Below are 54745 nucleotides of genomic sequence, written 5' to 3'. Positions count from 1 at the left end.
TGGCGACAACGGCGATGCCGGCGGTGATGCGGGCGCGGTCCAGTAAGGTGAAGAAAGGCGTTGCCTGGAAGGCGGCGGCCTGACATTTGAAGGAACGCCGGGCGTCCGATTTCGACGCATTCGCGGTGTGGTCATTTTAAGCCGCGCTTGCCCCTCCGGAAAACCGTTTCGGGGTAAGGCGCCAGGGGGTGTACAGGGCGACATGAATTTGCAGAGCATGACCGGTTTTGCGCGCGTCGTCGCCGAGCATGACGGCACCGCGATTGCCTGGGAAGTCAAATCCGTCAATGGCAAGAGCGTCGAGGTTCGCCTGCGGCTGCCTCAGGGATTCGAGCGGCTGGAGCCTGTGGTCAGGCAAACGCTGCAGAAGCGTTTCGCCCGCGGCAATTTCCAGGCGACGCTGACCATCGGCCGCGCCGCCAGCGCGCAGACGCAACCTGTCGTCAACGAGGCGTTTTTGAAAGATCTCGCCGGTCTGGCCAAGCGGCTGCAGGAACAGTTCGGCGTTGCGCCCGCGACGGCTGACGGATTGCTGTCGCTGCGTGGCGTGCTCGACGTTGCCGAAACCATCGAAACCGAAGAAGTGCGGGCCGCGCTCGATACCTCCATCATGGCCGCGCTGGACGTGGCGCTGAACGGCCTGGAACAGGCCAGGCAAGGCGAGGGCGCCGCGCTGGCCGTGCTTTTGTCCGGCCATATCGACACCATCGAGACACTGACCCTGCGCGCGGAAGCCGACCCGTCACGCGATACGGCGGCGATCCGCGAACGCATTGCCGAGCAGGTCCGGCTGCTGATGGACGCATCCGCCAATCTGGATGCAAGCCGGCTGCACATGGAGGCGGCGTTCCTTGCCACCAAGGCCGATATTCGCGAAGAGATCGACCGGCTGAAAACGCATGTCGCGTCTGGCCGGGCCTTGCTCGAGGGCGGCGGCGCCGTCGGCCGCAAGCTCGATTTTCTGGCACAGGAATTTAACCGCGAATCGAATACGCTGTGTTCGAAGTCGAATGCCGCCGCCGTCACCGCGATCGGGCTGGAACTGAAGGCGGTCGTCGACCAGTTTCGTGAACAGGTCCAGAATCTGGAGTAGCCGATGGTCGCCAACGAACCGATGGTTCCCAGGGATATGGGGTCCCGCATCCGCCGCCGGGGGCTGATGCTCGTCCTGTCGTCGCCATCGGGTGCCGGCAAGTCGACGATCGCGCGCAATCTTCTGGAGAGCGACTCCAGCCTCGAACTGTCGGTCTCGGTCACCACGAGGCCACGCCGCGGTTCGGAAATCGAGGGCGTCCATTACCATTTCCGTACCATGCGCGAATTCGAGCGGCTGCGCGATTCCGACGCGCTCCTCGAATGGGCGGAGGTGCATGGCAATTGCTATGCGACACCGCGCGAGCCGGCCGAACTGGCGCTGGCGCAGGGCCGCGACATGCTGTTCGACATCGACTGGCAGGGCGCCCAGCAGCTCAAGGAGAAGATGCGTGCCGACATCGTCTCGATCTTCATCCTGCCTCCGTCGATGAAGGAATTGAAGGCGCGGCTGAAGCGGCGCGCCGAGGACCAGGAAGCGGTGATCGAGACGCGGCTGAAGAACGCCCGCAACGAGATCGAGCACTGGAAGGAATATGATTTCGTCATCGTCAATGACGATCTCGACCGTGCCTTCGCCGAGGTTCGCGGCATCGTCGTGGCCGAGCGGCTGCGGCGCGACCGCCGGCCCGGTCTCTTCGATTTCGTGTCGGGATTGTTGGACGAAAAGACCGTCTGACCGGCGTCAGGGCGCCATGCCCTCGACCAGGATCAGATGTCGGCTGAGCGCGGCATCGCGTACCTCCAGCGCCGCCGCATATTCGGCGGATGCGTACCAGCGCCTTGCCCGCTCGATGTCGGGAAATTCGACGACGATCAGCGGACCAGGATGCCAATCACCCTCCAGCGTCTGCACTTGGCCGCCGCGCACCAGATAACGCCCGCCATGCCGGGCGATCGAGGCCGCGGCGCGGGAGCGGTATGTCTGCAACGCCTTTTCGTCGCGGACCGTGACATCGGAAATGACATAGGCGGGCATTCCTGGTTCTCCGGCATGTTCGCCAGACTACCTATGCCTCGGTCATCACAATTCCAGACCTGCCGGCGCTAGACCGCATTGGTCAGCCGCACGAACTCCTCGACGCTGAGCGTTTCGGCACGTCGCGTCGGGTCGATCCCCGCTCTTTCGAGCAAGGCCTCGCCGCCGAGGCTTTTCACGCTCTGCCGCAGCATCTTTCGGCGTTGGCCGAAGGCGGCTTCCGTGACCCGGCCGAGTTTCTTCACCTCGGCGGGCAGGGGCGTCGCGCGTGGTTCCAGATGCACCACCGAGGAGGTGACCTTGGGCGGTGGCGTGAAGGCTTGAGGCGGGACGTCGAAGGCGATCCTGGCCTGCGTGCGCCAGCCGGCGAGCACACCCAGCCTGCCATAGGCATCGCTGTCGGGCGCGGCGACGATGCGCTGCGCCACCTCACGCTGGAACATCAGCGTCATCGAGGCATAGAAGGGCGGCCAGTCCGCGACCGTCAGCCATCGGACCAGCAGTTCGGTGCCGATGTTGTAGGGCAGATTGGCCACGATCCGGACCGGAGCGTGGTCGGTCCTCGAGGCGAGGGCGGCGAAGTCGATCTTCAGCGCGTCGCCTGAAATCACCTCCAGCCGATCTGGGTAGTGAGCGGACACCTCGGCAAGCGCCGCCAGGCAGCGTTCGTCGCGCTCGATGGCGACGACCCGGCGGGCGCCGTTCGATAGCAGCGCCCTTGTCAGCCCTCCAGGCCCGGGCCCAACCTCGATCACCGTGGCATTCGTCAGGTCGCCGGCACTGCGTGCGATCTTGCCGGTCAAATTGAGATCGAGCAGGAAGTTCTGGCCGAGCGCCTTTTTCGCCTGCAGCCCATGGCGCTCGATGACGTCACGCAGCGGCGGCAGCCCATCGATGCTCATGCGCGAAGACCGGAAGCGAAAGCGCTCATGCGGTGCCAGCAGCCTCTGCGTCGACGTCAGCCAGTCTTCTGGCGAGCTTCAGCGCCGCGATCAGGCTGTCGGGTCGCGCCACACCCTTGCCGGCGATGTCGAAGGCGGTGCCGTGGTCGGGCGAGGTGCGGATGAAGGGCAGGCCCAGCGTGACGTTGACCGCCTCGTCGAAGGCCAGCGCCTTGGCCGGGATCAATGCCTGGTCGTGATACATGCACAGTGCAGCGTCGTAGCCTGCCCGCGCTCGGGCATGGAACAGCGTGTCGGCGGGCAAGGGCCCGAAAGCATCGATGCCTTCAGCGCGCAGGATGTCGACCGCCGGGCGCACGATATGCTCGTCTTCCAGGCCCATGGAGCCGCCTTCGCCGGCATGCGGATTGAGGCCCGCAATGGCGAGCCGCGGCCTGGCGATGCCGAAGCGGCTGGCAAGGTCGGCCGCCGTGATGCGCGCGGTCGCGACGATCAATTCGGTGCTTAGGACCTTCGGCACCTCGGCCAGAGCGATGTGGATGGTGACGGGAACCGTGCGCAAGTCGGGGCCTGCCAGCATCATCACCGGCATCGCCTCGACGCCGCTGTGCCGAGCCGCCAGATGCGCCAGATATTCGGTGTGGCCGGGAAAACGGAAGCCGGCATCGTAGAGCGGTTTCTTGGCTATCGGGCAGGTCACCACGGCAGCGGCCTCGCCGGCAAGGCAGGCGGCGACCGCGCGGTCGATCGCTTCGATGGTGCCGGCTGCATTGGCCGGGTCGGGTCGCCCGGGGCTGTCGATGAAGCGCGCCGTCAGGGGAACGATCGGCAAGGCGCGGCCAAAGACCTCGATCGCCTGCACCGGCGTCACTTCCTCGACAGGCAGCGAGACGCCAAGGTGGCGTGCGCGCGATGCGACCACGGCCGCGTCGGCCAGCAGGTAGAAGGCGGGCAAGCCGACGGCGTTCCGCGCAAGGAAGGCGGCGATGGCGATTTCAGGGCCGACACCGGACGGATCGCCGACGCTCAACGCCAGCGCGGTCATCGTGCTGCTCACGTCAGCGCTTGACGATGCGGGCTTTCGCCTTCAGCTCGTCGACATATTTCTTGCTGAGATCGTCGGCGGCCTTGTCGCTGGAGCCTTCGCTCTGGAACACCATCTGGGCCGTCTTGTCGTCGGATACTTCGCGCGACGAGCAGATGCCGATGAATTCGACGCCGCGTTCGGTCTCGCGTGTGACGGTGGCGCCACCGACCTTGGTCGCCTTGATCTGCTCCGCCCAGTCCGGCGGCAGTTGCGGCGCCAGAATCCGGCCGAGGTCGCGAACGGTGACGTCGATCAGGCCTTTGGCGAACTCGCGCGTCGTGTTGCAGCCGTTGAAGCGGGCACGCATGGCGTCGGCCTCGCGCTTGCGTTTGGCCAGCGTCGCGCTGCGTTCGGCCGCTGGCACGACGAAGATGACCTGCTGCAGCATGTATTCCATGGCGCTCGGCTTGGCTCCGCCCTTGTCAAGCATGCGCCGCACCGCGTCCTGTTCGGTCACGCTGCCACCTTCGCCGGAGCGGTAACGTGCGCTCAGGGCCTGGTTCCATGCCATCTGGGCGCGAATGAACTCCTTGAAATGATCCTTGCCGACGCCGGATTTTTCCATGACGCCGTTGAGCTGGCCGAGCTGCATCTTGTTGTTGGTGGCAAAGCGCTGGTAGGCGGCCTCGACCTGGGCATCGCTGATACGGATGCCAAGCCGTCTGGCCTCGGCCATGCGCAGCGTCTGGTCGATCATTTCCTGGGCAGCGTCGCCCTTCTTGCGCTGCAGCTTCAGGAAGGCGGCACGATGGGCGATATCACCAGTGGTGATTGCTATGTCGTTGACGACGTATTTGATCTCGCTGGCGAAGGCCGGCGGCGTCATCACTGTCATCGACACGGATGTCGCCGCCACAAGCAACGCGAACCCTGCTGAAAAGAGGTATTTCCTCATCGTTGGCATCCCAATTCTATCCCGGCTCCGCCCAATTCCGTCCCCTTCCGGATACGCGAATCCGTGCCAGCCCTATGCGGCGAAACGATGTCGCCCCTTATTGGATGGTGTCGACTGCGTTGGTCGACGAGCCGAAGTCGCCGAGGGTACGGAACGACAGGTTGAATCCGATGCTCTGCGTCACTTCCCTGGTGTTCAGGTCACGCGACTGCGCGTACGTCATCAGGTAAGTGAAGCAGGAATCGTTGTAGGCGAAGCCCACCCCGTCCTTGACCAGCAGGCCTTCCTGCAAATCGTAGGTTCCTGTTCCGAACACGCGCCAGTTCTCGGCAAGATGCGTCGATGCGCCGAGCGTGACTTCGTGACGGTCGGTCGTGAAACCATAGAGCGGCTGGGCCTGGATGAAGGCATACTTGGCGCTCAACGACACCGGCAGGCCGGAATAGGCGGCTTTGAACTCGGCGCGGCGGATCTCGAAGCTCTGTTCGTCGAAACGGCCGCTGACCGAGGCCGCGAATCCATTGGGGCTGGTTATGCCAAACAGGCCGACATAGTCGGACTTGGTCGTCTCAAGCCCCGAATTTGCGCCGACATTGACCAGATCGGGTGCCGCGAAGGAGTTTTCGCCGCCGATCTGATAGGACTGGCCGAAGATCGCATTGGTGCCCCAGCCATTGATGTACGAGCCGGAATAGCGCAGCCCGACATTGGCACGCGAGCCGCCCTCGATGCGGTCATAACCGGAGAACTTGTCGCGTTCGAACAGCGTGGTCGCATCGAAAACCATGCTCTGCGCGTCTTCGTTCGGAACGGAGAGTCCGCCGACATACTGTTCGTTCGGGCGCAGGAACACCTGTGCCATCGGCTCGACAACGTGGCTCGACCCGCTGGCCAGCGAGAACAACAGGGGCCAGCTCATCTCGAGCCCGGCGGTCGCCATGTAGCGGGCAAAGGACGAGCGCATGTCGTCCTGCTCGCCCAGATTGGTGGCCATCTGGTTGATCGCGGCGAGCGAGGCCGATGATGGTCTGACATAGTCGACGTCGCCTTGCAGTGCTAGCAACGGTGTCAGCACCAACCCGTCATCGGTGACAAAGCTCCGTTTCCACTCGGCCTCGGCGGTAAGACGGCTGGACTCGCCTTCGATGCCGCGCACGCGCTGCGTACCTGACGGGGGGTAGTAAGGGGTGAAATATGTCTCGTCGAGATCTTCGCGGCGGATGACGCGCGTATTGACATTGAGCGACAACTGGCCGCCGGCGACCGATGCGTCGGGGATATAGGCATAGTCGAGCGAGGGCAGCACCCAGGGCTGCTGGCCGCTTCTCGCCGCGACATTGTCGTTGAGCGTATTTTCCTGGACTTCGAAATGCATGGCACGCACGTCGAAATAGTTACGGTCATTGAGACCAGTCAGGTAGACCGACGACTGGTGGACGTATTCGTTGTACTTGTTGATGTTGTAGGTGTGCGAGAAATCCTTGTCGGTCTGCAACAGCACGTCCCAGCCGAAATTCCAGCGTTCGTTGATCGCGAACTGCCCCTGCGTGCCCATCATGCCGCGGAACTTGTTGGAATCGCCAGCCGCGCCCGAATCGATGTTGCGGCCGGCGCTGTCGATGAAGGCGTCGGGATTCTGCTGCTGGATCCCGGCGACCTTAAAAGTGTATTCGCCGTTGTTGAAGCGCTGGCGCCATTCGGCTTCGCCGAGGAAGCCCTGCTTGGTGTAGCCGCTTCCGGTCACCGTCAGGTCATATGTCGGCGAAAGGGCGAAATAATAGGGGACCTTGACGCTGTACCCCAGATGGCTGTTGTAGCCGATGCCGGGGATCAGGAAGCCGCTCTTGCGCTTCACCGTCGGGTCTGCGATCTCGAATGCCGGCAGGTAGGCCAGCGGAAAACCGAAGAACTCGAAATTCGCGTTCTCGAAGCGAACCGTCTTCTTCTCACCGTTCCAGATGATCTTCCTGGCTTTGACGCGCCAGGTCGGCGCCTTGTCGGGCTTGTCCTCGCACGGTTCGCAGGCGGTGTAGACACCATTATGGAAAGTGGTCAGCACGCCGCCCATGCGTTCGGCGCTTTCGGCGGCGAAATAGGCCTTGTCGACGGTTTCAACGCGCAGCGCGTTGACGAAGCCGTCTGCGAAATCGTCGGTGATGTCGATGTGCTGCGAATTGATCTTGGTGCCGTCGCTGTTGACGATCTCGACATTGCCGCTGGCAACCATCCGCTTGGTGTTGCGGTTGTACACGACCTTCTGCGCGACGAGGCGGTTGCCGCCATAGTCGATCTGCACGCCGCCAATGGCGGTCACTGTCTGGTTGTCGTTGTTGTATTCCAGGGTGTCTGCGGCCAGCAGCATCTGCGAGCCGGACGGAACCGTGGTCGCCATGTTGCCGACATCCTGCGCGAACGCCGGCAGCGGGACGCCGCAGGCGACCAGGCACGCCAAGGCGCTCGCCGCATAAAGGCGCGCCAAACGGGCCTGCCTGTCGCTGGGCAAAAACGCCTCCCTCACTAGCCGTCTTCCTTGTATAGCAGGAAAGTCACCCCGAAGAACATAGCTACCACGACCGGTACCCATGCGGCTATGGCAGTCGGCACGAACCCCGCCACGCCGAACGCCTTCACCAGCACCGAAACGACATAAAGCAGAAACCCGGCAACGACGCCACCCAGAATCATCGTTGCCGACTGCCCCATTCGCGCAAATCGCATTGAAACTGTTGCCGCAATCAGCGTCATGGCGACGAGGAGGAACGGCAACGCCACCAGCGAATCAAACTGCATGGCAAAGGCATTTGCCTTGAGGCCGAAGGAACGGGCAACCTCGATTTTTCCGGGCAGGTCATAGAAGGGAATCGTCTCCGGGCGCGCCAGCCGCTCCTGCACGAATTCCGGCTTCAGATTGGTCGGCACACGATCGTTCGCGACGGGCTGGATGGTGCCGTTCCTGAAGGTCTTCACATCCTGCAATTCCCAATAGCCGTCGCGCAGGTAAGCACGCGCCGCATCCTTGCGCTCGACGATATTGCCTTGCTGGTCGAGGATGAAAAAGACCGCGTCGGACAACTCCAGACCCTGGCCGAGGATGGCGCGCGCGCCGATGATCGTGTCGCCGGAACCGGTTTTCTGGCGGATCCAGGGAGCGGCATCGGCCGAAACCGTGTTGGATTTGCCGGAGCGCAGCTCGGTCTCGATCTGTTCGGACAAGGAGAAGGCGTGCGCGGCGAGCGGGTTGATGATCCCGACCGATACGGCGCCGAACAGCAGTGCGCCGATGCAGCATGGCAAAAGGAACTGCCAGGCGGAAACGCCCGCGGAGCGCGCGATGACGAGTTCGTAACGTCGGTTGAGCGACACCAGCGTCGCCATCGCCGAGAACAAGCCGACAAACGGCACCGTCTGCAGCATGATCATCGGCATGCGAAGGCCTGAAATGGCCATCGCCGTGCCATAGGTGAACCCCGGCAGGCCGGTGGTGCGGCCGGACAGTTCGGTGAAATCGATAAGGAATACCAGCGCCAGAAGGCCGAGGAAGAACCAGATCGTGATCGCCACGTAGCGGAAGAAGAAGTAACGGCCCAGCGTCCAGCCCATCAGCCGGCTCCTTGGCCTGAGGTGTCGCGCCTGGATAGACGCAACTTGAGGGCATTCCAGCCGTCACCGATGCGGCTGGCCAGGTTTGTCATCCAGTCCGCCCAGGCAACCGGCAGTTCCATGGTCCGGTTCGACACGATGAACCAGATCGCCACCGCGGAAGCCACGATCGGCACGCCATAGACCACATAGGAATATTGCGGGACCTCGTCGGCCTTGCTCGCGGCGAAGAAACCCAGCCAGCGCACGAACAGCGATATCGCGATGGCCGTGATCAGCGGATTGACGCGCGCCTCGCGATGCGAACGCGCGTCTCCCGCGACCGCGAGCGCGATCAGGGCGAAAACCATGGAGTATGTCCATTCCGAAAACCGCTGGTCGACCTCGGCCCGGTACTCCTGCGGATTTTGCTGATAGTTCTTGTCGTTAGGGCTTGGATTGAGCAGGTACTGGGTCGTCTGGTCCTTTGGCAGGAGCGTCACCTGGTTGGCCGCCGACATGAAGGCCGACATGTCGAAGGCATAGGACGTGAACCGGATGACACTGAGGTCGCCAGTCAGCGTTTTGCGATGGATGACCCCGTCATTCATCATCAGCACCTTTTCGCCGCCGCGTTCGATAATGCTGCCGGTCTTCGCATAATAGACGAGATTGACGCCTTCCTCGCGCGAATCGGCGACGAAGATGCCACCCAGCCGGTTGTCGGGAAGCCGCTCGCCAATCTGCAGGAACAGTCCCTCCTCGATTTTCCGGAACGTGCCTTCCTGGATGATCAGCGACAAAAGGTCGGCGCGCGACTCCGCCACCAGGGCGCGGTTCTTCTGTCGTGCATAGGGGTCGATGCCGTTGTCCACGGCGAATGAAAAGACGCTGGCGGCCAGCGCCAGCAGCATGATCGGCCGCACGATGGTCCAACGCGAGGCGCCCGATGCGTTGACCACCGCGAGTTCCGAATCCGAATTCATCACACTGAGTGTCTGGGCGACAGCCACCACGAGCGCGAAAGGCACGACGATCGGAACGATGGAGGGGAGAATAAGAGACGCGACCTCGAAGAAGGTCAAGGCTGACTGACCGCTGTCGGTGACCAGGTTGATCTTGGCCAGTACCTGCGTCGTCCACACGATGGCCAGCGTCCAGACCAGTGCTGCCAGGAAGACCACGCACGCGCGGCGCATGATGTAGCGTTCAACGACCTTCATGAAGGCTTTACTCGATTTTCTCGAACGGCATCATGCCACCACCCCAAAGGTAGCTGTCCGGCGACGCCCGCACAACTGGCTCCGTTGGGCTGCGTTGGGCAGGCGAGCCGGTTCCCGTCCCACGTCGCGTGCCGCAGTAGGCCGGAGTGTCGGCGGCAATGGATAAGAAAGGACGAACATCGATGGTTAACAACAGGTTGCGGCATTAAGCGGGCCGTGCCGCGACGAATCGCCATCGATTCCATGTCTCATATGGGTAGCCATTTTGGCAAAGTCTTGCCAAATGCCGGAAAACGACCAAATGTCGCGGATCGCTTCAAACCGCTTCGCGCATCATCGCGCAATCCCCGAAAGCAGGACATGATGAACCCGAGACCATCGATCGCCTTTGCAAAATTCGTCGCGCCCCAGTCGGCGGCGAACAGGAAGGGCACGGTCTTCGTGCTGTCGGCGGATGATGGCTTGAGCGATGCGGCCAGGGCTTACGATCCGGGCAAGACGCTCGATCGGGCTTTCCCGATCGCCGAGTTTACCGGCAAGTTCGCCGGCACTGTCGAAATCCTGGCGCCGGAAGCAACATCGCTCGACAGGTTGGTCGCGATCGGCGCCGGCAGGGTGTCGGGGCTCGATGAATATGCCTGGCTGAAGCTCGGCGGCACCATTGCGGCATCGCTGCGCAAGGCAACCGACGTGGCCGTGGTCCTTGACCTGGCCGGCGCCTCGCCCGATGGCAAGGACGCCGCGAACCTCGCGGCGGGCATTCTTTTGCGCGGCTATTCCTTCGACAAGTACAAGACCAGGAAGGATAAGGACGACGGCCAGGGGGGCGGCCAAGGGGGCGGCAAGGCCGATCCGAAAAAGCCGGTCAAGGTGACCATCCATACCGCCGACCCGGCGGGCGCCAAGAAGGCCTTCACCGAGGCCGAGGCGGTGATCGACGGTGTGCTTCTGGCGCGCGATCTCGTCAACGAACCGGCAAACGTGCTGGGACCTGTCGAGTTCGCCGCCCGCGCCAAGGACCTCGAGGCGCTCGGCGTCAAGGTCGAGATCCTGACCGAGAAGGAGATGAAGAAGCTCGGCATGGGCTCGCTGCTCGGTGTCGCGCAAGGCTCGCCCCGCGGCGCCCGCATGGCGGTCATGCAATGGAACGGCGGCAAGCCCAAGGACAGCCCGGTCGCCTTCGTCGGCAAGGGCGTCACGTTCGACACCGGCGGCAATTCGATCAAGCCGGCCTCCGGCATGGAGGACATGAAAGGCGACATGGGCGGCGCTGCCGCCGTGACCGGGTTGATGCATGCGCTCGCCGCACGCAAGGCCAAGGCCAATGTCGTCGGCATCATCGGTCTTGTCGAAAACGCCGTCGACGGTCATGCCCAGCGCCCGGGCGACATCGTCACCTCGATGTCGGGACAGACCATCGAGGTGCTCAACACCGACGCGGAGGGGCGCCTCGTTCTGGCCGACGCGCTGTGGTACTGCAACGACCGCTTCCAGCCGAAATTCATGGTCAACCTGGCGACGCTGACCGGCGCCATCATGGTTGCGCTCGGCCTGCATTATGCCGGCCTGTTCTCCAACAACGACGAACTGGCGCAAAGGCTGACTGCGGCCGGACAGTCAACGCAGGAACGGCTGTGGCGCATGCCGCTCGGCGCCGAATACGATAAGCTGATCGATTCCAAGAATGCCGACATGAAGAACATCGGTGGCCGCTACGGCGGCGCGATCATCGCCGCGCAGTTCCTGCAGCGCTTCGTCAAGGACACGCCCTGGGCGCATCTCGACATTGCCGGTACCGCGATGGGCTCGCCATTGAACGAGATCAACCAGTCGTGGGGTTCGGGTTTCGGCGTGCGGCTGCTGGACCGGCTGGTGCGTGATCACTACGAGAGCTGACGTCGATCCATGGCCGATGTGCTGTTCTACCATCTGACCGAATCGACGCTGGAGGATACATTGCCCGGCCTGCTCGAGCGCAGCATCGATCGTGGCTGGCGCGCCGTGGTGCAGACCGGCACCGAGGAGCGGCGCGACGCGCTCGACCAGCATCTATGGACTTTCCGCGATGATTCCTTCCTGGCACACGCGACCGATCGCGAGGCTTACCCAGCTGAACAACCAATCCTGTTGACCACCGGCAACGGCAATCCCAACGAAGCCAGGATCAGGTTCCTGGTAGACGGCGCGGCGGCGCCCGACCTTGACGGCTACGAGCGTGCGGTGTTCCTGTTCGATGGCCATGACGCGGCCCAGGTCGAGATGGCCCGGGCGCATTGGAAGACGATGAAGGACGCGGGCCACGCCGTCACCTACTGGCAGCAGACCGCGGACCGCCGCTGGGAGCGCAAGGCGTGAGAGCAGGAAAAATTGGAAACGGTTTTTCCCGGGAAAAGCGCGTAGCGCTTTCCGTAGGGAGTTGGGTAAAGACAAAGAGCTGGAGCCGTTCATCGTGTCCGTGAAGCGATGAACGGCTCCAGGTCGGTTGCTTTCGCAGATGGTGCTGTCGGCTATTCTGCTTTGATGCGTTTCTGCTTCCGGCTGACGTAGTCGCCGTATTTCAATTTCATGAACTCGTCTGCCCGGTTGCGATGCGAGCTCCTGAAGACGTACCAGTCGCCATGCGGTAACTTGCGCTGGTAGAGCACTCTGCCGGTCTGGCGATGCTCGAAGCAGGTGAGGGCGTTGGAGTCGCCGCCCGCGCCGTGCCATTTCGCGCGGAAGCAAAGCTTGCCGCCTCCAGGAATGAACCAGATGCCGTCGCCGTAGCCCAGCTTGCCCTTGCCCGAAGTCCAGGAGCTGAATTGACGGCGCTGCACAGCAAAGTAACCGGCACCGTTTCGACCCCAGAGCCACGAACGGTTCTGGTACATCTGGTAGATGCCTTCGTCCGGTACCACCTCGGCTTTCATAGCCTGGTCGGTGATTTGCGCCGCCGTCTTGGCCGTCGCCGGAAGCTGGAAAGCAAAGAGAGCGATGGAACAGGCAAGTGCCGTTCCGATACAATTCCCTAGAACTCGTTTCACGACCCCACCCCTACTATTTTACGCCACGCCCAATTTTCTACGCTACGCCCAATTTACGTTTGAATTTGCATCTGGCGCAGTAAGTCTAGGGCAGGATATGCTGGGTAACCCTCCAATCAGGCAGCCCATAGCCACCCAACCATGGCCACGTTTCCTTCTGGTTGAAGTAGACGACCGAGGTCAGCGCCGGAAACTCCGAATAGGACTTGCGGGAATCGGCATCCCATTTCGAAACATATTCCTGCGTCCCGACATAGCCGAGCTCCGCCACCTCGATCGGCTTGTTGAAACCCGCGACGCGGTCATAGCCGGGCTTCAGCGCCTCGGCGAATGTACGGTCACGACCGGCCTCGTCATTGTCCTTTTTCTGCAAGCCGAACACCGACAGGCCAATGACGTCGACGTAGTCGTCGCCAGGGTAATATTTCTCCAGGCCCTCTTCACCTTTGGGTGACCACATGTATTTGGCAGCTGGAGCAGCCTTGCGGCAGAGATCGACCTCGCGTTTATAGGCGGCGATCCAGTCCTTGGGAGCCCAGTTGGCCCACGTGAAGCGGCCGTTCTTGTCCTCCATTTCCTGCGCCCAGCGAATGGTGACGGGGCTCTTCATCGCCCCCACCAAATTGCAGATTGCCTGCATGTTGGCGTCATATTTGCCGCTCAATATGCCGTCGCGCAGTTCGTTAGGCGTGATGCGCCAGTCCTTCGACCAGGTCCACGGCTCGATAGTGATCAAGAGCGACCGGTTTCGCTGAAGGGCATAGGCATCGGCCAAGGGAAGAGTTGCCAGATCGACGTCTTCCCAGGGCAGAAACAGCTCCTCGATGCTGGCGGTCTTGTCGGTGCTGAAATCGCCGTAGGGATCATAGGATCCGAACGCCGAAGCGGCGCTGCTCGTCTGGAAGGGGTCCGTCGCAGCGGTCGAGTCCGCGTCTCCCATCGTCGGGCATGTCATGATTCCGCCCAATGCCAGCGCGAATGCAAGTGCACTTGCCGCAGAGTTTTTCATGTTTGTTCTCCCATGGCCTCAAACCTCCGCGGAAGTCAAAGCCTCGCCGGTGCGCATCGATGCGTGATCGATACGATTACCCAAAACAAATCGGCTCAGTTGGGGAAATTCGTGGGATTTCGGAGCGATTGGTGGCGTGCGACCCTTCGCACGAAATCCACGTTACAGTTGTCTCTCAACGCACCGAAACAAGGGGCAGAGATAGACTTCGCCGCGATACTCACAAATTCGCGTCAACATTCCCGATATATCATCCCTGGCTAATTTAAGAGCCGGTCGGGACCAAGAGTCAAGTGCAATTAACGGTTGCTTAACCATGGCATTCGCAACATGGTTAACGCTGCCTTAGTCATCCCAGTCAGTGGGGCTTGGCCTACATCGGTTGAATTCTCCAACGCAAAAAGTTCCGGCTTGCCCTTTCGAAACTGGCCATTGGCCAGCGGCCGCGGAATTTGGCGCCCGATTCAAGGCGTAGGTTAACTAATACTCAAGAAGTATAGTTAAGAGATGTTTAATTTAGTTGACTCTAATGGAGCTCGAGTGGATTCTGAAGCCGGGTTTTAAGGTTGTTGGCCGGCGTTCGGCCAACGCTGAGAGTGGTGGCGGTACGTGTATGAGTGTTTCCGCGGACGTAACAACCATCAGCGGTAAGGCGAGGCCGACACGCCAGCCTCGGGCGGCTCTGGTCAAGGCGGCGGAGAAGGCTCCCTTTCTAGTGCCCATCCTGTCGGCCACCCAGCAATGGATCCTGCGGCTCGGCCTGGCTTTCTGGTTCTTCACCCTAGGCTTTTTCTGGGTCTGGTGGCTGGAGCCAGAGCATATCGAACACATCGGGCCGTTCACCGTTGCGACGCTCGTGCTGGCCTGGCTGACCCTGATGCCGATGTACTTCCTGCTCAACGTGCACGCGTCGAAGAAACCGTCCAAGCTTTACAGCATCCCAAAGCGTTCGCGGGTCGCCATGGTGGTGACCAAGGCTCCGTCCGAACCCTTTGACGTGATTGCGCGCACGCTGGAAGCAATGCTTGGGCAGGACTATCCGCATGATACCTGGCTGGCCGACGAGGACCCTTCGGAGGAGACGGTTCGCTGGTGCGATGCCCACGGCGTACTGGTTTCGACGCGCCGCGGCAGGGAAGATTATCACCGCAAGACATGGCCGCGCCGCACCCGCTGCAAGGAAGGCAATCTGGCGTTCTTCTACGACCATTATGGTTATGAGCGTTACGATTTCGTCGCCCAGATGGACGCCGACCATGTGCCGACGCCGACCTATCTCAGGGAAATCCTCTATCCCTTCGCCGATCCTGCGGTCGGCTATGTGTCGGCGCCGAGCATCTGCGACAACAATGCCTCCGAAAGCTGGTCAGCGCGAGGGCGGCTGTTTCCGGAAGGGATGTTCCACGGACCCTTGCAGTCCGGCCATACCGGCGGGGGGGCGCCGCTCTGCATCGGCTCGCACTATGCGGTGCGAACCAAGGCGCTGAAGCAGGCGGGCGGTCTCGGTCCGGAACTGGCCGAGGATCATTCCACCTCCATGCTGATCAACGCGGCCGGATGGCGCGGCGTGCACGCGATAGACGCTATTGCGCATGGCGATGGACCACAGACCTTTGCCGATCTCATCACCCAGGAATTTCAGTGGTCGCGGAGCCTGATGACGATCCTGCTCGAGTATTCGCCCGTATATCTGGCCAAGCTGTCGCCGCGATTGAGGTTCCAGTTTCTCTTTTGCCAGCTCTGGTATCCGCTATTCGCCGTCTTTGCGTTGCTGATGTACGTCATGCCGATATATGCGCTGACTACGGGGCGCAACTTCGCCAATGTCATGTATTTCGACTTCCTGTTCTACTATGTACCGAACGCGATTGCCCTGGTCGGCCTGGTGATGATGCTGAAAGCTTTCGGCGTGTCGCGGCCGATCACGGCCAAGACGATCAGCTGGGAAGGCACGCTGTTCCTCTTCTTCGCGCGCTGGCCCTGGGTATTGGCCGGCACGCTGTCGTCGCTGCGCGACTATCTGGCCAAATCGTTCGTCGATTTCCGTGTCACGCCCAAGGGCAGCGGCCCCAAGCACCTTCTTCCGGCTCGTGCCTTCGCGCCCTATATGGTGCTGGCGATCGGCGCGGCGCTGCCAGTCTTGCTTGTTGAACACCCCTTGGATGCGACCGGATTCTACTGGTTCGCTGCATTGAATGCCTTCCTCTACGGGCTTCTGGTGGCGGTCATCATCGTGAGGCACGTCATCGAGAACAAGATCCCGCTGCGCGCCAATTCCGCGAAAGTAGCCTTGCAGGCTTCGCTTGCCATGCTGGCGCTCGTCGTGCCGGCCATGGGTTTCTACGACCGTGGCATGGAGGGCGTCTACGGGCTGCAGCAAGGCGCCGGCGGCTTCCGCATCGTCCGCATCTCCTATGTGGTTTCCGGCGCTGGCCAAGGCAATATCGGAGCCCGCAATTTCTACTTCGATCCGGGTTGGGAAACGCGGCGCTGACGCCCAGAGGTATCCGCGCGCAAGAGCTCTCCTGAACTCCAATCATCTCGATTGACGGCTTCGATTGCTGCCCGGAAACCTGCCAGAGCTTCAGGCACGAGCAAATAAGCTCAAATTTTAATAATATTCGTCCGAGCGCTGAAATACTGTGCTCACCACGCCGTTTGTGCGAATTTTAATAAGTAACATCTAATATGTTCGCACGATGTGAGCGGCAATCGGCCGTTTGCACGGCGCGGGAAGCCACCAAAGAAAAATATCTCCGCGTCCAATCGACTTGCATTTCTCGGCAGGGGATAGGTGATGAATAAATTCATGAGGGGTTTAGCTGCTAAAGGCAGAAAAAATGCTTGGTTTATAGCTGCCGTTGCATTGATCTCGATAGTGTCCGGTTGTCAGAGCATGGATGCGATCAAGACCGGCTCACTTGCCGGCAAGACTGCGATGCATGCGCCTGGCAAGAAGATCCACTATGTCTGGAAGAAGCGGATTCATGTGTTCAACCGCAAGTCCCTGACACAGACGACCAGCGTGACGCGCACGACTGAGACGGCTTATGCCGTCTTCGTGCGGCCGCAGCGGGCCAGGACTGTTACGCTGGCGCCTATCGAGGTTTCTTACAAGCTGAGCAATGGCGGGCCGTTCCTCGGTCATTCGCCCTGGATTTGCGGTCCAAGCGGATTTGGCCAGCGTTCGAGTTGCCGCGCACGCTGACAAGAGTTCAGGGAGACCGGAATCCCGGGCGTGAGGCAGGCCGAGCCAGCCCCTCACGCCCGGAGTTCCGCTCGGAACCAACACCGCTCGACGGACGACTTCAAGCTTTCTTCGACCCGGCCTTGTGGTTGAAGACCAATCTCGCTTCAGAGCGTGCTGGCGGATCTTGTCGATCTCCGCGATCTCACGCGCCTCGCTATGGTGCAAAGGTTGACATCACTCCTGGCACGCCTGTTAATGCTGCTGGGTGCCGACCGCGCCGCCCAAAAATCCGGTGCTGCGTCGGTGATGACAGTGCTCCGTGGTGGGCGTCTTCGGTCACGATCGGATGGCGCGGTGCGGGGGATGCGAGACCGACATGCGATCGCCGATTGTGCTGACAGCTCCGACCGAATTCCCCTGGCAGCGCAGAGGCTCCAGGCTAACTAGAGAGCGGGAACCCGACCGCTCCGCCAGGGGCGTCCGACTCTTGTCTCTGCTGGTCATTTGTGGCCAATTGGCGGTTTCCGGAGCGGCTCACGCGGCCGACGAAAAGAAGCCGAAGCCCGTGGACGCAGCCGTCACCACGCCGACGCCTTTCGAGCTGCAACGTCTCTACACCGACCGCACCTGGTTATGGAAAGACGGAGCGGCCTATTTCGGAAAGACCGGCCGCCCCCTGAGGGCCTGGACGTCGGGACAGGATTCAGCCTCTGTCGCCGAAGGCAGGTGGCTGGCGACCAAAGACGGCAAAATGTGCATGGACCTCGCCTGGCGGTCCAAGAGCTACAAGGGCAAGCAGCAGCGCACCTGCTACAGCCACCGCATCAAGGGCGGAAACATCGAGCAGCGTAAAGATCCGGATGGGGAATGGTACAGTTTCAAACGAACTCCCGAGGATCGTTCCGACGAATACCGGAAATTCGAACCGGGCGACACCAAGGCCGCGCAGTTCGGAGAGACCCGTAAGTTGATCGATTCCAAGAATTAGGTCGGCCACGCTGAGAGCGGCATGGCTGGAAACGCCGTTCTTGGCTCCGATGCGCCCCTTTCCAATATCGCTTCGTCGCCGATGCATTCGGTGGTGTCAGATCCGGGCTGGCTGCTTTTGCCGGTGCCTGTCAAGGAAATTGCGAATCACTTATCATAAAGCGCGAAGCGGTTAGGCTGAACCTGCCGGCGCGCCATACGGGTTTTATAAAATTTAATAATTAGTGATGTCTAATATTTACGTGTGATGTGCGAGTAGGCACTGAAACGGCGAAGGCGACGCAACGCGCTCTTGGCTAGACTTAACTGCAAGGGACACATAGTGAACAATTCCGCAATGGGCGCATTTCGCACAAGCAAAAATGCCCTGTCTGTTGTGGTGGTGGCGATGACCTCTCTGGTTGCAGGGTGTCAGCTTATGGATGAAACCCAAACCGGTTCTGTTCTTATCGCGCCAGTCGTGCACCCGGACCGGAGCACGCCTTCATTCCGGCCAGTCCAAGCTGGATACGTCGTACATTCGCTCAGAGCCGAGCCTCAGGTCCTGATGACAAGCACCGAAAGAACTTACGCTTTTGCACCGCCGCCGCCGATCACGATCCGTACGTTTGGACCTAGGAAGGTCGCTTTTGATCCCGGCGATGATGGTGCGTTCCCGGGCAGTTCGCCCTACATCTGCAGTCCCAGCGGATTTGGCCAGCGCGCCAGTTGCCGCGCCCGCCCTCTCTGATCTATCGAGCAGCGACAGGTGCCGCGCCTTGCTTGGCGGCAGTACCGCCGGTTTCGTACGCAGTCCGAAAATGGGGCGGCCGTCCTGACGATCGTGTCGATGTCGGAAAGCTGCGGCACAAAGCCAAGATGGGTGCAGGCCTTGCTCGGATCGCCATAGAGTTCGGCCGGATCGCCCGGCGCCGGGCCCTGAAAACGGCCGAGACCGGTTTTGACGTCACCCGGCTGACCGCCTGGACGATCTAGCAGCTTACAGGTGTGGCTGCCGATGAAACCCGCGCCGTCTGTGACAGGACCGCCGGTCGGCTCATGAAGCCGCGCCCCCTTTGATCCTCCGGCTTTCCGTAGAGCAGGGTGTCGAAATAGTCGACGGTATGCGCGAGCCCTTGCGCCAGATCGATCCTTGGCTCCCAACCGAGGTTGTTCCTGGCAAAGGAAATGTCCGGTTTGCGCTGTCTGGGGTCGTCGATCGGCAGTGGCCGATGCACGATCTTCGATCTGGAATTGATGTAGCCGACGACCAGCGTCGCAAGTTCCATGATCGTGAATTCGCTGGGATTGCCGAGGTTGACCGGGTGGGCTGGCGCATTCGGCGCGTTCATCAGCCGCATGAAGCCCTCGATCAGGTCGTCGGCGTAGCAGAAGGAGCGGGTCTGCAGACCGCTGCCATAGACGGTCAGGTCTTCACCGCGCAACGCCTGGACGATGAAGTTCGAGACGACGCGGCCGTCATCGGGCTGCATGCGGCGACCGTAGGTGTTGAAGATGCGGGCTACGCGAATATCGAGGCCATATGTCCTCGAATAGTCGAAGAACAGGGTTTCGGCCGAACGTTTCCCTTCATCATAGCAGGAGCGCGGTCCGTGCGTATTCACATTGCCGAAATAGCTTTCGGGCTGCGGGTGCACGAAGGGATCGCCGTAGACCTCGGAAGTCGAGGCCTGGAATATCTTGGCATTGTTGCGACGCGCGAGTTCCAACAGGTTCAGCGCGCCAAGCACACTCGTCTTGAAGGTATGGATCGGATCTGCCTGGTAATGTGGCGGAGAAGCAGGGCAGGCGAGATTGTAGATCTCGTCGAACCGAAGGTCCAAAGGCAATTCATTGACAATGTCGTGCTCGATGCAGCTGAATCCCGGATCGCACAGCAGCGCATTGAGATTGTATCTTTTGCCGGTATGGAAATTGTCCATTGCGACGACGTCGTACCCGTCCTGCAAAAGACGTTCGCACAGATGCGATCCCAGGAAGCCCGCGCCTCCAGCGACCAGAGCGCGGGCTCGATCGCGGCTCTTGCTGTTGCCCTTTTGACCGTTTCTGGAACCAAGTTTCAGAACCTTGATGACCTTATTCATGGCTTTCTCCACGCACCGCACACGCAACCACCGGGCCTGGGCAAAGCACCGCCCGGCCACGTCTTTGAAACGCGGCAATCCTCCGCATTCGCGGATCGCCATCATCATTGATGTGCGCTTGTCATTCTCTGAGTTACGAAGCCACTGCCGCCCGGCTTCCATGCTGCCGTCAGCAGTCCATGCGCCCCGAGATCGCGATTACGCGCTTCGTACCATCATCGCCGATTGCTCGCCCAAATTGCACATCCCAACGCTTTGAAAATATACCTGTGGAAATTCCAGTCAACTAAATTAGCAATTTCTTAACCAATTGTGTTTGCCGATGGTTAATCATGGGTCGGCGTGTTCGCGGGGCGCGCCCAGGCGGCCTTGGAGGCGGTTCCCCATTTCGAATCAGCGCATTGGGTCGAGCCAAGGAGGTTTCACAAGCTGCGGCGATCTGTTCTGGAGGTGCCATCAAAAGCTTGATAGTCGAGGAATGTGGAGGCGTGCCCTTGTGAGACAATTGGGATGGGTAGCCCCTGGGGCCTATCCGAATGAACAGCGATTTCAGAAGGGCGTCAAATCTTTAGGTTGCAATGAGATTGCTGCCCAAATCCGCTGGGACTGCAGATATAAACACCTGGTTGTGAATACTTCGCCAGTATCTCTCTGCGAACGGAATCCGCGTCGCAACTAGCAGTGGCGCAGAGCAGACCAAGAGCCAAAATTGGAAGGTAAAATCGGCTCGCAAGAATAAGTTTTAATTTCTTTCTGTCGGGCCGCTCGCGATTTCTGGGCATTCGAGGTCCCTGATCCGCAACGCCGGCCATCTCGGCAAATGGCATTTGAGGGCATGGGCCGGCTGCTGGCTATTGCGCGATCACGCATTCGGGTTGAACGCGGCACTGGCGCGCGGACCGAAAAAATGGCCGAGACTGGCGGATGGCCCGCTTCTCCACGAGCCATCCGGGCCAGGGCAACGGTTAAGCAGGGCGGGCGCACTTTACCTTTATCTTCTTGCCGTGTGTGGCGGATCCTGAAGCGGCACCGCACCCCCGGCGGGCTTACTGCCCGCCCATTTCCTTCTTGAATGTATCGAAATCGACCTGCATGCCGTTGAAGATGGTGCTCCAGTGACGTGTCAGCGCCGCCATCGCCACGGCTTCCTGGATCTCCTCGTCGGTTGCGCCGGCGCGCTTTGCGTCCTGCGTGTCCGACCAGATGCAGTAGGTGCAAGGAATCTGTGCCGCCACGGCCAGGGAGATCAACGACTTGACCTTGGGCGGCAGCGCCGTCTTGTCGCTGAGTTCGATGGCCTTGACCTCGGCCCAGGCACCGGGCAGACCGGTTTTGGGAAACTGCTTCACAAAGCTCGGTACACCGCCCATGGTCGACTGTATGTCCTTGAGGGTTGTGCCATAGTCGTCGGCGTGGCCCGGCGCGGTGCCGAGCGACAGCACGCAGGCTGCGGCTGCGAACAGGAACGCGCGTTGGGATGAAGACTGCACGGATTTGACGATGCGATGGTACGACATGGTTTTCTCCTCTGGTCTTTGTTAGCCTTACGATGTAAGGTGACGGCGAAGATGAACCTTACACTGTAAGTTGTCAAGCGGCGCAATGGATCAATCAATCAAGAAAAAGAGAGCGCGCGGACGTCTGTCGCGCGAGATGATCGAGGACGCTGCTTTCGAGGTGATCGAGAGGGAAGGGCTTGCCGGCTTTTCGATGCGCAAGCTGGCGGCAGCACTTGGTTGCGAGGCAATGAGCATTTATCATCACTTCCCCTCGCAGGCGCATCTCTTTGAGGCGCTGGTCGACAGGCTGATTGGTCCGTTGAAGATGCCGGATCCGGATCTGCCATGGCGCCAGAGGATGCGCATGGTGGTATTGGATTATCGGCGTATCGGTCGCGAGCATCCGGCCTTCGCGAGCTATTTTCTCAGCTACCGGATGAATTCGCCCATTTGCCTTGCCTATATCGACAACATCGTAGGCTTGTTCAATGACGGCGGCTTCGATCAGGAAATGGCCGCAAGGCTGTTCCGTGCGGTGGGGTACTATCTGTCGGGGGCGGTACTCGACGAGACCGCCGGTTACTCAAAGGGCCCGTCGGCGGTCACAACGGTCGGCCGTGAGCAGCTTGAGCGCGATTTCCCCAACATCGCCACCGCGGGACGCTACTTTGGCACCGCTGAATTCGACAAAACCTTCGATCTTGGCCTGGAGATGCTTCTGGACGAGATGGAGCGGATCCGCACTGCTACCCTGGACAGGTCCGCGCAAGGCGGCAGCCGTAGCGAGCAGAAGTAGAAATAGCCAAGGTTTTCGATGCGCTTTCTGTTTGTCCTGATCCTGCTCTCCGGCACCGGCATCGGTTTCATCTACCCGTGGGCGGTGAGCAATTTTTCCGGTCGCGAAATCGGCACCTGGCGAGTCTATGAGCAGGGCCGGTTCAGGCCGTTGACCGTATCGCTCAAAGATCGCGATGCGCCGGTACGGGTGCTGGTCGACCTGACCGCCAGGGCCGAGCGCATTGTTTCGCAGCAGCGCACGGTATTGACGCTGACCGCGGCCACCAACGGCCGCACTGTGCTTGCCTCGACGCTGCAGTTCAACCATGTGGACAATCCGCGGCAGGCCAGCCCGCAACTGCCCGACAAGATCTTTCGCGACGAGGCCGGCCTGATCGCCACCGTCAGCCCTGGCGCTTACCTCTTCACAGCTGGCCTTGGCGATGCCGAGGACATACCGATGCGAGCGGTCGACCTTGTCTTGCGTTCCGGCGTCGGCGAGATCGACGCCCGCGCGCGGCCGATAGGCATCACGCTGATGGCGGTCGGCTTGATCGGCTTCCTGCTATTCCTGCGTTCTGGTGGCGGGCGACCGGAAAATCCGAACTCGCAACCGCCGCCGCCACGCTGGGGCAGGGGTCCCACATGAACTACCGCCACGCCTACCATGCCGGCAATTTTGCCGATGTCGTCAAGCATGTCGTGCTGACGCGCCTGCTCGATTATCTGAAGCAGAAGGACAAGGCGTTTCGTGTCGTGGACACCCATGCCGGCATTGGCCGCTACGACCTGTCGTCACTCGAAGCGCAAAAGACCGGTGAGTGGCAGGGCGGCATCGGCAGGCTGATCGATGCCTCGTTCGACGCGAAGGCGGCGGCGCTGCTGGCGCCCTATCTGGCGGCGGTGCGCTCGCTCAATCCCGAGGGCGGCGTGAAGAAATATCCGGGCTCGCCGCTGCTCGCGCGCAATCTCCTGCGCAAGCAGGACCGGTTGTCGGCGATCGAACTGCATCCGAAAGACGCCGCGAAGCTGAAGACGGAATTCGCCGGCGATTTCCAGACAAAGGTGATGGAACTTGATGGCTGGCTTGCGCTCGGGGCGCATCTGCCGCCGAAGGAAAAGCGCGGCTTGGTGCTCATCGATCCACCCTTCGAGGAAGAAGGCGAGTTCGGCCGCCTCGTCGACGGGCTGGTGAAGGCGCACAGGCGCTGGCCCAACGGCATCTACGCCCTTTGGTATCCGATCAAGAACCGCAAGGCGATCATCGCCTTCAGGAAAGCGCTGAAGCAATCCGGCATCCCGAAAATCCTCGACATAGAATTCGAGATCAGGCCGGCCTCTTCGGAACCCAGCCTCGATGGCACCGGCATGGTGGTGGTCAATCCGCCCTTCATGCTGGAAGGCGAACTGCGAACCATATTGCCGGCACTGCACAAATTGCTCGCCGTGGAAAAGCCGGCGCATTGGTCGATGGAATGGCTGGCCGGCGAGCAGGCCCCGCCGCCGGTATAGCTGGATTTGATCGCCGCGCCCCGTGCGACCGCATGATCCGCCCGCAGGGAACTTCGCCGTTACCCGCGGGTTGCTGGTTACAGCAACTGCCCGCGCCGGTTTCTGGAAACCATTGTTTCGGCAACCGCTTGACCGCCGTCGAGCGAATCCGCACAGTGCGCGCAATCGACCTTGAGAGGCTGCCATGACTCGCTTCGCCAAATCCGCACTTGCTGCCCTGATTTCGCTCTGCACGCCCCTTGCCGCGCCTCTCGGTATCACCCAGGCGGTCCATGCGGCTGACCTTACCGTCTATTCCGAGGACGATGGCAGCGTCTGTGGGGAGACATGGGTGCTGAGCAAGATCACGCATCGGTTCTCCTACCAGGTGCATCACGTGCCGCATCTGCCCGAGGTCGCCATCACCGATTTTCGCGACATTCGCCAACACCGCTATGAGCAGGCGAGCGAGGAATGGCCGATTGGCCGTCACTATTGCCGGGCAACCGTCAGCTTGTCGGATGGCCGGGACCGGTCGATCTTCTATCTGATCGAGGAAGGCCAGGGCTTTGCCTCGATCGGCGACAATGTCGAGTTCTGCGTCTCGGGCTTCGATCGCTGGATGGTCTATAACGGCCGCTGCCGCGTCCTGCGCTGAACGCGTCTCTTCTTTTCCGATCTTTTTTCGCGCCTGCGGCCTGATGGGGTCGCGGGCGCTTTGATGTCCTGCGTTGACAGGTGATGCGTTCCGTTGCACTGTGATGATACAGACCTGTCTCATCACTTGGTTAGCGCATGACACCGTCACCTGCTTCCGACAAACGCCTGCATGTCGTCGAAACGGCCTATGCGCTGTTCAAGCGCGCCGGCTTCCATGCCACCGGCATCGACCGGATCATCGCCGAGGCGGACGTGGCCAAGATGACGATGTATCGCCATTTTCCCAGCAAGGACGAGCTGATCGTTGAGGTGCTCGACTATCGCACCAGGCGTTTTGACGATCAGCTCGACCGGCTCGCCAGGGAGGGGACCACGCCGGAGCAGAAAATCGCGAAGATCTTCGACTGGCATGGCCGCTGGTTCCGCAGACCGGATTTTCATGGTTGCCTGTTCGCCCATGCCTTGGCCGAGTTCGGCGATCCCCATCATCCGGTGTTCAAGGCTGTCGCCAGGCAGAAGAATAGCCTCAGGCAGCGCCTGCAGTCGATCCTCGAGCAGATGATGCCGCGCGGGCGGGCCGAGAGTGCGGCGACGACCCTGTTGATGCTGATCGAAGGTGCGACCCTGATGGCGCAGATGGGGCAGGGAGACACCGCTATCCGCGACGCCCGCAAGGCTGCCTTGGACATCATCGCCGCCTCGCGCGGGCCGCAATGAGCCCGCTGGTCATCGGGCTCGCGCTGTTCGCGGCGATTCTGCACGCAAGCTGGAACGCCTTCCTGCGAACGGGTGCCGACAGATTGTGGACCGTCACCGTCATGAGCTTCTCCAGCACGGCGCTTGCCATTCCCCTTGCAATCTTCAATGGCTTTCCGGCAACGCCCGCCTGGCCCTATGTCGGGCTCTCGGCCTGCCTGCAGGTCGGCTACAGCGTGTTTCTGGTGGCCGCCTACAGATATGGCGAACTGGGACAGGTCTACCCGATTGTTCGCGGCAGCGTGCCTCTGCTCGTCACGCTCGGCGGGTTCCTGCTGGCCGGCCAGCATCTTACCGCTCTGGAGACCGTGGGCGTTGCCCTGGTCGGCGGCGGCATCATGGCTCTTTCGCTTGGGCGAGGAAGAGCCACCACGACATCGATCCTCTATGCGCTGGCAACGGGGGCGATCATCGCCGCCTACGCGATGGTCGACGCGATCGGCGTTCGTGCGGCGGGCAATGTCGGTGCCTACACCGCCTGGGTCCTGCTGGCCTATGGCGCACTGCTGCCGGCGACCTTTGTCGCCTGTCGGGGCAGGCTCGCTGTCGATGCGCGGGCACCGGAAACCTGGAGGGCGCTGGGTGGCGGCCTGTTCGCGCTTTTGGCCTATGGCGTGGTGGTGGCGGCCTTCGCGCTCGGGCCTGCCGGTCCGATCACCGCGATACGTGAGACCAGCGTCGTCTTCGCGGCCTTCATCGGCCGGTTGTTTCTCGGCGAGACGCTGACGCCCCGGCGAGTCGGCGCCTGCGCCGTCGTCGCGCTCGGCGTCATTTGTCTCGGCTATCAGTCGTGATGACAATGCCTCCTCGACACACGCGGCGATTCCGCCGCCATGGAAAAATTGTCGGGACGGGCGGTTCACCGTATCATGAGACGGTGAACCGCTCAAAGGCGTTCGCTCGCCGTAGGGCCTATTTCCTGCGTTGTGCCTCCGCCTGATCGATGATCTTGCGAAGAAAGGCAATGTGACCGCGAAAGGCCCGCCGTCCGGCCGTCGTGGCTCTGATCCGTGTCTGCGGCCGACGTCCGACAAAGAGCTTTTCAATGTCGGCATAGCCAGCTCTGGCCAGCGTATCGAGATGTGCCCCGAGGTTGCCGTCGGTGGTCTCGATCATGGCCTTCAACTGGGTGAACTCAAGCGCCTCGCGCCTTTCCAGCGTGTTCAGGACGGCCATGATCCTGAGCCGCGTACTCTGGTGGATAATGTCGTCGGCGCTCATCGATAAGCTCCAATGCGGCAAAGCCTCGGGCTGTCCCCGCTTGACCCGGCAATCTCTGCCAGCGGTGTGTCACTTGCCTTTGCACGGCCGAAATCAAAGGCGCGATAACATCCCCTGACAGAATACTCTGTCATACAGAGTATTCTGTCAATCAGAAAACAGATGCTCGGAACATGCTTGACAAGGTGATCTTCAGATCGGGTGTCGCATCGCGCTCGTGATCCGCATGGACCGCTCGCTTGCAAAAGATGATCGCCTCGATGAGACGGCAAGTGATGATATTCACGACCGAAGATCATGCGTGAAGTTGCTCGCTGATCTTTGGAGCTTCATGGCGAACTCGCATCGGGAATGCCGGTGTCAAATTGCTGGCGCCGCCGGAAGATCAACGGCGGATTTTTCCGGTGATGAGTGTGATTGTGTGTCGATCGCAACCAAAATTTAAGTTGAGAAAATCATACCATTGCTTCGCTGGCTAGCGAGACGCGAGTCAGATATGCATTGCGCGCCGGGGTCATTCACGGCCATCGGCATAACGTGAAGGGGCATGACATGGCTAAGCAGTCATCTAAAGCGCCGGCATCCAAGGTACCGGCAAAGAAAGCACCCGCAAAAGCAGTCGCGGCGAAGGCCGCAACGGCAGTGAAGAAAGCAGCGCCTGCCGCCAAGCCGAAGGCCGCCGCGGCCAAGGCACCGGCGAAGAAGCCTGCGGCAGCGGCAAAGGCCGTCGCGAAGCCGGCAATGAAGAAGGCGGCGCCCGTGAAAGCCGCGGCGAAGCCGGCAGCAAAAGCGGCACCGGCCAAGAAGCCTGCGGCCAAGGCGGCGGCCAAACCCGCAGCGAAGAAGGCGGCTCCCGCCAAGGCCGCGGCGAAGCCGGTAGCGAAAGCGGCACCGGCCAAGAAGCCGGCGGCCAAGCCAGCTGCGAAAGCAGCCGCCGCCGCGACCAAGCCGGCGGTGAAGAAAGCCGCGGCCCCGAAGGCAAAGGCAGCGCCCGCGAAGGCGAAGGCTCCGGGCAAGAAGTAGACGGATCGTTGGGGCGTCGCGTGTCCTTCGGGATGCGGCAAGGACGCTCTGACGCTCTGGATCGGAGCATATTCGGCAACGGGTTCAGCCCTCGGGACTGAGCATCGGGAAGGGGCCGAGGGGCAAGCAAAGCGAGGCGCCGGTTGGCTGCCTCGCTCGCCCGACTCTCTTTCGCCTCTTGCGGTGGTTGGCGAAGGTTCTCGGCGCGACGCTTTGGCGCCTGTGAAGTATGGGCTCCTGTGACGTGTGAATGCGGGGTTTAAACCCGGCGGCTTGCTGTCGTGGCCCGCTGATACTTCCTAGTGTGCCGGTTCGGTTTGTCGTGATGCCAGGACGGAAACCGCGGCAGGTTTCTGGTCGCTGGTTTTTTGCACTCTGGCGATTGATCGCAAGAGTTTGTCCGGTCAACACTGGACAGTCGCAAACAGGAAACCGATCATGCCGAAGCTGCTCTACGCGTCCGCCTCTCCCTACAGCTCCAAGGTAAGGATGGCCGCGGCCTATGCCGGGATCGCTCTCGAGGAGGTGCCGGTCAGAACCGAGGACAGGCCGGCCGAGCTGATCGGCGCCAATCCGCTCGGCAAGATCCCGGTGCTGGTGCTCGACGATGGCCGTTCGATTCACGACAGCCGCGCCATCACCCAGCACCTCAACCGGATTTCGAAGAACGCGTTGTTTCCACGCAACCCCGACAAGCGTCTGGAAGCGGAAGTACTGGAGGCGCTGGCCGACGGCATCTGCGATTGCGCGCTGTCGATGGTCTATGAGCGCCGCACCCGCCCCGAAGAGATGGTCTATCAGCCCTGGCTCGACCGCCAGTGGGCGAAGATCACGGCGGCACTCGACCTGCTCAATGCCAATCCGCCAAAACTGCCGAAGAAGATCACGGCCGGTCAGTTGGCGTTGCGTGCCTGCCTCGGCTACCTCTCGCTGCGTTTCGCCGGCAAATGGGAAAAGGGCCGTGGCCGGTTGACCCGCTGGGCGGCGCGCTTCGACGAAAGATTCCCGGAGCTGAAGTCCGTGGTTCCGGCCTAATGCATGTCGCCGGAAGTGTCCTCGGTTCCGGGACAACGACATGCATAAAATCAAAAGCTTACAGCAGGTCGGGCGAATCCTATTCGCCGCGACATGCTGTAAGCGACCGGACATAAAAAAAGCCGGGCGCGAGGCCCGGCTTTTCGTGTCGTGGCTTGAACGACTTAGAACTTCATGCCGAGGCCGAAGGTGACGCGGTTGTCCGTCGCCTTGACCTTGCCAATACCACCGTCGAAGCTCTTGCTGCCGAAGTCGGTGTAGCGATATTCGACACGGCCGAACACGTTATCGGTCAGCTTGATGTCGGTGCCGACGCCGGCGGTCCAGCCGAGCATGGTGGCGGTGTCGCTGGCGCCGAGAACGGTGTCTTCCACCTTCAGGCTTCTGCCGGCGAGGCCGCCGGTGCCATAGAGCAGGATTTCCGGGGTCACGGCGTAGCCGAGACGGGCACGCAGCGAGCCTTCGAAGCCGCCCTTGGAGTGGATGCCGTTGTCGTCACCCTTCACGCCGTCGTAGCCGAGTTCGGCTTCACCGCCGTAAACGAAGTTCTCCTGCTGCCACTGATAGCCGCCGAAGACACTGCCGACAAAACCCTTGGTATCGGTCGAAACGCCGAAATCCTTTTCCTTGGTCTTGCCGCTGAAGCCGTAGCCCAGGTTGATACCGGCATAAGGGCCGGCCCACGAGGCGACCGGAAGTTCGGCAACCGGAGCGGGTGCCGGCGGCTCTTCCGAAACGACGTCCGCGGCATAGGCGGTACCGCTGAGGGCGAAGAGCCCGAGCGCAACAGCCAGCGGCCGTGCGAATTTAAAATTGGCTTGCATTGTTCTTTACTCCTTAAGCCACAGGACACAGGCTTGTTTCTCACGATCGCCATCGACCCGTCCGGGGGGTGAAACGGATCTGGCGTTCGTCGGTTCCAAATGTCGTGTCAAAATGCGGCTGAACCGAACCTGAACTTGGGTCATTCCCCGGCACGAATGAGGCAGAACCTTGACGTTGCATCTTCGCAACAGCGAAATGTCAGCAGCAAGTCCACGCTGCGCTGCACACCGCTTGGTGCAAGGAGTCCAGCGACCTATATTGCGATCCAATGGTTCCGAGTCCAGGAGGGCTCGGCACACCGAACCGGGCACTTCGCCACAATGTTGCCCCAGGTGCGAACGCCGTTTAACGCATGCCGGGCCACATTTCGTCGGCATCGCGTTTCGGGCCGAAATTGAGGATTGACAGCAGATGAGCAAAGCCACTGCCGTGGCGCTGGTGACCGGTGGGGCGAAACGGATCGGCAAGGCGATCGTCGAGGACCTCGCCAGCCATGGTTTTGCGGTCGCCATCCATTCCAATCGCTCGCACGATGAGGCGGATGCGTTGGCCGCGGGGATTAACCGGTCGGGCGGCCGCGCCGCCGTGGTGGCGGCTGATCTGACCGACATGGATGCCGTCAGCGACCTCGTCGGCCAAGCGGAAGCAGCGCTGGGCCCGATTTCGCTGCTGGTCAACAATGCTTCGCTCTTCGTCGATGATTCCGTGGAAGATTTCGATTGGCACGCCTGGGACCGCCATTTTGCCATTCACGTGAAAACCCCGGCGCTGTTGGCGCAGAACTTCGCCCGTTCCTTGCCGGAAGGGCAGGAGGGGCTGATCGTCAACATTATCGACCAGCGCGTCTGGAGGCCGACACCGCGCTATTTTTCCTATGCGCTGTCGAAATCGGCATTGTGGACCCAGACGCAGATGCTGGCCCAGGCACTCGGACCCGGCATCCGCGTCAATGCGATAGGGCCGGGCCCGACGCTGAAGAACGTGCGCCAGGACGATTCGGATTTTGACGCGCAGGTCGCTGGCCTCATTCTGAGGCGCGGCCCGGAATTGCCGGAATTCGGCGCCACCATCCGCTATCTCTGGGAGACGCGCTCGGTCACCGGCCAGATGATCGCGCTCGATGGCGGCCAGCATCTTGCATGGCAGACGCCCGATGTGACAGGCATGGCGGAATGAGTCCTTTGGATCACAAGAACAAGGCGCGCGGCGGCGCTGATGATCTTCCTCCCGAAATCGACCTCGAGGACGAGGCGCTGGAGGAGATCGTCGAACCGGTTGGCCCGGATGTCGCCTTCACGGCCATCGACTGGACGCCGCACGCCGGCGACGCCGAAGGCATGATCGGCGCCGAGGTGATCCAGACGCTGGTCAAGCGGCTGCCCAATGCGCCCGGCGTCTACCGGATGATGAACGCCGCCGGCGACGTGCTCTATGTCGGCAAGGCGCGCAGCCTGAAGAAGCGTGTCACCAATTACGCGCAAGGCAGGTTCCACACCAACCGCATCGGCCGCATGGTGCGCGAGACGTCGACGATGGAGTTCGTCGTCACGCGCACCGAGATCGAGGCGCTGCTGCTTGAAGCCAATCTTATCAAGCGTTTGCGGCCGCGATTCAACGTGCTGATGCGGGACGACAAGTCGTTTCCGTATATCCTTTTGACCGGTGACCATGTCTCACCAGGCATCTACAAGCACCGCGGCGCGCGGTCGCGCAAGGGGGACTATTTCGGCCCCTTTGCCTCGGCCGGGGCCGTCGGCCGCACCATCAATTCGCTGCAGCGCGCCTTCCTGCTCAGAAGCTGCACCAATTCCTTCTACGAGAACCGCACGCGGCCTTGCCTGCTCTACCAGATAAAGCGCTGCGCCGGGCCGTGCACCGGCGAGATATCGCATGAGGGCTATGCCGAGCTGGTCGCCGAAGCGAAGGATTTTTTGTCCGGCCGCAGCCAGAAGGTGAAGACCGAGATTTCGGCTGCGATGCAGCAGGCTTCGCAAGACCTCGATTTCGAGCGCGCCGCGATCTATCGCGACCGGCTGGCGGCCCTGTCGCACGTGCAGAGCCATCAGGGCATCAACCCGGCGACCGTCGACGAAGCCGATGTCTTCGCTATCCACCAGGAGGGCGGCCAGGTCTGCATCCAGGTGTTTTTCTTCCGCACCGGCCAGAACTGGGGCAACCGTGCCTATTTCCCCAAGGCCGATCCGGCGCTGGAGGGATCGGAAGTGCTGGGCTCGTTCCTGGCGCAATTCTACGATGACAAGCCGACACCGCGTGCCATTCTCCTGTCGCAGACCGTCGAGGACCAGGAACTGCTGGCCGAGGCGCTCTCGACGCGCGCCGGCCGCAAGGTGGCGATCTCCGTGCCGCAGCGCGGCGAGAAAAAGGATCTGACCGACAACGCTTTGCAGAATGCGCGTGAGGCGCTTGGCCGCCGGCTGGCCGAAACCTCGACGCAAGCGCGGCTGCTTGCCGGTTTCGCCGAGACCTTCGGCCTGACCAAGCCGCCCGTGCGCATCGAGGTCTACGACAACTCGCACATCATGGGCACCAACGCCGTCGGCGCCATGGTCGTCGCGGGGCCGGAAGGCTTTGTGAAGAACCAGTACAGAAAATTCAACATCCGCTCGACCGAGATCACACCGGGCGACGATTTCGGCATGATGCGCGAGGTGATGGAGCGGCGCTTTTCACGGCTGCTCAAGGAGCATGGCGACGTTGCTCCCGACGAGACTGCCTCGGCGGATTCAGGCGACGATATCGAAGACGATATTTCCGGAAGCTTCCCTGCCTGGCCAGATGTCATCCTGATCGATGGTGGCCAGGGCCAGATGACGGCGGTGCGCAAGATCCTGTCGGATCTCGGTATCGAGGACCGGGTCGTGGCCATCGGCATCGCCAAGGGACAGGACCGCGATGCAGGCCGCGAGCGCTTCTTCGTCAAGGGCAGGGACTCGTTTTCGCTGCCGGTGCGCGATCCCGTTCTCTATTTCGTCCAGCGGCTGCGCGACGAGGTCCACCGCTTCGCCATCGGTTCGCACCGGGCCCGCCGCAAGAAGGAAATGGTCAAAAGCCCGCTCGACGAAATCGCCGGCATCGGCCCCGGCCGCAAGCGCGCGCTTCTCTTGCATTTCGGCACCGCCAAGGCGGTCAGCCGTGCCGCAGTCGAGGATCTGAGGAAGGTCGACGGCATTTCCGAACAGGTGGCGAAACTGGTCTACAATCACTTCCACGAGAGCTGAAGAAATCGTCACTTTCAGCTGGCCAGTCGAATCTGGCCTGTTGACCCCCTACATCCGCTTCTGATTTGAGTACGCAGGCAGAAAGAGTCTCTGAAGACATGGCCCAGCGCGCATTTAACCTGCCCAACATGCTGACCTACGCCCGCATCATCGCGGTGCCGCTGGTCGTGCTGTGCTTTTTTCTCGAGGGCCATCTGAAATCGAGCGACTTCGCCCGCTGGTCGGCGCTGGTCATTTTCCTGCTGGCGTCCGTCACCGATTATTTCGACGGCTATTTTGCGCGCGCCTGGCAGCAGACCTCCAACATCGGCAAGATGCTCGATCCGATCGCCGACAAGCTGCTGGTCGCCACCTGCCTCTTGCTGCTGGCGGCCGACACCGACCGTCATGCCGGTATCGCCGGCTGGTCGCTATGGGCGGCGATCATCATCCTGTGCCGCGAAATCCTGGTTTCGGGCCTGCGCGAATATCTGGCGGCGCTCAAGGTTTCGGTGCCGGTGACGCAGCTTGCCAAGTGGAAGACCACCATTCAGATGGTCGCCATCGCCTTCCTGCTGGCCGGACCTGCCGGTGACAAGATCTTTCCGCTGACCACGCAGACCGGCCTCGTGCTGTTGTGGATCGCGGCCCTCGTGACGCTCTACACCGGCTACGACTATTTCCGCGCCGGTCTCAAGCACATCATGGACGAGTGAGATGACGACCCGTCTCATCTATTTCGCCTGGGTTCGCGAACGGATCGGCACATCGCAGGAAGATGTGGAATTGCCCGCCGGCATCGAGACGGTCGCCGACCTCTTGCGCTGGCTGCAATCGCGCGGCGAAGGGTACCAACACGCGCTGCAATATCCCGATGTCATCCGCGTCGCCATCAACCAGGAACATGTCGATCACCGCGAGAAGATATCGGGCGCACGCGAGATCGCACTGTTCCCGCCGATGACCGGGGGCTGATACTCATGCCGGCCGTCCTGGTGCCGACCGTGCGCATTCAGCGCCAGGATTTCGACGTCGCCGCCGAGATCGCCGCGCTGACGCAGGGCCGTGCCGACATTGGCGCGGTGGTCACCTTCTCCGGCCTGTGCCGCGACGAGCAGGGCGCTCTCTCGGCACTCGAGCTCGAGCACTATCCGGGCATGGCTGAAGCCGAGATCGGCCGCATCGCAACCGAAGCCACCGAGCGCTGGCCGCTGCAAGGCCTCACCGTCATACATCGCCATGGCAAGATCGCGCCGGGGGCGAACATCGTGCTGGTGGTGGCCGCTTCGGCGCACCGCCAGGCGGCATTCGAGGCGGCGAACTTCCTCATGGACTATCTCAAGTCGCGTGCGCCCTTCTGGAAGAAGGAGCATCGCACCGACGGCTCCGAGGGCGGCTGGGTCGATGCCAAGGAAACCGACGCCGAGGCAGCTCGGCGCTGGAAGCAGCCGCCGTCCGAATAATTACCGTGCAGGCGTCACGGAACGACCGCAATCCTTCTGCCAACTGGTCACGTGACTGATTTGGGCAAGGGAGACGGTCATGCTGGACAGGATCGCCGAGTTCTTCGTCTTCGGCTTGGTGCCGCTGGTCGTCGGCATCCTGGCGGTGCCGGAGCTTTCCCTTGCCGCGGAAAAGGCGGTGAGGGGCGAGGTGATCTATCGCGAGCGCATCGCATTGCCACCCAGCGCCGTGCTTTCCGTCGAGCTTGCCGACATCAGCTCGATCCGCTGACCGACGCGCCACAGACCATCATGCTGAAGATGGTCGCACCCAGCAAGGAGCCAATGACTTCCGTCTTTGATCAGCTCTGGGTGGTCGACTATGTCGACGGGATTGGCGCCGTCACCGCGCCGCAGGCAAACTTCAAGATCAGCGAGGCTGGCAAGGCCGGTGGCACCGGTCCCTGCAACACCTATTTTGCCACGGCGAAGGTCGAGGGTCAGGCAATCGCGATCGGCGATATCGGTTCGACCTACAAAGCCTGCGCGCCCAATGTGATGGCCGAGGAAAAAGCCCTGTTCGATGCGTTGGCCAACGCGGCGTTATACACTGTCGATGCCGGCAAGCTCGCCATATCGGACAAGGACGGCCGCGAAATCCTGCGCTTCAGCGCCGCAAGCTGATTGCTCACCCTGCCTGTTCGAACACGGCGCCGTAGTGGTATGGCGGCACGTCAACCATTTCAGCCAGCTTGAAACCGGCCGGCTCCACGGCGGCGATGGTTTGTTCCGGCGACAGTCTCAACTCAGTCTTCGGTCCGCGAGGCTCGCCCAGCACCACCGTTCGCTCGCGCGGCGTCCGATGCCAGTTCACAATGGCAAAACGGCCTGACGGGCCAAGCGTCGCATGGACCGCGCGGGCCAGGCGGAGCTGATCCGGAACTCCATGAAAGGCGTTTGCCATGAAGATGAAATCGGCGGGTCGAGCTGTCAGGCTAGCAACCTCATAGGCGTCGCCCGCCACGAAGTCGCAATTCGACAGGCCATTTTCAGTCAGGCGCCGACGCGCGACTTCGAGCAAGTCGCCATCGATATCGATGGCGGTGACATGACGCGCGACCCTGGCAATCTGCAACGTGAACCAGCCATCGCCGGAGCAGAGATCGATCACGTCCATACCCGGCTTGATCCCGGTGGCCGCAAGCACTGCCGCCGGATCGGGCCACAGCGCCTCCCACCATCCGCTGGTCGGCATATCGGTGCCCTGGAAGAACCCTGGAATTGCACTTGTCATGGTCGGGTCGACTCCATCGCGACGGTGCTTCGCGCCCGGTCCATTCACGCATCTCGTACTTTGCCGGACTTTCCGGCGGCTCACTTCATGTGAGATGGCGCAGAGCTTGAGACCATGTCCTACACGAAAAAAGGCCGACATTTCGCCGGCCTTTTCGCATGGAAAATTACGGTGTTCAGCTCAGCCGACGATCTCTGTATCCGAGAACCAGTACTTGATCTCCTGTGCGGCCGTTTCCGGCGCGTCCGAGCCGTGCACCGAGTTCTCGCCGATCGACAGCGCATGCACCTTGCGGATGGTGCCTTCGGCGGCATTGGCCGGATTGGTGGCGCCCATCACATCGCGGTTCTTGGTAATGGCGCTCTCGCCTTCCAGGACCTGCACGATGGTCGGGCCCGAGGACATGGATTCCACCAGCTCGCCGAAAAACGGCCGCTCCTTGTGGACGGCGTAGAAGCCTTCCGCCTCACGGCGGCTCATCCACACCCGGCGCGAGGCGATGACGCGCAGGCCGGCTTCCTCCAGCATCCTGGTGATGGCGCCGGTGAGATTGCGCCGCGTTGCGTCCGGCTTGATCATGGAAAAAGTGCGTTCGAGCGCCATGGGTCGTCCTTGTCTGAATTTGAATTGAGAGTGGCGGGCTCTATACAAGCCGCCCGGCCTATTGCCAAGAGGGCTGAGGAGCGGGCTGAGGAGCGGTCCGCGCAACGGGCGGAAAGCCAATTGCCTTTCTTTGCGAGCGACGAACGCCCGGAGCGACAGCGAGCATCGGACCGGTCTGCGCTTCCATGGCTGGTCGCCGCAGGCAGGTGGGATCGGATGGCTGTAAAGCAACGGTTTGCTTGCTATAGTCGCTCGGTCGGCGCCGCGCTGAAGTCGGCCCGAAGGGAGACAACATGATCATGGCAGACGATCGTCAGGAGCGCATTCGCAACCGTGCACATCAGATCTGGCAGGAAGAAGGGCAACCGGCCGGTGACCACGAACGCCATTGGCACCAGGCGGCGGCCGACGTCGATCGGGAGGACGCGGGGAAGCCGTCGGCGGACAAGAAGCCAGCCAAGAAGGCATCCGGCGCCGGCAAGACAAAAACACCCCCCAAGGACGAAAAGGCCGCCGCGAAAGCCAGCAAACCAAAGAAGGCGGCCAAATAAGGCCAGCTGTTCCGCCGCTGATTTTCGCAACAGGTAGACGGCGCTCGAGCTGCCTTGCGGGCAGGCAGGCCTTTGCGTCCGTCACGCCGCGGCAGAAACCTTTCGTCCCAGCCCGCCATGCAGGTCGAGGCAGCGGGTGAACCACTGCGCCACCGCGTCGCTGTCTTCGAGCAACTTGTAAGGTGATGCGATACGCGCCCATTGCAGCGCGCCGAAGACGATATAGTCGGCAAACAGCGGCGAGGCGCCGCCGATGAACGGCTGGTAGCTCAACATGGAGCGCAGCGGCTCCAGCGCTGCCCGGAAGGTTGCCAGGCCGGCGTCGCGTGCGGCGACGATGTCCTCCAGCCGCTTGCCGAGGCGCTGCTCCCGGCTCTGTCGGAAATACGAGGCGTTCTCCTCGTCTTGCATGGCATGAAGGTCAACGACCGCCGCGGTGGTGACATAAGGGTGAATGGTCAATTGCGACCAGCGCTCGATGAAGCGCGCCATCGCCTTGCCGCCTTCGCCGCCAAACAGCGTCGGGCGATCCGGATAGGCCTCATCGAGATAGAGCGCGATGGTGAAGGAATCGGCAACGACCTTGTCGCCATCGCGGATAACCGGAACGGTTTTCGAGACACCGCCTTCAATGGCCGGCACTTCGAGAAAACGCGTCGGTGCGGTCGAGGCATCAAGTCCCTTATGGGCCAGCGCCATCGTTGCCTTCCAGCAATGTGGGCTGAACGGACGGCCCTCGTCACGCCCGACGAGATCATAAAGCAGAATGGTCATTGGCGCCGGTTCCTTTGCGGTCTAGGTATCGCTCCCGACACCCGAAACAGGCGCGGCGGGAAAAAGATGAAACAGCACTTCATGATGTTTGCGGCATACAATCAATGGGCCAATGGCCGCATCTACGATGCCGCCAACGATCTCAACGATGAGGAATTCAATCGCGACGTCGGCGCCTTCTTCGGCTCGCTGATGGGCACGCTCAACCACCTGCTCGCCGCCGATCGCATCTGGATGAAACGCTTCACCGGCGAAGGCGCCGCGCCGACGACATTGGACGCCATATTGTACCGGGCCTTGCCTGTCCTGAGGACAGCGCGCGAGGCCGAGGACCGGCGGATTATCGACTGGCTCGGCGGCTTGAACGACAAGGCGCTGTCGGGTCGTTTCACCTATATGACCGTATCGGACATGCGCACCGTCTCGCAGCGTCTGGCGCCCGCGCTGGCTCATGTCTTCAACCACCAGACCCATCACCGCGGCCAGGCGCATATGATCCTGACGGTTCTGGGCCGCCCTTCCGTACCGCTCGATCTGGCGCATTTCCAGCGCACCGAGGAAGGAAGGGCCTTCGCCTGATCCACATGATGTTGTTTTAAATTCGGGGCGAGCGGTTCGCGCGGGCTACCGTCGCATTTTTTGCCGTAGCCCCGCTTTTACATCAGGCCACTCGGAATCGATAATGCTGAACCGGACGGAATTGCGTTTCCGGCCGTCCGGCATGATCCGTTCATTGCGAACGATTCCTTCCTGTTTTGCTCCTATTCTCAAAATGGCCGCTCTCGACGCGTCATTGAGTTCGTCGGTGGTGAATTGCACGCGAACACAGCTCATGACTTCAAATGCCTGAACCAGGAGAAGATATTTAGCCTCGGTATTGAACGCCCGATCGCTGGACCGAACTGCCGAGCCACGTGTGCCCAATCTCCAATTTTCTGTTCGCGCGATCGATTTTCCAGAACCGCGTACTACCGCAAATCAAGCCCGTGGCGCGCAGGATGATTGCGTATGGCATGACGGTCCCGGCCTGTCGTCCAGCCAGGGCATTGGCAATATAATCATCGATCGCGCCTGGCCCAGGAACCACGGTGGCCTTCAGGTTCCATAGCTCGCCATCCGCGGCTGCACTCAAAAGCGCTGCGGAATGCTCTGGCGAAAGGGGGCTGAGCTCAACGAGATCCCCGACCAAGGCGGGTTGCCTGGATTGGACGCCCATTAATCGATGATCCCTATTTCTCTTGGCTGCGGTCATCGAGTGGCAAGTGAGGCCTATTCGAATTCAGACAGCCTCTGAAGCCAAGTCGGTGACTTCGCTGTCCAACTGGCGTTGCGTCATGGCCGCTTCCGCCATCACCCATTGTTTGAACAGCAGCACCTTGCGTGCGGCAGGGCTCTTGTGGGGCGAGACAAAGTACCAACCGGCCGTGTTCGGATGATGAACGGCAAACGGAGCGATCAGCTTTTCGGCGCGGATATCGCTGGCCATATAGGCACGGTTGGCAACGGCAAAACCCATTCCTGAGTTGGCCGCCTCGTAGGACATCATGCACGAATCGAAATAGATGCTTTTGGTCTCGCTGAGCACAAAACTGGCACCAGCAAAACCAAGCCAGGATTGCCAGTTCTGAGTGCAGGTGTCGGAATGCAGCAGCGTGAAGTGCTTGAGGTCGTCCGGTGTGACCTTTGACAGCGGCTTCTGGCCGAGAACTTCATGGAACAGCTTGCGGCTGCACACCGGCGTCAGGTCTTCCCGAAACAACAGGTCCGATGGCAGTCCGTTGAAGTGGCCGTCGCCATAGCGGATTTCGAGATCGAATTCGGAAGTCGTGAACTCATGCGTCGCGTACGAGGTCGAAACTCGCATCACGATATCGGGATATTGCTGCTGAAAGAGCGGCAGGCGCGGAAACAGCCAGCGTGCGGCAAATGTCGGCAGTACGGATATCTTCAGCACATGTTCCTGTGATTGCCCGGTCGCTTCCATGCTGGCGGCGACGATCCGCTCCAGCGCCTCGCGAACGCGCGAGACATAGGTCTCGCCCTCGGGTGTCAGCGACACCGCATTGCCGCCGCGCTGGAAAATCTTGAAGCGCAGCTGGTCCTCCAGGCTCTTGACGCGCTGGCTGACCGCCGATGCGGTGATGAACTGTTCTTCGCCGGCACGCGTGAAATTGCCATGCCTCGCAGCACTCTCCACGATTTTCAGCGAATTGAGGTTGACCTGACTGAGCAGACGCACGGTTTCGACCTTAAGCTGGGCTTATGGTAGCACTAGCATTCCTAATTTTACAGGGGCAGCTAATTTAATCGACTGTTAACCAAGTGTTTGCCCCCACTTGGAGAAGTACAATGAACGCACATACGATACCCGAATTGCGCTATGCGATGAGCCGCGAGGCCATTATCGGTCACGAAACTGCCTGGAAAGTGTCGCGCTTCGGCGTTGCGCAGTATCTGCATGGCTATGATCCGGCACTGCTTGCCGCGATCGAGGAAGCCGCCCTGAAGCTCAAGGCCAGTCATGCCGTGCACAAGCACCTCGACTTGACCTTCATCACCGGCGCCGACCGTTTCATCCCCGAAATCAAGGAGTTGCTGAACGACAAGTTGCGCCTGGAGCGGCTCTCCGACATGATGGGCACGAAGCTGGAGCCCTATCCGCTGTCGATCGTCGGTTCGACCGTCACCTTCATGAACCCCAGGGATGGCGCCGTCGAATGGCATTGCGACGGCGTTCCGGTCACCGAGCTCATTCCGCTGTCGATCAGCGATCCGCTGGTCGGCGGCCAGCTCGAAATCTATTGCGACGATTCCGAGACCGGCCGCGCCATTCTCGAATCCGGCCGCGAGATTCCGCGCAACCGCATCATGCGCATCGATCACAAGATGAACTACGCCACGCTCGGGCAGTTCCTCGGCGTCCTGCATCGCACAGCGCCGATCCAGTTCGGCGAGCGCGTCACCCTGGTGCTCAACCAGCGCTCTGTGGCCAAGCCCTATGTCGACGATAACAGGATGTTCTATCTTGCCGCCGACAACGATCACGACCGCGAGTGGGTCGACGAACTGGCCGAAGACGTGTGGACCAACCAGCTGCCGGCCTATCGCCGGTTCGAGGCGGAACATCCGACGCCCGCCCCTGCCGAAGCGCCGGTTCCGGGCGGAGCCAGGGAATCATGGTGAGGACCCATGACCCTGAACAGTGGAAACCGGTTTTCGGACAGGATCATGGTCGACCACAGGGATAGCCCTTGCCGGTTCTTTCGGCATCGATCGGGCTCGGTATCCGCGCTGGTCTTCGCCACCGGCGCGGTGGCGTTGTGGTCGACAAATGCGCTGGTCGGCAGATCCCTGCTGGCCAGTCACCCGGTGTCGCAAGTGCAATTCCTGCAATTTGTAGGGGCCGCACTGGTGTTCGCGGTCATCCGGTTGATGAGCCGTGAGAAAGCCGCGGCAGTCACGGCGAGCACCGCGCTGGCGCCGCTCGCGGTTGGCTTTATCGGTCTGGTCGGCACCATGGTGCTGCAATATATCTCCTTTGCCTTGATGCCGGTGATAGAAGCCAATCTCGTGGCCTACACTTGGCCCTTGATGGTTGCCGCGGCAGTGATCGCCTTCGACAATCCCCGGCGTCCGGCTTTGCTGGGCCTTGCCGCGGCCCTTGGGTTCGTCGGCGTCGCGCTGGTGATTTCGGGAGGACGTGACCGCACCTGGTTCCAGGGTGATCTCGCTGGCTACCTGGCCGCATTCGGGTCTGCGCTGTGCATGGCTTTCTATTCGGTGATGGTGGGACGGCTCGCCAAGTCGCCGGACCGCCTGTTGTTGCCTTCGTCGCTGGTTGGCGTCGCGTTGACGCTCATATGGTCCGCTCGCGAAGGCGTCGCCTGGCCCACCGGGATGGATCTGACCCTCGGGCTCTATCTCGGGGCCGGGCCGATGGGGCTGGGTTATTACTTCTGGTCGCACGCCTTGAGGCTCGGAGGCAGCGGCAAGGTCGCTGTCGTCGCCTATCTCACGCCGATTGCCTCGACGCTGCTGCTGACCTTGTCCGGCGAACGGCTGACGACGACAGCCATTGCCGGAGCCGTCCTCGTGATCGGCAGTTGTGTCGCGGTCGGCCTGGAGCGTACGGAGGCGCAAGACTATGTTTGACGACAATGAACGTCTCGCCAGGCAGGAAGCGCACTGGCTCATCAAGGAATTCGGCGCGGAGGCACCACTTTATGCCGCGATGAAGGCTGAAAAGGCAATTGAGCAGAAGGATTTCGGGCGTTGTGCCCGCTGGAAGCGTATTCTTGAGATATTGGCGGATGGTCGGACAACCAAGTCTGTCGCTTCGAAGTATTAGATTTTCTAATTTGCGCGACATCGATTTCCCATAAAGGTAGTTGATGCCAAGTCTTGATTCGTTTTGGGACTTGGCGGTCCGTCGGGGGCACGGTTAAAGAGATACATCGACAAAAGTCTTCACTGGGGTAGATGACTTTGTCACAAATAAGGTGAAAGAATTGTCAAATATCGAGGATAAGACCGTTATCGAGCTAACAGCCGATATTGTCTCGGCCTATGTAGGCAACAATCCGCTTCCGGCTTCTGGCCTGCCTGACCTGATTGCCAGCGTCAGCGCCTCGGTCCGAAAGCTGGCTGGCGCGGCCGTCGTGGAAAGTCCGAGCCTGGTTCCGGCTGTAAATCCGAAAAAGTCGGTGTTTCCCGACTACATCATCTGCCTGGAGGACGGCAAGAAGTTCAAGTCGCTCAAGCGACACCTCAGGACAGACTACGGTTTGAGCCCGGACGACTATCGGGCCAAATGGGGTTTGCCGCCGGATTATCCGATGGTCGCCCCGAATTACTCGGCGACCCGGTCGGCGCTGGCGAAATCGACGGGACTTGGCCGCAAGCCAGCCGCTGCGCCGGCAGTCGTGGCCAAGGCGACAAAGCGTGGCAAGGCCACTGCCTGAGGCCTTGCTGGCCGGGATGGCAGGTCACTGATCAGCTGCTCTGGCGGCGCATTATGTGCGCCGTTTCCAGGCCTTGTGCGGCCAACTGGCCCGCAAGGTCTTGCGAAGCGTTGATGTCCAGTGCAAAAGCGCGGCCATGCTTATCATCAATGACCTCTCGCTCCGCATGGCGGGGCGCTTGCTTCTCGACCACGCCTCGCTCACCTTGCCGGCCGGCACCAAGGCCGGTCTTGTCGGCCGCAACGGCACGGGCAAGACGACGCTGTTCAAGGCTATAACAGGCGATTTTCCCTCCGAGACCGGCTCGATCAGCCTGCCGAAGAATACGCGCATCGGCCAGGTGGCGCAGGAAGCACCTGGCACCGAGGACCCGCTGATAGAGATCGTGCTCAAGGCCGACCTTGAGCGCACGGCGTTGCTCGAAGAAGAAAAGACCGCCACCGATCCACACCGTATCGCCGACATCCATATGCGGCTTGCCGATATCGACGCCCATTCGGCCGAGTCGCGCGCGGCCACCATCCTCGCCGGCCTCGGCTTCGACGACGCCGCGCAGCGCCGTCCGGCCTCGTCCTTCTCCGGAGGCTGGCGTATGCGCGTGGCGTTGGCCGCCGTGCTGTTTTCCGAGCCGGATCTCCTGCTGCTGGACGAGCCGACCAACTATCTCGACCTCGAAGGCACGCTGTGGCTTGAGAACTACGTTTCAAAGTATCCGCACACCGTGCTTCTGATTTCGCACGACCGCGATCTGCTCAACCGTGCCGTCAATTCGATCGTTCACCTCGACCAGAAGAAGCTGACGTTCTGGCGCGGCGGCTACGACCAGTTCGAGCGCCAGTACACCGAGCAGAAGGAATTGCAGGAAAAGGGTCGGGTCAAGCAGGAAGCCGCCCGCAAGCACATGGAATCCTTCGTCGAGCGTTTTCGCGCAAAGGCCTCCAAGGCAAGACAGGCACAGTCGCGCATCAAGGCGCTGGAAAAAATGAAGCCGATCTCGGCCATCGTCAACGACACGGTGCGGCCGTTCTCTTTCCCCGAACCTGTGAAGACGGTGGCCTCGCCGATCGTTGCGCTGAACAACGTCAATGTTGGCTATACCGAGGGCCAGCCGATCCTGAAGAAGATGACGCTGCGCATCGATGCCGACGACCGCATCGCGCTGCTTGGCGCCAATGGCAATGGCAAGTCGACGTTCGCCAAGCTGCTGTCGGGCCGTCTGAAGCAGGAGACCGGCACCATGACGGTGGCGCCGGGGTTGAAGGTGGCGATCTTTGCCCAGCATCAGCTCGACGATCTGCGCCCTGAGGAAAACGCCTATGAGCATGTCCGCCGGATGATGCCGGAGGCGCCGGAATCGAAAGTGCGCGGCCGTGTCGCCCAATTCGGCCTCACGACCGAGAAAATGAACACTCCCGCCAAGGACCTGTCCGGTGGCGAGAAGGCGCGGCTGTTGATGGGCCTGTCGGCTTTCGAGGGGCCGAACCTGTTCATCCTCGACGAGCCGACCAACCATCTTGACATCGACAGCCGCGAATCGCTGATCCATGCACTCAACGAATTTCCCGGCGCCGTCATCCTGATCTCGCACGACCGCCATCTGCTCGAGGCGACCGCCGACCGGCTGTGGCTGGTGAAGGACGGCGCGGTCAATCCGTATGACGGCGATCTGGAGGACTACAAGACGCTGGTCACCGGCATCTCCGGCGACCGTCGCGGCAAGCGGGAGGCCGACAAGGCGTCAAAAGCCGACCGCCGCCGCGATGCGGCCGCGCGCCGCGCCGCCTTCGAACCGTTGGCCAAGGAAATCCGCGCCACCGAGGCGCTGATGGACCGCATCCGCAAGCGCATCGACGGCATCGAGGACGAACTCGCCAACCCGGGGGTCTACGAAAAGGATCCGTCGACTGCGACGAGGCTCGCCAAGGAACGCTCGCAGCTTGCGCAGACGCTTGCCGGCCACGAAGAAAAATGGCTGACCATGTCGGCCGAGTATGAGGAAGGCACGGCGGAGTAGGGCGCTCGCCACTCCTCCTGCGGGAAGATTGCGCCGCACTTTGGCGTCAGGGATGTGGCCTTGTGGTCAACTGCATTCCCAGGGCATTCATCACGGCAATCGTGGTTTTCAATGTCGGGTTGCCATCGCCGCTGAAGGATCGATAGAGCTGTTCGCGCGACAGCCCTGTCTGCTTGGCGATCTGTGTCATGCCTTTGGCGCGAGCCACCACGCCGAGCGCATGCGCGATATACCCGCTGTCTTCGGTCTCGAACGCTTCTGTCATGAAGATGGCAATGGCCTCATCGGAATTGAGGTCCTCGGCGGGGTCGTACGTACTCAATTTTTCAGGCATGTCATTCACTCCAATCGCCCGCAAGGCGTTTTGCCGTTTTTATGTCCTTCGTTTGACTGCCTTTATCTCCACCGCAGCACCGTATTGCCGTGTTTGCGGTAGTAGATGCGGTAGCCTGGACCATAGTGGATGCGCAATTCACTGATTCCGTCCCCGACAGATTCGGCATCTCCCGCATGACCGAAAGTAAGGCGATCCAGGCGCGAGGCGATCAATGCGCGTGCACGTTCATCTTTGAGTTTCATTCGCCATTTGCGAAAAGTCTCCGTCTGTTTCAGCTCGAACATCGCTGTATTGTAGTTTTTAAACTACGATCCGTCAAGGCTCTTTGCTAGCATTCATCTGGCCCTACACCTCACCCTCCAAAGCCGCTAAACAGGGACCATGAACCAGCACGCGAACCTTCGCATCGGCCATTCGGCCTGTCCGCATGATTGTCCGTCGACCTGCGCGCTCGAGGTCGAACTGCTCGATGGCAACCGCATCGGGCGTGTCCATGGCGCCAAGGCCAACAGCTATACGTCGGGCGTCGTCTGCGCCAAGGTCGCCCGCTATGCCGACCGCGTCCATCATCCCGACCGTCTGCTGAAGCCACTGGTGCGCAAGGGTGCCAAGGGAGAGGGGGTCTGGCAGGAATCAAGCTGGGAGGCCGCACTCGACCTCGTCGCCGAAAAGTTCATCTCGGCCGAGGAGAAGTATGGCTCGGAGACGGTCTGGCCTTACTATTACGCAGGCACGATGGGGCTGGTGCAGCGCGACGGCATCGACCGGCTGCGGCATGCGAAAAAGTACTCGGGCTTCTTCGGCTCGATCTGCACCAATCTCGCATGGACCGGCTGGATGATGGGGGCAGGCGCCTTGCGCGGACCGGACCCGCGCGAGATGGCCAAATCCGATTGCGTCGTGATCTGGGGCACCAATGCGGTGGTGACGCAAGTCAATGTCATGACCCACGCCATCAAGGCGCGCAAGGAACGTGGCGCGAAAATCGTCGTCGTCGACGTCTATGAAAACGCGACCATGAAACAGGCCGATATGGGCCTGGTCCTGAAGCCCGGCACCGATGGCGCGCTGGCTTGTGCTGTCATGCATGTCCTGTTCAGGGAAGGCTTGGCCGACCGTGCCTACCTCGAAAAATACACCGACGATCCGAAAGGACTGGAAGCGCACCTGAAGACGCGCTCGCCAGAATGGGCCTCTGCCATCACTGGCCTTGGCGTTGCCGAGATCGAAGCCTTCGCGCGATTGGTCGGCACGACCAGGAAAACATATTTCCGCCTCGGCTACGGCTTTGCGCGCCAGCGCAACGGCGCCGTCAACATGCATGCGGCGTCCTGCATCGCCGCCGTCACCGGCGCCTGGCAGTATGAGGGCGGCGGCGCCTTCCATTCCAATTCCGGCATCTTCAAACTCAACCAGGATGTGCTCGAAGGCACGAGGATGCGCGATCCCTCGATCCGCTATCTCGACCATTCGCGTATCGGCCCGGTGCTGACCGGCGCCAGCGACGCGCTTTATGGCGGACCGCCGGTGACGGCGATGCTGATCCAGAACACCAATCCGGTGAATGTCGCGCCCGAGCAGCGGCTGGTGAAACAGGGTTTCCTGCGCGACGATTTGTTCACCTGCGTGCACGAGCAGTTCATGACCGACACTGCCAAGCTGGCCGACGTCGTGCTGCCGGCGACGATGTTCGTCGAGCACGACGACATCTACAAGGGCGGCGGCAACCAGCACATCACGCTCGGCCCAAAACTGATCGAGCCGCCGGAAGGGCCGCGCACCAACCATTTCGTCATCGAGCAACTGGCCGAGCGCCTCGGTGTCGCCGGCAGGCCGGGCTTCGGCCTCACCGAACAGCAGCATATCGACATCATTCTTGGCAAGCGCGGGCTGGGCAGTTTCGACTCCTTGAAGGACGAGAAGTGGATCGACCTGCAGCCGGATTTCGACACGGCGCATTTCATCCGGGGCTTTGGTCACGCAGACGGAAAATTCCGCTTCCGCGCCGACTGGACCGGGCAGGCGGCTCCCAACCGGCCGCCGAAGAGCATGGGCTTGTTCGGCCCGGTGGCGCGATTGCCCGAATTTCCCGATCATGTCGACCTGATCGAGGTGACCGACGAAGCGCATCCGTTCCGGCTGGCGACCTCGCCGGCGCGCAACTTCCTCAACTCGACCTTTTCCGAAACACCGGGGTCGAAGGCCAAGGAGGGCCGCCCGGAGCTCCTGCTGCATCCCGACGATGCGGCGGCTCTCAATCTTGCCGACGGCGACCGTGTCGAGATCGGCAACATGCGCGGCGAGGTGGTGCTGCACGCCAGATTGTTCGACGGTATCAAGCGCGGCGTCGTGATCGCCGAAGGCATCTGGCCGAACAGCGCGCATGAGCGCGGCGAAGGCATCAACGTGCTGACGGGAGCCGATGCGCCCGCCCCCTACGGGGGCGCTGCCTTCCACGACAACAAGGTGTGGCTGCGCAAGGCGGAAGACCTGGGCGCCTAGCGCTGCTGATTCCGTTCCCGATTCCACCTCTGGCCCAAGCACCAGCGGTCGCGAACGCCAACTCCCGTCTCTATAGAGGCAGTCGTCCGTCGCAAATGGGAGAGTGTCGATGGCCGGCGCGATTTCGCTTCTGGGAATACCGCATGACGAGAATTCGTCCTATCTTCAGGGGGCTGCTAAGGCGCCACCGCTCATCAGGCGCGAACTCCTCAGCGATGCTTACTCCTCATGGAGCGAGACCGGCTTCGACCTGACCGGCCGTTTCGTCGATCATGGCGACATCGACTTCGCCCAACCGGGCGATCCCTGGCAGCGGATCGAGAGCGAAGTCGACCGCGCGCTGGACGCAGGCCATCCCCTGATCAGCCTGGGCGGCGATCACGCCATCTCCTGGCCGGTGCTGCGTGCGGTGCGCCGTCGCCATCCAAGCCTGACGATCGTTCACATCGATGCCCACCCCGACATCTATCATGCCTACGGTGACAATCCGCGTTCGCACACATCGCCTTTCGCACGGATCATGGAGGAGCGGCTTGCCGACCGCCTGATCCAGATCGGCTTGCGCACCGTGAACGACCATCACCGCGATCAGTTCAAGCGCTTTGGCGTAGAGGTCGTGGAGGCTGCGCATTTCAGCGAAAGCCTGTCCCTTGATCTCAAGACGCCCGTCTATATCTCGATGGATATCGACGGGCTCGATCCTGCTTTTGCGCCCGGCGTCTCCCATCGTGAGCCTGGCGGGCTGTCGACACGGCAAGTCATCAACCTGATTCAAGGCATCAACCAGCCGATCGTTGCTGCTGATATCGTTGAATACAATCCGAGCCAGGACCTCTCCAATGTGACGGCGCTTGTCGCCGCCAAATTGACGAAGGAGATCGCCGGCATGATGCTCAGGACATCATCAGCGGCGGATTGACAGCGCGGCCGAATTTCACACCGGCAGGGTCTCAGTCGCCTTTTTCCTGTTTTGCCGCTGGCGGATGTCGTCGGCGACCGCCTGGGCTTCGATACCGATTTCGCGCAGCAGCCCGGTGACCGCGTTGTGAAAGCCGACCAGATAGAGGCCGAGATCCGAAGCGCGGGCATTGACGCCGCTAGGCGCCGGCTCGATGCCGGGTTCGAGGAACCTGGCATAGCCCGGCCGATAGCCGGTGGCGAAGAGGATGGCGTCAAATTCGCTGTTCCTGCCGTCCGCAAAACGCGCACCGCGTTCCGAGATTTCAGCGATGTCGGGCGCCACCTTGATCGCGCCCTCGCGGATCTTGCCGATGGTGCCGACATCGATCACCGGAATGCGCGATGCAAGCGCGATCTGCTGCAGCAGTCCCTGCTTCGGCCGTCTGAGCCCAAACTTCTCCAGCCTGCCCAGTACCAGATCGAGGATGACGGGGAACAGGGCGTCGTTGATGCGCTGCGGCCCGAGCCGCGTCGCCATGCCGACCATCTGGATCGGCACGCCGAACAGTTCACGCGGCACGATGTGAACGCCGCCACGCACCGAGATCGTCGGTCGGGCGCTGGCTTCCGCCAGATCGAGCGCAATCTCCGCACCGGTGTTGCCCATGCCGACGACCAGCACCGATTGGCCGGCAAAAGGCGTGGCGTTGCGATAGTCGGCGCTGTGCAGCGTCTTGCCCTTGAAGGTGTCGATGCCGGCAAATTTGGGCAGCAAGGGCTCGGCATTGTAGCCGGACGCGATCACCACATGCGAAGCGCGTAAGGCGCCGGACGTCGATTCCACCTGCCAACCGCGGCCCTCCCGGGCGATCGCCCGCACCGTCTCTCCGAAGCGGGGCTCGAGGTCGAAACGCTTTGCATAGGCTTCGAGATACTCGACCACGAGATGGCGCGGCACATAGCGCGGATAGTCCTTGGGGAAGGGGACGAAGGGCAGCGAGGAGTAACGCTTGGTCGTATGCAGGTGCACGCGGTCGTAGTGACGCCGCCAGGCTGGCGCTGTCTGCTGCTCCTTTTCGAGCATGACGAAATCCAGCCCGGCTTGCCGCAGACACGCAGCAACCGCCAGGCCCGCCGGTCCGGCACCGATGATCGCGACTTTCGTGGCTTCGTCCATGCGCGCCTCCACCGCCAATTCGCGATCCAGAATGTCAGAAACGTGGCAAGGGTGCCACCGGCTCATCCAGGCAAGGGCACCGTCAACCCGACCTTGACGCGGTCCATGGCGACGAAGGTGCGGAACTTCCGCACATTGTTGCTGCCGAAGAACAGTTTTCGCGTCAGCGCCTCGTAGGCGCCCATGTCGGCCACGGTGATGATGAGGATGAAGTCGCTTTCGCCGGTGACATAATAGCATTGCTGCACTTGCGGCTCCGCCGAGAATTGCCGCTTGGCCGCATCGATCAGTTCGGTGCGTTCGCTTTCCAGCTCGACCTCGACGAAGATGGTGATGGGCTGACCGAGGGCCGCCGGCTCCACAATGGCGACATTGCCGGCGATGACACCGGTCTGCTCCATGCGCTTGATGCGGCGCTGCACCGCCGGTGCCGACAGGTTCACCGCCTCGCCGATCAGCCGCTGCGGCGTCGTGTTGTCCCGCTGCAAAATGGCAAGGATAGCAAGGTCGAAGCTGTCGAGTGAACCTGGCGGCTGAGGCAATGGCGTATCCTGACGAAAGAAACTTGCATTCTTGGAGCCGAATTACAGCGCCTTTTGCGCATCTCCTGCAATATCTTCTCTCAGACGACGCCGAGGAGGGACCGTCAATGTTCCTGCCCAATCGAAACGCCTTGCATGGTCGACCGCTGGACGCGGCCGATGCCGAAATCCTCGGCATCGGCGGCGCGGACACGGTCGAGCGTTTCCTTGCCCGCCGTGACAATCATCTGACGACGCCGCTGCACACGCTGCCGGCGCTGGCTGGCGAACTCGGTCTCGCTGCTTTGCATGTCAAGGATGAGGGCTTTCGTCTCGGTCTCGGCAGCTTCAAGGCGCTGGGCGGCGCCTATGCGGTCTTCCGCCTGGTCCTGGAAGAGGCCAGCAAGCGGCTCGGCCGCTCCGTCGATGTCGGCGATCTCGATCGGCCCGACGTTCGCACGGTTGCAGCGACCATGACGGTTGCATGCGCCACCGACGGCAATCATGGCCGCTCCGTCGCGCAAGGCGCCGAGCTCGTCGGTGCCAAGGCGGTGATCTTTGTCCATGCCGGCGTCAGCGACGAGCGCGTCGCGGCCATCGCCCGCTATGGGGCCGAGATGATCCGCGTCGACGGCAATTACGACGATTCGATCAGGCAGGCGGCGCGCATCGCCGCGGAGAAAGGCTGGACGGTGGTTTCCGATACCTCATGGGCGGGCTACGAACGCATTCCAGGCCTTGTCATGCAGGGTTACACGACGATCGTGCGCGAGGCGCTGCGCCAGCTCTCCGAACCGCCGACCCATGTCTTCGTGCAGGCCGGCGTCGGGGGCATCGCGGCCGCGATCGCTGGCCATCTCGCCATCGTGCTCGGCGAAACCAGACCGGTTTTCACGGTGGTCGAACCCGCCCGTGCCGCCTGCGTCTTCGGCGCCGCCAAGGCCGGGCATCCGGTCAAGATCGCGCATGGCGAGGCGACGGTCATGGCGATGCTCGAATGCTACGAGGCGTCGCCGGTCGCCTGGCGGGTGCTGGCACGCGCCGCCGATGCCTTCATGACCGTCGACGAGGATGACGCCATCGCGGTCATGCGTCGGCTGGCACGGCCGGCCGGCAACGATCCGGCCATCGTCGCCGGTGAAAGCGGCGGGGTCGGTCTTGCCGGGCTGATCCAGGCGATGGCCGGTCACAGGACCGAGCTTGGCCTCGACGCCACTTCGCGCGTGCTGGTCGTCAACACCGAAGGCGCAACCGATCCCCGCCGCTATGCTGAACTCGTCGGCATGAATCCGGAGGATGTGCTTGCCGGCAAGGTGCTTTCTCAAGCAAAGCCATGACCTCGATTGACGCACAAAGACTGCTTGGCCGCATCCGCGACGCGCAGATGATGGCGCGCCTCGCGCCCGCGGCGATGATTTTCGTGCCGAGCGCCGGCGGCATCAGCCACAATCCGCGCGAACATACCGCCGATGCCGAGCTTGTCGCCGGCGCCAACATCCTGCTTGATGTCGTCACCCGCCTTGCGGATCAGGAGATATCGGACAATGGCTGAAATCGATCGCGATGCGCTGAAGCTGGAGATGACCGGATGGCGGCGCGATCTGCACGCGCATCCCGAATTCGGCTTCGAGGAGAAGCGCACGGCAGCCTTCGTCGCGGCCAAGCTGCGCGAATTCGGCCTGGACGATGTCGCCGAGGGTGTCGGCGGCACCGGCGTCGTCGGCACTTTGAAGCGTGGCAGCGGCAACCGTGCCATCGCGCTGCGGGCCGACATGGATGCGCTGCGCATATCGGAGCAATCGACCGCGCCCCACCGCTCCGGCAATCCCGGTCTCATGCATGCCTGCGGCCATGACGGCCACACGGCGACGCTGCTGGGTGCGGCCAAGCTTCTGGCCGGGGAGGGTGGTTTCGACGGCACGGTGCGCTTCATCTTCCAGCCGGCGGAGGAATGGGGAAAAGGCGCGTTGGCGATGCTCGATGATGGCCTGATGCAGCGCTTTCCCTTCGACGAGATATTCGGCCTGCACAACATGCCGGGCCTGCCCGTCGGGCATTTCGAAACCCGCGCCGGCCCGGTCATGTCGGCCGAAGATATTTTCGAGATCGTCCTCAGGGGGTTGGGCGGCCACGCTGCTCGGCCGCATTCCGGTCAGGAAACGCTGGTTGCCGCCTGTGCGCTGGTCACCAACCTGCAGACTATCGTCTCGCGACGGCTGAGCCCAGCCGACATTTCCGTGGTTTCGGTGACCGAATTGATCACCGACGGCACCCGCAACGCGCTGCCGGGCCTTGCCCGCATCCTTGGCGACGCGCGCAGTTTCCGCCCCGAGGTCAGCGCCGCGATCGAACGCCAGATGCGCATTGTCGCCGAAGGTATCGCTGCCGCCTACAATGTCACCGCCGAGGTCAACTATACCAGGGAATTCGTGCCTTTGCGCAACGATGCCGAACTGGTCGACGCGGCCTTCGCCGCCGCCGGACACGTGTTCGAGCCCGGCAATATCGCGGTCGCCCGCGAGCCGATGACGGCATCGGAGGATTTCGCCCGCTTCCTCGATCATGTGCCGGGCTGCTTCGTCTTCCTCGGCAATGGCGAGGTCTCGGCACCGCTTCACAATTCCAGCTACGACTTCAACGATGACGGGCTGTTGTTCGGTGTCAATTTCCATGTCGCCATCGCCAGGCAGCGGCTTGGGACTTGAACCCTCATGGGCTTTTCGCGGCATTTTACGGGGGGAAAACGCTCGGGAACGGTTGAAATCCCTGATCTCGCATGACGCAACGGCAAGACTCAGCTAGCCTCCCTGGCGCGGCGGACCTGATATCCGCCTGGCCGGCGCTATCAGATTACCTCCCAAGCGGCGCCGGCCTTCTTCCCTACGCTAAATTAGCTTTCGTTAAATTTAGAATGCTCGCGCTTGGCGGAAGTTAGAGTTTTGCTGCCATGACCGCGGCAGGCTTTAGTTTGCTGTGGTTCATAGATGCGCGGGCGAAACTGGATAAAGGCGTGCGTCAGGACGAAGCGCGGCGGGTGCGCGCGCTTATCGCTGAACTCGAACGAAACTTGACCGCTGCCTCGGCCCAGATACAACAGCTGCGCCCGGACGCAGGCCACGAACTGCGCAATTCCAAGTTCCGCCTCGATCGCCTCGAGGCAATGCGTTGAGGGCGATGCCGTAGTCGTCTGGCGCAGGGCACCATTCACTGGCCAGCAATGCCATTGTTCACGACAGGAATTGCGAGGTCTTGGTCCGCTCCAGGCGCCTTTGTCGGCGGCAGTTTGTTGTCGCAAGCCGGGAGAGCCAATCCCACCAACGCGAGGATCAGTACTAGCTTTTTCATCGCTACTTCCTCCACCCCCAAAACGACGCGGTGTCGGTTTGGTTGCTCGATTGCACCGAGGGAACAAAATCCCCTGCCTCAGGTTGACCCAGCGAAGGAGGACCGCCGCATGATCCGTTTGCTCCTGGTTGGCACGTTGGCCTTTGTTACTTACCGTCTCGCCCGCAAGATGATCGATGAGGTACCCGACAGTGTCGATCCTCTCTTGCTGCCGGCGCCCGCAAACGACCGCGAGGCGTTGCGCCGGCAATCGGCGTCGATGGGCGTTGACCCGAAACGCTGACCTTCTTGTTCCGTCGAATTGGCGGAGCTGCTTCTCTGTTGCGAACAAAGCGGAAACGATGCTTGATGGGCGATGAACCTCGCCGCCCATGATTCGACCTTTTTGGACTCGACCGTCCAGCCGGCTTATCTCGCCCGGCTAAACGACGCCCAACGCCAGGCCGTCGAACATGGCGACGGCAAGATTGCAGGCCCGCTGCTGGTCATCGCCGGTGCCGGCTCCGGCAAGACCAACACCTTGGCGCACCGCGTCGCTCATCTGATCGTCAAGGGAGCCGACCCGCGCCGCATCCTGCTGATGACGTTTTCGCGGCGCGCCGCATCCGAAATGGCCAGGCGCGTCGAGCGCATCGCCGGCGAGGTGCTAGGCCGCGATGCTGCCGTGATCACGGATGCGCTGACCTGGGCCGGCACTTTTCATGGCATCGGTGCGCGGCTGCTGCGCGATTATGCACTGGAGATCGGCCTCGATCCGGCCTTCACCATCCATGATCGCGAGGATTCCGCCGATCTGATGAATCTCGTACGCCACGAACTCGGCTTCTCCAGGACGGAAGCGCGCTTTCCGACCAAAGGCACCTGCCTTGCCATCTATTCGCGCGCCGTCAACGCGCAGGTGCCGCTCGGCGAGGTGCTGGGATCTGCTTTCCCCTGGTGCGCCGGCTGGGCCGAGCAGCTAAAGCAGCTGTTTGCCGGCTATGTCGAGGCAAAACAGGCGCAGAACGTGCTCGATTACGACGATCTGCTGCTCTACTGGGCGCAGATGACCGCCGAGCCTGAGATCGCCACGCATCTCGGCGGGCGCTTCGACCATGTGTTGGTCGACGAATACCAGGATACCAATCGGCTGCAGGCGTCGATTCTGCTTGCGCTGAAACCCGACGGCGCCGGGCTGACGGTGGTCGGTGACGACGCGCAGTCGATCTATTCGTTCCGCGCTGCCGAAGTGCGCAACATCCTCGACTTCCCCAGGCAGTTCGCCCAGACCGCCGATGTGGTGATGCTGGAGCGCAATTATCGCTCGACCGAGAACATTCTGGCGGCCGCCAATGCGGTCATCGGCGAAGCTTCGGAGCGCTTCACCAAGAACCTGTGGTCGGAACGCAAATCCGCCGACAAGCCAAGACTTGTGACCGTGCGTGACGAGGTCGAGCAGGCCAATTTCGTCTGCGACACCATCCTGGCGGAGCGCGAGGCTGGCACCGCGCTAAAGTCGCAGGCGGTGCTGTTTCGTGCCTCGCACCACAGCGGACCGCTGGAGATCGAACTTACGCGGCGCAACATTCCCTTCGTCAAGTTCGGTGGCCTGAAATTCCTCGATGCAGCCCACGTCAAGGACGTGCTGGCGGTGCTGCGCTTCGCCGAAAACCCGCGCGACCGTGTCGCCGGTTTTCGCGTGCTGCAGCTTTTGCCGGGGATAGGCCCTTCCGCCGCCGCGCAAATCGTCGAAGCGATGACGTCTGCGTTGGACGAGGCGATGGGCCTGG

Annotated in this window: 59 protein-coding genes and 2 pseudogenes (2 of these 61 only partly in view); 38 read left to right on the top strand and 23 right to left on the bottom strand. The window is 61.6% G+C overall.

The window, feature by feature from the left end; all coding sequences use genetic code 11:
• The 3 genes from mltG to gmk all read left to right on the top strand — a co-directional run.
• Positions 1 to 46: the final stretch of an endolytic transglycosylase MltG gene (gene mltG, locus O7A60_RS22320; protein ID WP_337108028.1), read on the top strand. It extends 1238 nt beyond the left edge of the window; only the last 46 of its 1284 coding nucleotides appear in the window; the start codon falls outside the window, past its left edge; its stop codon occupies positions 44 to 46.
• A gap of 156 nt (positions 47 to 202) precedes the next feature.
• Complete coding sequence (locus O7A60_RS22315) at positions 203 to 1093, top strand: YicC/YloC family endoribonuclease (RefSeq protein ID WP_027144116.1); 891 nt, start codon at positions 203 to 205, stop codon at positions 1091 to 1093.
• A 21-nt stretch (positions 1094 to 1114) separates the two neighbouring features.
• Entirely contained in the window at positions 1115 to 1771 is a 657-nt protein-coding gene (gene gmk / locus O7A60_RS22310) for a guanylate kinase (protein ID WP_140509905.1), read from the top strand.
• A 6-nt stretch (positions 1772 to 1777) separates the two neighbouring features.
• On the opposite strand, the gene O7A60_RS22305 is transcribed toward gmk, so the two are convergent.
• From O7A60_RS22305 to lptF, 7 genes are all read right to left on the bottom strand, one after another.
• Positions 1778 to 2071, bottom strand: a complete 294-nt coding sequence (locus O7A60_RS22305; RefSeq protein ID WP_027144114.1) for a DUF1330 domain-containing protein — start codon at positions 2069 to 2071, stop codon at positions 1778 to 1780.
• A 68-nt stretch (positions 2072 to 2139) separates the two neighbouring features.
• On the bottom strand, positions 2140 to 2973 hold the full coding sequence (gene rsmA, locus O7A60_RS22300) for a 16S rRNA (adenine(1518)-N(6)/adenine(1519)-N(6))-dimethyltransferase RsmA (protein ID WP_337108027.1): 834 nt from the start codon (positions 2971 to 2973) through the stop codon (positions 2140 to 2142).
• Between the two features lie 25 nt (positions 2974 to 2998).
• The gene (gene pdxA / locus O7A60_RS22295; RefSeq protein WP_337108071.1) at positions 2999 to 4018 is read right to left on the bottom strand and encodes a 4-hydroxythreonine-4-phosphate dehydrogenase PdxA; all 1020 of its coding nucleotides are present in this window, start codon (positions 4016 to 4018) and stop codon (positions 2999 to 3001) included.
• A 13-nt stretch (positions 4019 to 4031) separates the two neighbouring features.
• Positions 4032 to 4964 (bottom strand): peptidylprolyl isomerase, encoded by a 933-nt coding sequence (locus tag O7A60_RS22290; RefSeq protein ID WP_027144111.1) that lies wholly within the window; start codon positions 4962 to 4964, stop codon positions 4032 to 4034.
• Positions 4965 to 5052: 88 nt separating this feature from the next.
• Positions 5053 to 7473 carry an LPS-assembly protein LptD gene (locus O7A60_RS22285; protein ID WP_337108026.1) on the bottom strand — a complete coding sequence of 807 codons (2421 nt, stop codon included), beginning with the start codon at positions 7471 to 7473 and terminating at the stop codon, positions 5053 to 5055.
• The gene (gene lptG, locus O7A60_RS22280; RefSeq protein ID WP_337108070.1) at positions 7473 to 8558 is read right to left on the bottom strand and encodes an LPS export ABC transporter permease LptG; all 1086 of its coding nucleotides are present in this window, start codon (positions 8556 to 8558) and stop codon (positions 7473 to 7475) included. The genes O7A60_RS22285 and lptG overlap by 1 nt, the downstream gene beginning before the upstream one ends.
• Positions 8555 to 9757, bottom strand: coding sequence for an LPS export ABC transporter permease LptF (lptF, locus tag O7A60_RS22275; RefSeq protein ID WP_337108025.1), 1203 nt, complete (start codon positions 9755 to 9757; stop codon positions 8555 to 8557). Before lptF ends, lptG begins: the two co-directional genes overlap by 4 nt.
• A 363-nt stretch (positions 9758 to 10120) precedes the next feature.
• On the opposite strand from lptF, the gene O7A60_RS22270 reads away from it, so the two are divergent.
• Together O7A60_RS22270 and O7A60_RS22265 are read left to right on the top strand one after the other, a co-directional pair.
• Entirely contained in the window at positions 10121 to 11653 is a 1533-nt protein-coding gene (locus O7A60_RS22270) for a leucyl aminopeptidase (RefSeq protein WP_337108024.1), read from the top strand.
• A 9-nt stretch (positions 11654 to 11662) separates the two neighbouring features.
• Complete coding sequence (locus tag O7A60_RS22265) at positions 11663 to 12112, top strand: DNA polymerase III subunit chi (RefSeq protein WP_337108023.1); 450 nt, start codon at positions 11663 to 11665, stop codon at positions 12110 to 12112.
• A 152-nt stretch (positions 12113 to 12264) separates the two neighbouring features.
• Here O7A60_RS22265 and O7A60_RS22260 read toward each other — a convergent pair whose 3' ends face one another.
• The gene (locus O7A60_RS22260; protein ID WP_027144105.1) at positions 12265 to 12780 is read right to left on the bottom strand and encodes a DUF995 domain-containing protein; all 516 of its coding nucleotides are present in this window, start codon (positions 12778 to 12780) and stop codon (positions 12265 to 12267) included.
• A gap of 85 nt (positions 12781 to 12865) precedes the next feature.
• The gene (locus tag O7A60_RS22255; RefSeq protein WP_415926843.1) at positions 12866 to 13789 is read right to left on the bottom strand and encodes a glycoside hydrolase family 26 protein; all 924 of its coding nucleotides are present in this window, start codon (positions 13787 to 13789) and stop codon (positions 12866 to 12868) included.
• Between the two features lie 613 nt (positions 13790 to 14402).
• Here O7A60_RS22255 and O7A60_RS22250 point away from each other — a divergent pair.
• The 3 genes from O7A60_RS22250 to O7A60_RS22240 all read left to right on the top strand — a co-directional run bounded on the left by O7A60_RS22250 (position 14403) and on the right by O7A60_RS22240 (position 17967).
• Positions 14403 to 16283: a glycosyltransferase family 2 protein gene (locus O7A60_RS22250; protein WP_337108022.1), complete on the top strand. Its 1881-nt coding sequence runs from the start codon at positions 14403 to 14405 to the stop codon at positions 16281 to 16283.
• 303 nt (positions 16284 to 16586) lie between these two features.
• Positions 16587 to 16997 (top strand): hypothetical protein, encoded by a 411-nt coding sequence (locus O7A60_RS22245; RefSeq protein ID WP_337108021.1) that lies wholly within the window; start codon positions 16587 to 16589, stop codon positions 16995 to 16997.
• A 469-nt stretch (positions 16998 to 17466) separates the two neighbouring features.
• Positions 17467 to 17967: a DUF995 domain-containing protein gene (locus O7A60_RS22240; RefSeq protein WP_337108020.1), complete on the top strand. Its 501-nt coding sequence runs from the start codon at positions 17467 to 17469 to the stop codon at positions 17965 to 17967.
• Positions 17968 to 18937: 970 nt separating this feature from the next.
• Here O7A60_RS22240 and O7A60_RS22235 read toward each other — a convergent pair.
• Together O7A60_RS22235 and O7A60_RS22230 are read right to left on the bottom strand one after the other, a co-directional pair.
• Entirely contained in the window at positions 18938 to 20050 is a 1113-nt protein-coding gene (locus O7A60_RS22235) for a UDP-glucuronic acid decarboxylase family protein (RefSeq protein WP_245262149.1), read from the bottom strand.
• Positions 20051 to 21096: 1046 nt separating this feature from the next.
• Positions 21097 to 21567, bottom strand: coding sequence for a carboxymuconolactone decarboxylase family protein (locus O7A60_RS22230; RefSeq protein WP_337108019.1), 471 nt, complete (start codon positions 21565 to 21567; stop codon positions 21097 to 21099).
• Positions 21568 to 21652: 85 nt separating this feature from the next.
• Here O7A60_RS22230 and O7A60_RS22225 point away from each other — a divergent pair, with 85 nt between their 5' ends.
• The 6 genes from O7A60_RS22225 to O7A60_RS22200 all read left to right on the top strand — a co-directional run bounded on the left by O7A60_RS22225 (position 21653) and on the right by O7A60_RS22200 (position 26027).
• A complete protein-coding gene (locus O7A60_RS22225) occupies positions 21653 to 22345 on the top strand; it encodes a TetR/AcrR family transcriptional regulator (RefSeq protein ID WP_337108018.1) in 693 nt (230 codons plus the stop codon).
• A gap of 18 nt (positions 22346 to 22363) precedes the next feature.
• The gene (locus O7A60_RS22220) at positions 22364 to 22975 is read left to right on the top strand and encodes a hypothetical protein (RefSeq protein ID WP_337108017.1); all 612 of its coding nucleotides are present in this window, start codon (positions 22364 to 22366) and stop codon (positions 22973 to 22975) included.
• Positions 22972 to 23838 (top strand): 23S rRNA (adenine(2030)-N(6))-methyltransferase RlmJ, encoded by an 867-nt coding sequence (locus O7A60_RS22215; protein ID WP_337108016.1) that lies wholly within the window; start codon positions 22972 to 22974, stop codon positions 23836 to 23838. The genes O7A60_RS22220 and O7A60_RS22215 overlap by 4 nt, the downstream gene beginning before the upstream one ends.
• A gap of 184 nt (positions 23839 to 24022) precedes the next feature.
• Positions 24023 to 24475: a hypothetical protein gene (locus O7A60_RS22210; RefSeq protein WP_337108015.1), complete on the top strand. Its 453-nt coding sequence runs from the start codon at positions 24023 to 24025 to the stop codon at positions 24473 to 24475.
• Positions 24476 to 24612: 137 nt separating this feature from the next.
• Complete coding sequence (locus tag O7A60_RS22205; RefSeq protein WP_337108014.1) at positions 24613 to 25194, top strand: TetR/AcrR family transcriptional regulator; 582 nt, start codon at positions 24613 to 24615, stop codon at positions 25192 to 25194.
• Positions 25191 to 26027, top strand: coding sequence for a DMT family transporter (locus O7A60_RS22200; RefSeq protein WP_337108013.1), 837 nt, complete (start codon positions 25191 to 25193; stop codon positions 26025 to 26027). Before O7A60_RS22205 ends, O7A60_RS22200 begins: the two co-directional genes overlap by 4 nt.
• A 118-nt stretch (positions 26028 to 26145) precedes the next feature.
• Here the strand turns inward: O7A60_RS22200 and O7A60_RS22195 are convergent, their stop codons facing one another.
• Positions 26146 to 26454 carry a transcriptional regulator gene (locus O7A60_RS22195; protein ID WP_337108012.1) on the bottom strand — a complete coding sequence of 103 codons (309 nt, stop codon included), beginning with the start codon at positions 26452 to 26454 and terminating at the stop codon, positions 26146 to 26148.
• A gap of 552 nt (positions 26455 to 27006) precedes the next feature.
• On the opposite strand from O7A60_RS22195, the gene O7A60_RS22190 reads away from it, so the two are divergent.
• Both O7A60_RS22190 and O7A60_RS22185 read left to right on the top strand, forming a co-directional pair.
• On the top strand, positions 27007 to 27477 hold the full coding sequence (locus O7A60_RS22190) for a hypothetical protein (RefSeq protein WP_337108011.1): 471 nt from the start codon (positions 27007 to 27009) through the stop codon (positions 27475 to 27477).
• A 438-nt stretch (positions 27478 to 27915) separates the two neighbouring features.
• Positions 27916 to 28512, top strand: a complete 597-nt coding sequence (locus O7A60_RS22185; protein WP_337108010.1) for a glutathione S-transferase family protein — start codon at positions 27916 to 27918, stop codon at positions 28510 to 28512.
• Between the two features lie 164 nt (positions 28513 to 28676).
• On the opposite strand, the gene O7A60_RS22180 is transcribed toward O7A60_RS22185, so the two are convergent.
• The gene (locus tag O7A60_RS22180; RefSeq protein ID WP_337108009.1) at positions 28677 to 29336 is read right to left on the bottom strand and encodes an outer membrane protein; all 660 of its coding nucleotides are present in this window, start codon (positions 29334 to 29336) and stop codon (positions 28677 to 28679) included.
• A gap of 412 nt (positions 29337 to 29748) precedes the next feature.
• On the opposite strand from O7A60_RS22180, the gene O7A60_RS22175 reads away from it, so the two are divergent.
• The 7 genes from O7A60_RS22175 (at position 29749) to O7A60_RS22145 (ending at position 34681) form a co-directional block, all read left to right on the top strand.
• On the top strand, positions 29749 to 30513 hold the full coding sequence (locus O7A60_RS22175; protein ID WP_337108008.1) for an SDR family oxidoreductase: 765 nt from the start codon (positions 29749 to 29751) through the stop codon (positions 30511 to 30513).
• The gene (uvrC, locus tag O7A60_RS22170; protein ID WP_337108007.1) at positions 30510 to 32576 is read left to right on the top strand and encodes an excinuclease ABC subunit UvrC; all 2067 of its coding nucleotides are present in this window, start codon (positions 30510 to 30512) and stop codon (positions 32574 to 32576) included. The genes O7A60_RS22175 and uvrC overlap by 4 nt, the downstream gene beginning before the upstream one ends.
• 98 nt (positions 32577 to 32674) lie before the next feature.
• Entirely contained in the window at positions 32675 to 33271 is a 597-nt protein-coding gene (gene pgsA / locus O7A60_RS22165; RefSeq protein WP_010915213.1) for a CDP-diacylglycerol--glycerol-3-phosphate 3-phosphatidyltransferase, read from the top strand.
• A gap of 1 nt (position 33272) precedes the next feature.
• A complete protein-coding gene (moaD, locus tag O7A60_RS22160; RefSeq protein ID WP_027144520.1) occupies positions 33273 to 33530 on the top strand; it encodes a molybdopterin converting factor subunit 1 in 258 nt (85 codons plus the stop codon).
• Between the two features lie 5 nt (positions 33531 to 33535).
• A complete protein-coding gene (locus O7A60_RS22155; protein ID WP_337108006.1) occupies positions 33536 to 34018 on the top strand; it encodes a molybdenum cofactor biosynthesis protein MoaE in 483 nt (160 codons plus the stop codon).
• A 79-nt stretch (positions 34019 to 34097) separates the two neighbouring features.
• The gene (locus O7A60_RS22150) at positions 34098 to 34289 is read left to right on the top strand and encodes a YbaY family lipoprotein (RefSeq protein ID WP_337108005.1); all 192 of its coding nucleotides are present in this window, start codon (positions 34098 to 34100) and stop codon (positions 34287 to 34289) included.
• A 53-nt stretch (positions 34290 to 34342) separates the two neighbouring features.
• Positions 34343 to 34681, top strand: a complete 339-nt coding sequence (locus tag O7A60_RS22145; protein WP_337108004.1) for an META domain-containing protein — start codon at positions 34343 to 34345, stop codon at positions 34679 to 34681.
• Between the two features lie 4 nt (positions 34682 to 34685).
• On the opposite strand, the gene O7A60_RS22140 is transcribed toward O7A60_RS22145, so the two are convergent.
• Both O7A60_RS22140 and ndk read right to left on the bottom strand, forming a co-directional pair.
• The gene (locus O7A60_RS22140; RefSeq protein ID WP_337108003.1) at positions 34686 to 35432 is read right to left on the bottom strand and encodes a class I SAM-dependent methyltransferase; all 747 of its coding nucleotides are present in this window, start codon (positions 35430 to 35432) and stop codon (positions 34686 to 34688) included.
• A gap of 39 nt (positions 35433 to 35471) precedes the next feature.
• On the bottom strand, positions 35472 to 35894 hold the full coding sequence (ndk, locus tag O7A60_RS22135) for a nucleoside-diphosphate kinase (protein WP_027144516.1): 423 nt from the start codon (positions 35892 to 35894) through the stop codon (positions 35472 to 35474).
• Positions 35895 to 36187: 293 nt separating this feature from the next.
• On the opposite strand from ndk, the gene O7A60_RS22130 reads away from it, so the two are divergent.
• Positions 36188 to 36445 carry a DUF2934 domain-containing protein gene (locus O7A60_RS22130; protein ID WP_337108002.1) on the top strand — a complete coding sequence of 86 codons (258 nt, stop codon included), beginning with the start codon at positions 36188 to 36190 and terminating at the stop codon, positions 36443 to 36445.
• An 81-nt stretch (positions 36446 to 36526) separates the two neighbouring features.
• On the opposite strand, the gene O7A60_RS22125 is transcribed toward O7A60_RS22130, so the two are convergent.
• Complete coding sequence (locus O7A60_RS22125; protein ID WP_337108001.1) at positions 36527 to 37219, bottom strand: glutathione S-transferase family protein; 693 nt, start codon at positions 37217 to 37219, stop codon at positions 36527 to 36529.
• Between the two features lie 66 nt (positions 37220 to 37285).
• On the opposite strand from O7A60_RS22125, the gene O7A60_RS22120 reads away from it, so the two are divergent.
• On the top strand, positions 37286 to 37798 hold the full coding sequence (locus O7A60_RS22120; RefSeq protein ID WP_337108000.1) for a DinB family protein: 513 nt from the start codon (positions 37286 to 37288) through the stop codon (positions 37796 to 37798).
• Between the two features lie 286 nt (positions 37799 to 38084).
• Here O7A60_RS22120 and O7A60_RS22115 read toward each other — a convergent pair whose 3' ends face one another.
• Positions 38085 to 38435 carry a GNAT family N-acetyltransferase gene (locus tag O7A60_RS22115; RefSeq protein ID WP_337107999.1) on the bottom strand — a complete coding sequence of 117 codons (351 nt, stop codon included), beginning with the start codon at positions 38433 to 38435 and terminating at the stop codon, positions 38085 to 38087.
• A gap of 63 nt (positions 38436 to 38498) precedes the next feature.
• Complete coding sequence (locus tag O7A60_RS22110; RefSeq protein WP_337107998.1) at positions 38499 to 39458, bottom strand: LysR substrate-binding domain-containing protein; 960 nt, start codon at positions 39456 to 39458, stop codon at positions 38499 to 38501.
• Between the two features lie 110 nt (positions 39459 to 39568).
• On the opposite strand from O7A60_RS22110, the gene O7A60_RS22105 reads away from it, so the two are divergent.
• From O7A60_RS22105 to O7A60_RS22085, 5 genes are all read left to right on the top strand, one after another.
• The gene (locus O7A60_RS22105; protein WP_337107997.1) at positions 39569 to 40402 is read left to right on the top strand and encodes a hypothetical protein; all 834 of its coding nucleotides are present in this window, start codon (positions 39569 to 39571) and stop codon (positions 40400 to 40402) included.
• A gap of 45 nt (positions 40403 to 40447) precedes the next feature.
• Complete coding sequence (locus tag O7A60_RS22100; protein WP_337108068.1) at positions 40448 to 41371, top strand: DMT family transporter; 924 nt, start codon at positions 40448 to 40450, stop codon at positions 41369 to 41371.
• Positions 41364 to 41567: a hypothetical protein gene (locus O7A60_RS22095; protein ID WP_027144508.1), complete on the top strand. Its 204-nt coding sequence runs from the start codon at positions 41364 to 41366 to the stop codon at positions 41565 to 41567. The genes O7A60_RS22100 and O7A60_RS22095 overlap by 8 nt, the downstream gene beginning before the upstream one ends.
• Positions 41568 to 41727: 160 nt before the next feature.
• A complete protein-coding gene (locus O7A60_RS22090; RefSeq protein ID WP_084636740.1) occupies positions 41728 to 42180 on the top strand; it encodes a Ros/MucR family transcriptional regulator in 453 nt (150 codons plus the stop codon).
• Positions 42181 to 42316: 136 nt separating this feature from the next.
• The gene (locus O7A60_RS22085) at positions 42317 to 44194 is read left to right on the top strand and encodes an ABC-F family ATP-binding cassette domain-containing protein (protein WP_337107996.1); all 1878 of its coding nucleotides are present in this window, start codon (positions 42317 to 42319) and stop codon (positions 44192 to 44194) included.
• Between the two features lie 46 nt (positions 44195 to 44240).
• Here the strand turns inward: O7A60_RS22085 and O7A60_RS22080 are convergent, their stop codons facing one another.
• Both O7A60_RS22080 and O7A60_RS22075 read right to left on the bottom strand, forming a co-directional pair.
• The gene (locus tag O7A60_RS22080) at positions 44241 to 44528 is read right to left on the bottom strand and encodes an addiction module antidote protein (protein WP_027144505.1); all 288 of its coding nucleotides are present in this window, start codon (positions 44526 to 44528) and stop codon (positions 44241 to 44243) included.
• Between the two features lies 1 nt (position 44529).
• A pseudogene (locus O7A60_RS22075) lies at positions 44530 to 44815 on the bottom strand (type II toxin-antitoxin system RelE/ParE family toxin).
• A 97-nt stretch (positions 44816 to 44912) separates the two neighbouring features.
• Between O7A60_RS22075 and O7A60_RS22070 the strand changes: the two are divergent.
• Together O7A60_RS22070 and speB are read left to right on the top strand one after the other, a co-directional pair.
• Positions 44913 to 47033: a molybdopterin-containing oxidoreductase family protein gene (locus tag O7A60_RS22070; protein WP_337107994.1), complete on the top strand. Its 2121-nt coding sequence runs from the start codon at positions 44913 to 44915 to the stop codon at positions 47031 to 47033.
• A gap of 109 nt (positions 47034 to 47142) precedes the next feature.
• Positions 47143 to 47952: an agmatinase gene (speB, locus tag O7A60_RS22065; RefSeq protein WP_337107993.1), complete on the top strand. Its 810-nt coding sequence runs from the start codon at positions 47143 to 47145 to the stop codon at positions 47950 to 47952.
• Between the two features lie 15 nt (positions 47953 to 47967).
• Here the strand turns inward: speB and O7A60_RS22060 are convergent, their stop codons facing one another.
• Together O7A60_RS22060 and O7A60_RS22055 are read right to left on the bottom strand one after the other, a co-directional pair.
• Positions 47968 to 49110, bottom strand: coding sequence for a flavin-containing monooxygenase (locus O7A60_RS22060; protein ID WP_337107992.1), 1143 nt, complete (start codon positions 49108 to 49110; stop codon positions 47968 to 47970).
• 62 nt (positions 49111 to 49172) lie between these two features.
• Positions 49173 to 49652 (bottom strand): Lrp/AsnC family transcriptional regulator, encoded by a 480-nt coding sequence (locus O7A60_RS22055; protein WP_337107991.1) that lies wholly within the window; start codon positions 49650 to 49652, stop codon positions 49173 to 49175.
• Between the two features lie 107 nt (positions 49653 to 49759).
• Here O7A60_RS22055 and O7A60_RS22050 point away from each other — a divergent pair, with 107 nt between their 5' ends.
• The 4 genes and pseudogenes from O7A60_RS22050 to O7A60_RS22035 all read left to right on the top strand — a co-directional run bounded on the left by O7A60_RS22050 (position 49760) and on the right by O7A60_RS22035 (position 52800).
• Positions 49760 to 50968: a diaminopropionate ammonia-lyase gene (locus tag O7A60_RS22050; RefSeq protein WP_337107990.1), complete on the top strand. Its 1209-nt coding sequence runs from the start codon at positions 49760 to 49762 to the stop codon at positions 50966 to 50968.
• Positions 50938 to 51183: pseudogene (locus O7A60_RS22045) on the top strand (M20/M25/M40 family metallo-hydrolase); the annotation flags it as partial. The gene O7A60_RS22050 and the pseudogene O7A60_RS22045, both read left to right, overlap by 31 nt.
• On the top strand, positions 51176 to 52336 hold the full coding sequence (locus O7A60_RS22040; protein WP_337107989.1) for a M20 aminoacylase family protein: 1161 nt from the start codon (positions 51176 to 51178) through the stop codon (positions 52334 to 52336). The pseudogene O7A60_RS22045 and the gene O7A60_RS22040, both read left to right, overlap by 8 nt.
• 242 nt (positions 52337 to 52578) lie before the next feature.
• Positions 52579 to 52800 (top strand): hypothetical protein, encoded by a 222-nt coding sequence (locus O7A60_RS22035; RefSeq protein WP_337107988.1) that lies wholly within the window; start codon positions 52579 to 52581, stop codon positions 52798 to 52800.
• Positions 52801 to 52835: 35 nt separating this feature from the next.
• On the opposite strand, the gene O7A60_RS22030 is transcribed toward O7A60_RS22035, so the two are convergent.
• On the bottom strand, positions 52836 to 52976 hold the full coding sequence (locus O7A60_RS22030) for a hypothetical protein (RefSeq protein WP_337107987.1): 141 nt from the start codon (positions 52974 to 52976) through the stop codon (positions 52836 to 52838).
• Positions 52977 to 53085: 109 nt separating this feature from the next.
• Here O7A60_RS22030 and O7A60_RS22025 point away from each other — a divergent pair, with 109 nt between their 5' ends.
• Positions 53086 to 53259 (top strand): hypothetical protein, encoded by a 174-nt coding sequence (locus O7A60_RS22025; RefSeq protein ID WP_015318449.1) that lies wholly within the window; start codon positions 53086 to 53088, stop codon positions 53257 to 53259.
• 72 nt (positions 53260 to 53331) lie between these two features.
• Positions 53332 to 54745 carry the 5' portion of an ATP-dependent helicase gene (locus O7A60_RS22020; RefSeq protein ID WP_337107986.1) on the top strand. The gene runs 680 nt beyond the window's last position, so only the first 1414 of its 2094 coding nucleotides appear in the window; it begins with the start codon at positions 53332 to 53334; the stop codon falls past the right edge of the window.

The organism is Mesorhizobium salmacidum (SeqCode) (assembly GCF_037179605.1).
Classification (GTDB): Bacteria; Pseudomonadota; Alphaproteobacteria; order Rhizobiales; family Rhizobiaceae; genus Mesorhizobium; species Mesorhizobium salmacidum.
Note: the sequence above shows the minus strand (reverse complement) of the source record. Positions and strands in the feature narration are given on the sequence as shown.

Bases quoted from the DNA above. Each gene is read 5' to 3' on its own strand.
- O7A60_RS22250 (WP_337108022.1), top strand. From the start codon at position 14,403: ATGAGTGTTTCCGCGGACGTAACAACCATCAGCGGTAAGGCGAGGCCG.
- O7A60_RS22235 (WP_245262149.1), bottom strand. From the start codon at position 20,050: ATGAATAAGGTCATCAAGGTTCTGAAACTTGGTTCCAGAAACGGTCAA.
- O7A60_RS22155 (WP_337108006.1), top strand. From the start codon at position 33,536: ATGCCGGCCGTCCTGGTGCCGACCGTGCGCATTCAGCGCCAGGATTTC.
- O7A60_RS22255 (WP_415926843.1), bottom strand. From the start codon at position 13,789: ATGAAAAACTCTGCGGCAAGTGCACTTGCATTCGCGCTGGCATTGGGC.
- pgsA (WP_010915213.1), top strand. From the start codon at position 32,675: ATGGCCCAGCGCGCATTTAACCTGCCCAACATGCTGACCTACGCCCGC.
- pdxA (WP_337108071.1), bottom strand. From the start codon at position 4,018: ATGACCGCGCTGGCGTTGAGCGTCGGCGATCCGTCCGGTGTCGGCCCT.
- O7A60_RS22290 (WP_027144111.1), bottom strand. From the start codon at position 4,964: ATGCCAACGATGAGGAAATACCTCTTTTCAGCAGGGTTCGCGTTGCTT.
- O7A60_RS22095 (WP_027144508.1), top strand. From the start codon at position 41,364: ATGTTTGACGACAATGAACGTCTCGCCAGGCAGGAAGCGCACTGGCTC.
- O7A60_RS22265 (WP_337108023.1), top strand. From the start codon at position 11,663: ATGGCCGATGTGCTGTTCTACCATCTGACCGAATCGACGCTGGAGGAT.
- O7A60_RS22025 (WP_015318449.1), top strand. From the start codon at position 53,086: ATGATCCGTTTGCTCCTGGTTGGCACGTTGGCCTTTGTTACTTACCGT.
- O7A60_RS22205 (WP_337108014.1), top strand. From the start codon at position 24,613: ATGACACCGTCACCTGCTTCCGACAAACGCCTGCATGTCGTCGAAACG.
- O7A60_RS22120 (WP_337108000.1), top strand. From the start codon at position 37,286: ATGAAACAGCACTTCATGATGTTTGCGGCATACAATCAATGGGCCAAT.
- O7A60_RS22180 (WP_337108009.1), bottom strand. From the start codon at position 29,336: ATGCAAGCCAATTTTAAATTCGCACGGCCGCTGGCTGTTGCGCTCGGG.
- O7A60_RS22175 (WP_337108008.1), top strand. From the start codon at position 29,749: ATGAGCAAAGCCACTGCCGTGGCGCTGGTGACCGGTGGGGCGAAACGG.
- O7A60_RS22080 (WP_027144505.1), bottom strand. From the start codon at position 44,528: ATGCCTGAAAAATTGAGTACGTACGACCCCGCCGAGGACCTCAATTCC.
- O7A60_RS22060 (WP_337107992.1), bottom strand. From the start codon at position 49,110: ATGGACGAAGCCACGAAAGTCGCGATCATCGGTGCCGGACCGGCGGGC.
- O7A60_RS22185 (WP_337108010.1), top strand. From the start codon at position 27,916: ATGCCGAAGCTGCTCTACGCGTCCGCCTCTCCCTACAGCTCCAAGGTA.
- O7A60_RS22145 (WP_337108004.1), top strand. From the start codon at position 34,343: ATGACTTCCGTCTTTGATCAGCTCTGGGTGGTCGACTATGTCGACGGG.
- O7A60_RS22270 (WP_337108024.1), top strand. From the start codon at position 10,121: ATGAACCCGAGACCATCGATCGCCTTTGCAAAATTCGTCGCGCCCCAG.
- O7A60_RS22035 (WP_337107988.1), top strand. From the start codon at position 52,579: ATGACCGCGGCAGGCTTTAGTTTGCTGTGGTTCATAGATGCGCGGGCG.
- O7A60_RS22195 (WP_337108012.1), bottom strand. From the start codon at position 26,454: ATGAGCGCCGACGACATTATCCACCAGAGTACGCGGCTCAGGATCATG.
- O7A60_RS22215 (WP_337108016.1), top strand. From the start codon at position 22,972: ATGAACTACCGCCACGCCTACCATGCCGGCAATTTTGCCGATGTCGTC.
- O7A60_RS22220 (WP_337108017.1), top strand. From the start codon at position 22,364: ATGCGCTTTCTGTTTGTCCTGATCCTGCTCTCCGGCACCGGCATCGGT.
- speB (WP_337107993.1), top strand. From the start codon at position 47,143: ATGGCCGGCGCGATTTCGCTTCTGGGAATACCGCATGACGAGAATTCG.
- O7A60_RS22040 (WP_337107989.1), top strand. From the start codon at position 51,176: ATGGCTGAAATCGATCGCGATGCGCTGAAGCTGGAGATGACCGGATGG.
- O7A60_RS22130 (WP_337108002.1), top strand. From the start codon at position 36,188: ATGATCATGGCAGACGATCGTCAGGAGCGCATTCGCAACCGTGCACAT.
- moaD (WP_027144520.1), top strand. From the start codon at position 33,273: ATGACGACCCGTCTCATCTATTTCGCCTGGGTTCGCGAACGGATCGGC.
- rsmA (WP_337108027.1), bottom strand. From the start codon at position 2,973: ATGAGCATCGATGGGCTGCCGCCGCTGCGTGACGTCATCGAGCGCCAT.
- ndk (WP_027144516.1), bottom strand. From the start codon at position 35,894: ATGGCGCTCGAACGCACTTTTTCCATGATCAAGCCGGACGCAACGCGG.
- O7A60_RS22115 (WP_337107999.1), bottom strand. From the start codon at position 38,435: ATGGGCGTCCAATCCAGGCAACCCGCCTTGGTCGGGGATCTCGTTGAG.
- O7A60_RS22030 (WP_337107987.1), bottom strand. From the start codon at position 52,976: ATGAAAAAGCTAGTACTGATCCTCGCGTTGGTGGGATTGGCTCTCCCG.
- O7A60_RS22050 (WP_337107990.1), top strand. From the start codon at position 49,760: ATGTTCCTGCCCAATCGAAACGCCTTGCATGGTCGACCGCTGGACGCG.
- uvrC (WP_337108007.1), top strand. From the start codon at position 30,510: ATGAGTCCTTTGGATCACAAGAACAAGGCGCGCGGCGGCGCTGATGAT.
- O7A60_RS22225 (WP_337108018.1), top strand. From the start codon at position 21,653: ATGGATCAATCAATCAAGAAAAAGAGAGCGCGCGGACGTCTGTCGCGC.
- O7A60_RS22125 (WP_337108001.1), bottom strand. From the start codon at position 37,219: ATGACCATTCTGCTTTATGATCTCGTCGGGCGTGACGAGGGCCGTCCG.
- gmk (WP_140509905.1), top strand. From the start codon at position 1,115: ATGGTTCCCAGGGATATGGGGTCCCGCATCCGCCGCCGGGGGCTGATG.
- O7A60_RS22230 (WP_337108019.1), bottom strand. From the start codon at position 21,567: ATGTCGTACCATCGCATCGTCAAATCCGTGCAGTCTTCATCCCAACGC.
- O7A60_RS22305 (WP_027144114.1), bottom strand. From the start codon at position 2,071: ATGCCCGCCTATGTCATTTCCGATGTCACGGTCCGCGACGAAAAGGCG.
- lptF (WP_337108025.1), bottom strand. From the start codon at position 9,757: ATGAAGGTCGTTGAACGCTACATCATGCGCCGCGCGTGCGTGGTCTTC.
- O7A60_RS22200 (WP_337108013.1), top strand. From the start codon at position 25,191: ATGAGCCCGCTGGTCATCGGGCTCGCGCTGTTCGCGGCGATTCTGCAC.
- O7A60_RS22100 (WP_337108068.1), top strand. From the start codon at position 40,448: ATGGTCGACCACAGGGATAGCCCTTGCCGGTTCTTTCGGCATCGATCG.
- O7A60_RS22210 (WP_337108015.1), top strand. From the start codon at position 24,023: ATGACTCGCTTCGCCAAATCCGCACTTGCTGCCCTGATTTCGCTCTGC.
- O7A60_RS22070 (WP_337107994.1), top strand. From the start codon at position 44,913: ATGAACCAGCACGCGAACCTTCGCATCGGCCATTCGGCCTGTCCGCAT.
- O7A60_RS22150 (WP_337108005.1), top strand. From the start codon at position 34,098: ATGCTGGACAGGATCGCCGAGTTCTTCGTCTTCGGCTTGGTGCCGCTG.
- O7A60_RS22315 (WP_027144116.1), top strand. From the start codon at position 203: ATGAATTTGCAGAGCATGACCGGTTTTGCGCGCGTCGTCGCCGAGCAT.
- O7A60_RS22140 (WP_337108003.1), bottom strand. From the start codon at position 35,432: ATGTCGGCCTTTTTTCGTGTAGGACATGGTCTCAAGCTCTGCGCCATC.
- O7A60_RS22245 (WP_337108021.1), top strand. From the start codon at position 16,587: ATGAATAAATTCATGAGGGGTTTAGCTGCTAAAGGCAGAAAAAATGCT.
- O7A60_RS22105 (WP_337107997.1), top strand. From the start codon at position 39,569: ATGAACGCACATACGATACCCGAATTGCGCTATGCGATGAGCCGCGAG.
- O7A60_RS22085 (WP_337107996.1), top strand. From the start codon at position 42,317: ATGCTTATCATCAATGACCTCTCGCTCCGCATGGCGGGGCGCTTGCTT.
- O7A60_RS22190 (WP_337108011.1), top strand. From the start codon at position 27,007: ATGGCTAAGCAGTCATCTAAAGCGCCGGCATCCAAGGTACCGGCAAAG.